54 protein-coding genes and 1 pseudogene (1 of these 55 cut by a window edge) are annotated in these 56,818 nt (G+C 69.2%); 30 read left to right on the top strand and 25 right to left on the bottom strand.

Annotated elements, in window-relative coordinates; translation table 11 throughout:
* Positions 1-29 precede the first annotated feature (29 nt).
* Together ABT115_RS15645 and ABT115_RS15650 are read right to left on the bottom strand one after the other, a co-directional pair.
* The gene (locus tag ABT115_RS15645) at positions 30-488 is read right to left on the bottom strand and encodes a WhiB family transcriptional regulator (protein WP_351789151.1); all 459 of its coding nucleotides are present in this window, start codon (positions 486-488) and stop codon (positions 30-32) included.
* Positions 489-616: 128 nt separating this feature from the next.
* The gene (locus ABT115_RS15650; RefSeq protein WP_351789154.1) at positions 617-1,432 is read right to left on the bottom strand and encodes a hypothetical protein; all 816 of its coding nucleotides are present in this window, start codon (positions 1,430-1,432) and stop codon (positions 617-619) included.
* 397 nt (positions 1,433-1,829) lie between these two features.
* On the opposite strand from ABT115_RS15650, the gene ABT115_RS15655 reads away from it, so the two are divergent.
* The 8 genes from ABT115_RS15655 to ABT115_RS15690 all read left to right on the top strand — a co-directional run bounded on the left by ABT115_RS15655 (position 1,830) and on the right by ABT115_RS15690 (position 12,025).
* Entirely contained in the window at positions 1,830-2,585 is a 756-nt protein-coding gene (locus ABT115_RS15655; RefSeq protein ID WP_351789157.1) for a GntR family transcriptional regulator, read from the top strand.
* A complete protein-coding gene (locus ABT115_RS15660) occupies positions 2,582-3,277 on the top strand; it encodes a P-loop nucleotide/nucleoside kinase family protein (RefSeq protein WP_351789160.1) in 696 nt (231 codons plus the stop codon). Before ABT115_RS15655 ends, ABT115_RS15660 begins: the two co-directional genes overlap by 4 nt.
* Positions 3,278-3,594: 317 nt before the next feature.
* Positions 3,595-4,875: an NsdA family TPR-like regulatory protein gene (locus tag ABT115_RS15665; RefSeq protein WP_351789163.1), complete on the top strand. Its 1,281-nt coding sequence runs from the start codon at positions 3,595-3,597 to the stop codon at positions 4,873-4,875.
* Between the two features lie 10 nt (positions 4,876-4,885).
* Positions 4,886-5,428, top strand: coding sequence for a GNAT family N-acetyltransferase (locus ABT115_RS15670; protein WP_351789166.1), 543 nt, complete (start codon positions 4,886-4,888; stop codon positions 5,426-5,428).
* 338 nt (positions 5,429-5,766) lie between these two features.
* Positions 5,767-6,039, top strand: coding sequence for a helix-turn-helix domain-containing protein (locus ABT115_RS15675; RefSeq protein ID WP_351789169.1), 273 nt, complete (start codon positions 5,767-5,769; stop codon positions 6,037-6,039).
* 743 nt (positions 6,040-6,782) lie between these two features.
* Positions 6,783-9,380 (top strand): hypothetical protein, encoded by a 2,598-nt coding sequence (locus tag ABT115_RS15680; RefSeq protein WP_351789172.1) that lies wholly within the window; start codon positions 6,783-6,785, stop codon positions 9,378-9,380.
* Complete coding sequence (locus tag ABT115_RS15685; RefSeq protein WP_351789174.1) at positions 9,377-10,237, top strand: DciA family protein; 861 nt, start codon at positions 9,377-9,379, stop codon at positions 10,235-10,237. Before ABT115_RS15680 ends, ABT115_RS15685 begins: the two co-directional genes overlap by 4 nt.
* A gap of 93 nt (positions 10,238-10,330) precedes the next feature.
* A complete protein-coding gene (locus ABT115_RS15690; RefSeq protein WP_351789177.1) occupies positions 10,331-12,025 on the top strand; it encodes a cell division protein ZapB in 1,695 nt (564 codons plus the stop codon).
* A 90-nt stretch (positions 12,026-12,115) separates the two neighbouring features.
* Here ABT115_RS15690 and ABT115_RS15695 read toward each other — a convergent pair whose 3' ends face one another.
* The gene (locus ABT115_RS15695) at positions 12,116-12,670 is read right to left on the bottom strand and encodes a recombinase family protein (RefSeq protein ID WP_351789179.1); all 555 of its coding nucleotides are present in this window, start codon (positions 12,668-12,670) and stop codon (positions 12,116-12,118) included.
* A 37-nt stretch (positions 12,671-12,707) separates the two neighbouring features.
* The gene (locus ABT115_RS15700; protein ID WP_351789182.1) at positions 12,708-13,220 is read right to left on the bottom strand and encodes a hypothetical protein; all 513 of its coding nucleotides are present in this window, start codon (positions 13,218-13,220) and stop codon (positions 12,708-12,710) included.
* Positions 13,221-14,257: 1,037 nt separating this feature from the next.
* On the opposite strand from ABT115_RS15700, the gene ABT115_RS15705 reads away from it, so the two are divergent.
* Positions 14,258-14,533 (top strand): hypothetical protein, encoded by a 276-nt coding sequence (locus ABT115_RS15705; RefSeq protein WP_351789184.1) that lies wholly within the window; start codon positions 14,258-14,260, stop codon positions 14,531-14,533.
* Between the two features lie 108 nt (positions 14,534-14,641).
* On the opposite strand, the gene istB is transcribed toward ABT115_RS15705, so the two are convergent.
* The 7 genes from istB to ABT115_RS15740 form a co-directional block, all read right to left on the bottom strand.
* Complete coding sequence (gene istB, locus ABT115_RS15710; protein WP_351789187.1) at positions 14,642-15,439, bottom strand: IS21-like element helper ATPase IstB; 798 nt, start codon at positions 15,437-15,439, stop codon at positions 14,642-14,644.
* Positions 15,436-17,082 (bottom strand): IS21 family transposase, encoded by a 1,647-nt coding sequence (gene istA / locus ABT115_RS15715; RefSeq protein WP_502969103.1) that lies wholly within the window; start codon positions 17,080-17,082, stop codon positions 15,436-15,438. Before istA ends, istB begins: the two co-directional genes overlap by 4 nt.
* Before the next feature lie 58 nt (positions 17,083-17,140).
* A complete protein-coding gene (locus ABT115_RS15720; RefSeq protein ID WP_351789345.1) occupies positions 17,141-17,716 on the bottom strand; it encodes a Tn3 family transposase in 576 nt (191 codons plus the stop codon).
* A gap of 201 nt (positions 17,717-17,917) precedes the next feature.
* The gene (locus ABT115_RS15725) at positions 17,918-19,438 is read right to left on the bottom strand and encodes a hypothetical protein (protein WP_351789190.1); all 1,521 of its coding nucleotides are present in this window, start codon (positions 19,436-19,438) and stop codon (positions 17,918-17,920) included.
* A gap of 155 nt (positions 19,439-19,593) precedes the next feature.
* Positions 19,594-21,378, bottom strand: coding sequence for a hypothetical protein (locus ABT115_RS15730; RefSeq protein WP_351789193.1), 1,785 nt, complete (start codon positions 21,376-21,378; stop codon positions 19,594-19,596).
* 150 nt (positions 21,379-21,528) lie between these two features.
* On the bottom strand, positions 21,529-21,879 hold the full coding sequence (locus tag ABT115_RS15735) for a hypothetical protein (protein WP_351789196.1): 351 nt from the start codon (positions 21,877-21,879) through the stop codon (positions 21,529-21,531).
* 143 nt (positions 21,880-22,022) lie between these two features.
* Positions 22,023-22,472 carry a hypothetical protein gene (locus ABT115_RS15740; protein WP_351789198.1) on the bottom strand — a complete coding sequence of 150 codons (450 nt, stop codon included), beginning with the start codon at positions 22,470-22,472 and terminating at the stop codon, positions 22,023-22,025.
* Between the two features lie 559 nt (positions 22,473-23,031).
* Between ABT115_RS15740 and lexA the strand changes: the two genes are divergently transcribed.
* Together lexA and ABT115_RS15750 are read left to right on the top strand one after the other, a co-directional pair.
* On the top strand, positions 23,032-23,733 hold the full coding sequence (lexA, locus tag ABT115_RS15745) for a transcriptional repressor LexA (protein ID WP_351789201.1): 702 nt from the start codon (positions 23,032-23,034) through the stop codon (positions 23,731-23,733).
* Positions 23,734-23,911: 178 nt separating this feature from the next.
* Positions 23,912-24,139 (top strand): DUF6207 family protein, encoded by a 228-nt coding sequence (locus tag ABT115_RS15750; protein ID WP_351789205.1) that lies wholly within the window; start codon positions 23,912-23,914, stop codon positions 24,137-24,139.
* A gap of 19 nt (positions 24,140-24,158) precedes the next feature.
* Here ABT115_RS15750 and ABT115_RS15755 read toward each other — a convergent pair whose 3' ends face one another.
* Positions 24,159-24,503, bottom strand: coding sequence for a hypothetical protein (locus ABT115_RS15755; protein WP_351789208.1), 345 nt, complete (start codon positions 24,501-24,503; stop codon positions 24,159-24,161).
* Here ABT115_RS15755 and ABT115_RS15760 point away from each other — a divergent pair.
* Positions 24,492-24,809: a SidA/IucD/PvdA family monooxygenase gene (locus ABT115_RS15760; protein ID WP_351789211.1), complete on the top strand. Its 318-nt coding sequence runs from the start codon at positions 24,492-24,494 to the stop codon at positions 24,807-24,809. The two genes, ABT115_RS15755 and ABT115_RS15760, sit on opposite strands and share 12 nt — an antisense overlap.
* Before the next feature lie 361 nt (positions 24,810-25,170).
* Positions 25,171-26,409, top strand: coding sequence for an MFS transporter (locus ABT115_RS15765; protein ID WP_351789213.1), 1,239 nt, complete (start codon positions 25,171-25,173; stop codon positions 26,407-26,409).
* Between the two features lie 213 nt (positions 26,410-26,622).
* On the opposite strand, the gene ABT115_RS15770 is transcribed toward ABT115_RS15765, so the two are convergent.
* Positions 26,623-27,921 carry a radical SAM family protein gene (locus tag ABT115_RS15770; protein ID WP_351789216.1) on the bottom strand — a complete coding sequence of 433 codons (1,299 nt, stop codon included), beginning with the start codon at positions 27,919-27,921 and terminating at the stop codon, positions 26,623-26,625.
* A gap of 222 nt (positions 27,922-28,143) precedes the next feature.
* Here ABT115_RS15770 and ABT115_RS15775 point away from each other — a divergent pair, with 222 nt between their 5' ends.
* Positions 28,144-29,505, top strand: coding sequence for an NsdA family TPR-like regulatory protein (locus tag ABT115_RS15775; protein ID WP_351789219.1), 1,362 nt, complete (start codon positions 28,144-28,146; stop codon positions 29,503-29,505).
* Positions 29,506-29,798: 293 nt separating this feature from the next.
* Positions 29,799-30,434, top strand: a complete 636-nt coding sequence (locus tag ABT115_RS15780; protein ID WP_351789222.1) for a GNAT family N-acetyltransferase — start codon at positions 29,799-29,801, stop codon at positions 30,432-30,434.
* A gap of 66 nt (positions 30,435-30,500) precedes the next feature.
* On the opposite strand, the gene ABT115_RS15785 is transcribed toward ABT115_RS15780, so the two are convergent.
* A complete protein-coding gene (locus tag ABT115_RS15785; protein ID WP_351789225.1) occupies positions 30,501-30,626 on the bottom strand; it encodes a hypothetical protein in 126 nt (41 codons plus the stop codon).
* A 706-nt stretch (positions 30,627-31,332) separates the two neighbouring features.
* Here ABT115_RS15785 and ABT115_RS15790 point away from each other — a divergent pair.
* The 4 genes from ABT115_RS15790 to ABT115_RS15805 all read left to right on the top strand — a co-directional run bounded on the left by ABT115_RS15790 (position 31,333) and on the right by ABT115_RS15805 (position 33,890).
* A complete protein-coding gene (locus tag ABT115_RS15790) occupies positions 31,333-31,572 on the top strand; it encodes a hypothetical protein (RefSeq protein ID WP_351789228.1) in 240 nt (79 codons plus the stop codon).
* 166 nt (positions 31,573-31,738) lie between these two features.
* A complete protein-coding gene (locus ABT115_RS15795; RefSeq protein ID WP_351789231.1) occupies positions 31,739-33,208 on the top strand; it encodes a hypothetical protein in 1,470 nt (489 codons plus the stop codon).
* Between the two features lie 173 nt (positions 33,209-33,381).
* A complete protein-coding gene (locus ABT115_RS15800) occupies positions 33,382-33,543 on the top strand; it encodes a hypothetical protein (protein WP_351789234.1) in 162 nt (53 codons plus the stop codon).
* A gap of 173 nt (positions 33,544-33,716) precedes the next feature.
* The gene (locus ABT115_RS15805; RefSeq protein WP_351789237.1) at positions 33,717-33,890 is read left to right on the top strand and encodes a hypothetical protein; all 174 of its coding nucleotides are present in this window, start codon (positions 33,717-33,719) and stop codon (positions 33,888-33,890) included.
* 142 nt (positions 33,891-34,032) lie between these two features.
* Here ABT115_RS15805 and ABT115_RS15810 read toward each other — a convergent pair whose 3' ends face one another.
* From ABT115_RS15810 to ABT115_RS15835, 6 genes are all read right to left on the bottom strand, one after another.
* Positions 34,033-35,046, bottom strand: a complete 1,014-nt coding sequence (locus ABT115_RS15810; protein ID WP_351789239.1) for a Gfo/Idh/MocA family protein — start codon at positions 35,044-35,046, stop codon at positions 34,033-34,035.
* Positions 35,043-36,155 (bottom strand): DegT/DnrJ/EryC1/StrS family aminotransferase, encoded by a 1,113-nt coding sequence (locus ABT115_RS15815; RefSeq protein ID WP_351789242.1) that lies wholly within the window; start codon positions 36,153-36,155, stop codon positions 35,043-35,045. The genes ABT115_RS15810 and ABT115_RS15815 overlap by 4 nt, the downstream gene beginning before the upstream one ends.
* Positions 36,156-36,212: 57 nt before the next feature.
* On the bottom strand, positions 36,213-36,716 hold the full coding sequence (locus tag ABT115_RS15820; RefSeq protein WP_351789244.1) for an NUDIX domain-containing protein: 504 nt from the start codon (positions 36,714-36,716) through the stop codon (positions 36,213-36,215).
* Between the two features lie 84 nt (positions 36,717-36,800).
* Positions 36,801-37,655: a phosphopantetheine-binding protein gene (locus ABT115_RS15825; RefSeq protein WP_351789246.1), complete on the bottom strand. Its 855-nt coding sequence runs from the start codon at positions 37,653-37,655 to the stop codon at positions 36,801-36,803.
* Positions 37,652-39,052 carry an NAD(P)/FAD-dependent oxidoreductase gene (locus ABT115_RS15830; protein ID WP_351789248.1) on the bottom strand — a complete coding sequence of 467 codons (1,401 nt, stop codon included), beginning with the start codon at positions 39,050-39,052 and terminating at the stop codon, positions 37,652-37,654. Before ABT115_RS15830 ends, ABT115_RS15825 begins: the two co-directional genes overlap by 4 nt.
* Complete coding sequence (locus tag ABT115_RS15835; protein WP_351789250.1) at positions 39,045-39,995, bottom strand: TauD/TfdA family dioxygenase; 951 nt, start codon at positions 39,993-39,995, stop codon at positions 39,045-39,047. The genes ABT115_RS15830 and ABT115_RS15835 overlap by 8 nt, the downstream gene beginning before the upstream one ends.
* A gap of 957 nt (positions 39,996-40,952) precedes the next feature.
* Here ABT115_RS15835 and ABT115_RS30895 point away from each other — a divergent pair.
* A pseudogene (locus tag ABT115_RS30895) lies at positions 40,953-41,360 on the top strand (XRE family transcriptional regulator); the annotation flags it as partial.
* An 8-nt stretch (positions 41,361-41,368) separates the two neighbouring features.
* Here the strand turns inward: ABT115_RS30895 and ABT115_RS15845 are convergent.
* A complete protein-coding gene (locus ABT115_RS15845) occupies positions 41,369-41,590 on the bottom strand; it encodes a hypothetical protein (RefSeq protein WP_351789255.1) in 222 nt (73 codons plus the stop codon).
* A gap of 180 nt (positions 41,591-41,770) precedes the next feature.
* On the opposite strand from ABT115_RS15845, the gene ABT115_RS15850 reads away from it, so the two are divergent.
* On the top strand, positions 41,771-42,112 hold the full coding sequence (locus ABT115_RS15850) for a MazG nucleotide pyrophosphohydrolase domain-containing protein (protein WP_351789258.1): 342 nt from the start codon (positions 41,771-41,773) through the stop codon (positions 42,110-42,112).
* 390 nt (positions 42,113-42,502) lie between these two features.
* A complete protein-coding gene (locus tag ABT115_RS15855; RefSeq protein ID WP_351789260.1) occupies positions 42,503-42,829 on the top strand; it encodes a hypothetical protein in 327 nt (108 codons plus the stop codon).
* A gap of 7 nt (positions 42,830-42,836) precedes the next feature.
* On the opposite strand, the gene ABT115_RS15860 is transcribed toward ABT115_RS15855, so the two are convergent.
* From ABT115_RS15860 to tcmP, 3 genes are all read right to left on the bottom strand, one after another.
* The gene (locus ABT115_RS15860) at positions 42,837-43,295 is read right to left on the bottom strand and encodes a hypothetical protein (protein ID WP_351789263.1); all 459 of its coding nucleotides are present in this window, start codon (positions 43,293-43,295) and stop codon (positions 42,837-42,839) included.
* A gap of 197 nt (positions 43,296-43,492) precedes the next feature.
* Complete coding sequence (locus tag ABT115_RS15865) at positions 43,493-43,867, bottom strand: GNAT family N-acetyltransferase (RefSeq protein WP_351789265.1); 375 nt, start codon at positions 43,865-43,867, stop codon at positions 43,493-43,495.
* A 261-nt stretch (positions 43,868-44,128) separates the two neighbouring features.
* Positions 44,129-45,697, bottom strand: coding sequence for a three-Cys-motif partner protein TcmP (gene tcmP, locus ABT115_RS15870; RefSeq protein WP_351789267.1), 1,569 nt, complete (start codon positions 45,695-45,697; stop codon positions 44,129-44,131).
* 71 nt (positions 45,698-45,768) lie between these two features.
* On the opposite strand from tcmP, the gene ABT115_RS15875 reads away from it, so the two are divergent.
* The 8 genes from ABT115_RS15875 (at position 45,769) to ABT115_RS15910 (ending at position 54,253) form a co-directional block, all read left to right on the top strand.
* On the top strand, positions 45,769-45,960 hold the full coding sequence (locus tag ABT115_RS15875) for a hypothetical protein (RefSeq protein WP_351789269.1): 192 nt from the start codon (positions 45,769-45,771) through the stop codon (positions 45,958-45,960).
* Between the two features lie 219 nt (positions 45,961-46,179).
* Positions 46,180-50,613 carry a DEAD/DEAH box helicase gene (locus tag ABT115_RS15880; RefSeq protein ID WP_351789272.1) on the top strand — a complete coding sequence of 1,478 codons (4,434 nt, stop codon included), beginning with the start codon at positions 46,180-46,182 and terminating at the stop codon, positions 50,611-50,613.
* Positions 50,610-51,638 carry a hypothetical protein gene (locus tag ABT115_RS15885; protein WP_351789275.1) on the top strand — a complete coding sequence of 343 codons (1,029 nt, stop codon included), beginning with the start codon at positions 50,610-50,612 and terminating at the stop codon, positions 51,636-51,638. The genes ABT115_RS15880 and ABT115_RS15885 overlap by 4 nt, the downstream gene beginning before the upstream one ends.
* Before the next feature lie 16 nt (positions 51,639-51,654).
* Positions 51,655-51,822: a hypothetical protein gene (locus ABT115_RS15890; protein WP_351789278.1), complete on the top strand. Its 168-nt coding sequence runs from the start codon at positions 51,655-51,657 to the stop codon at positions 51,820-51,822.
* A gap of 412 nt (positions 51,823-52,234) precedes the next feature.
* Positions 52,235-52,447 (top strand): hypothetical protein, encoded by a 213-nt coding sequence (locus ABT115_RS15895; protein ID WP_351789281.1) that lies wholly within the window; start codon positions 52,235-52,237, stop codon positions 52,445-52,447.
* A gap of 5 nt (positions 52,448-52,452) precedes the next feature.
* A complete protein-coding gene (locus ABT115_RS15900; RefSeq protein WP_351789283.1) occupies positions 52,453-53,100 on the top strand; it encodes a sigma-70 family RNA polymerase sigma factor in 648 nt (215 codons plus the stop codon).
* Positions 53,101-53,104: 4 nt separating this feature from the next.
* Entirely contained in the window at positions 53,105-53,725 is a 621-nt protein-coding gene (locus ABT115_RS15905; RefSeq protein WP_351789286.1) for a hypothetical protein, read from the top strand.
* Between the two features lie 288 nt (positions 53,726-54,013).
* Positions 54,014-54,253 carry a hypothetical protein gene (locus tag ABT115_RS15910; RefSeq protein ID WP_351789289.1) on the top strand — a complete coding sequence of 80 codons (240 nt, stop codon included), beginning with the start codon at positions 54,014-54,016 and terminating at the stop codon, positions 54,251-54,253.
* A 91-nt stretch (positions 54,254-54,344) separates the two neighbouring features.
* On the opposite strand, the gene ABT115_RS15915 is transcribed toward ABT115_RS15910, so the two are convergent.
* Positions 54,345-56,818 carry the 3' portion of a YfgM family protein gene (locus ABT115_RS15915; protein ID WP_351789292.1) on the bottom strand. It continues 196 nt past the right edge of the window, so only the last 2,474 of its 2,670 coding nucleotides appear in the window; the start codon falls outside the window, past its right edge; the stop codon is at positions 54,345-54,347.

Raw genomic sequence — 56,818 nt, forward strand, 5'->3', positions numbered from 1 at the left:
CTGGGGACGACGTGCAGAACAGGGCAGGGTCAGGCCGCGACCGGCATGCTGTGGTCATTGCGTACGCAGGCGACGTCGTCGGTGCTGGCGGCACCGGCCGCGTCGCGGGCCGCGACGGCGAGCTCCAGGAGCTGCTGCCAGTCGGCCGCGACCGCGGCGGCGAGGCGGCCGGGCTGGCGGATCTCGCGGTCGATGGCCAGCTCCTGACCGCGACGGCCGCCGCGGACCAGGTCATCGCTCGCACGGTTGCCTGTCCCGTCGCGCAGCGCGATTTCTTCGCAGGCCGGACGAACAGGGCATCCTGCGCAGAGTTTCTGGGCGGCCGCCTGCTGCGCCGCCCACATCGCGGGCGGGGCGCTGCGGTTGCGGTCGAGCAGGTCGCGGTACTGCTCCCGGTCGCCGCAGCGGGCGCTGGCAGTGACGGCGGCCTGGAGCACGGGGCGGCGAGCGAGACGGGCGGCCTCGGGCGAAATCCTGTTGAGCGTCATAACTGTCCTTCCGTGGTGGGCTGGTGAGCGGGCAGCTTGATGAGCCCCCAGGCCAGGGGCGCCTGGGGGCTCATCACGCTGTGAGGGCTGGTTCAGATCTGGAGAAAGGGGAAGGGAGGCGGCTTGGATCAGGCGGCCGGGGTCCGCCGCATGTACTGCCTGCCCAGCTCCGCCTGCCGCCGGTCGTGCGCCTCCGCGTCCTTCGGCGCCACCGGGACCTGCGGACCGCGGAACTGGGAGACCATGCCCGTCGGCCGGTTCCGGCACTGGTTGTTCATCGCCTCCACCTCCTTGCCGCCGCGCTCAGCCCACTGCGCCTTGCGGACGGCCGGCGCCGTCAGCTTCCGCTCGGTGCGCCGCTCCTGGCGCCCCAGCTGCTCTCGGGCCTCTCGGCGGGCGGGCTCCTCCTGGAGGGCGAGGACGTAGCGGCGGGCCAAGGTCACGCCGTCCTGGCAGTGCTGGCGGTGCTTGCCGCCGACGCACCGCGTGCAGCCCTGGCGGTGGGCGAGGTAGGACTGGCGGGTGGTCTCCAGCGTGGCCTCCGCCTTGATCCGGGAGACCGGCGCGGCCGGGGCCGGGAGCGGCTTGTAGTGCTGCCGGTCGGAGCGGCGGTGGCCGGTCTCCGCGTGGCCGTCCTCCAGGCGCTCCTGCCACTGCCTGATCGTGATGTTGACCGTGACCAGGCGGTTGCTGCCCTGGTGGCACCGGGCGGCCGGGTCCTTGCCCGCGCGGCCGGTGTCGTGCGGCACGATCTTGGGCTTGCGGGTCTGGATGCCGGTGATCGGTACCCAGGTCTTGCAGTCGGGGCAGATCAGCGAGGCGCAGGCGGGGCGCAGGTCGTACTGGTGGGGCTTGAGGGTGGAGATGACGAGCGCCGGGCGGGAGTTGACGGTGCGGGAGCGGGTCCGGCTCAGGCGGGGGCGGGCAAGGGTTGAAGCAGACATCTGAACTCCTCACGGGGAGTGGCGGGGCGCGGGTCGCGATGCTCTCTCCGCCCTCCGGGCCGCACGGCACAAGGCCGGCGTCCCGTAGGACAGACAGCGCACAGCGCTGCGACGTGCACACAGTCGTCGCGGCCGTCAGGCTCCGGGGGAGTTTGATGGTGCTCTCGCGCCCTCAGTGATGAGGACTACCCCGGCCACCCCGAAGGGGGACGACTACTGCGGTCTTGCGGTGGTGCTGAGGGGCCGAAGTTCCGGCTCCGACGGTCTTGCAGTGGTGCTCACTCGGTGCTCCCGGAGGATCACCGACGCCCCACTTACATCAGGTTGCATCAGGTAACCTCAGGTGTCAAGCGGTATAGTGAGGCACCCAGAGGTAATTCGAAGGAGGCGAAGACACATGGCAGGGCCCCGAACCGACAATCGGCCGCCGTACGCGCGCATCGCGGGCCACTACCGCGACATGATCAGCTCTGGGGAGCTCTCGCCGGGCGATCTCCTGCCCAGCATCAAGATGCTGGCGACCGAGTGGAGGGTCAGTACAGCTACCGCCGACCGGGCCATGCGTCTGCTGCGCGAAGAGAAGCTCGTGCAGGGCATCCCGGGCGTCGGCACCGAGGTGATGGCACGCCCCATCTCGCTGTCCTCCGGGGCGGAGCGCCACGACCGCAGCAGCAAGACGCAGTCGTCGTGGGGCGTCGGTGAGAAGTCGTCCGGCCACACCGCCGGCATAGTCGAGGCTCCCGAAGACGTCGCTCACGTGCTGGGCATTTCGCCTGGTGACGACGTGATTCGCCGCAGCCGTGTCTACCGGGACGGCCATGGCGTCGTCTCCCACTCAACCTCGTGGATCCCGGCCGAATTCGCCCAGGCCGTACCCGAGTTGGCGTGCAGCGAGCGACTCAAGGGCGGGTTGTCGCTCGACTTGATCGCTCGGGCTACGGGGCGGCACGTCGTAAAGCGCGTGGATGAGGAGACGGCTCGCATCGCAACCGACCACGACCTCAAACTCCTGGAGCTGGAGGCCGACACCGTCGCGGCGATCCTTGTGCTGACCGCACGCTTCCTGGATGGCGACGACGAACTTCTTGAGTACGGCGTGGACTTGGGCGCCCCGGGCCGCACCCGCCGCACGACGACAGAGGTGCAGCGGTGACCACATACGACGCTGCCGTACTGGACGACACGCTCGTCTCTTGCCTCGAAGCCCGCCTCAGCCAGCTCCTTCGAGCCAAGCACACCGACACCCTCACGTTGGAAGGACGATTCGAGATCACGCGTATCGCCGCCGCTTTGTCCGGCCGACTGGGCCCCGCGCCTCGCGCGATTCTCATGTCCGGTCTCCAGGGCTCTGGCAAGACAACCCTCGCCCACGCCCTGGAGGAGGCCGGGTTCCGGCGCCTGTGCCCTGATGAGGAGATGTTCCGCCGTTACGGCCACTACGGCAGGGACTTTCCCCGCGGGCAGTTCAGGGTCCGGGAGGCGCCTGTACTCAAGGACATCGCCCTTGAGCTTCAGGAACTCCTGGCGGCCGGGCACGACACTGTGGTCGACCACGGCTTTTGGACTCCGGAAGAGCGGGTTCAATGGGCAGCGACTGTGATGGAGGCTGGCGGCGAGCCCGTTCTCATCTACTTGCCTGTGCCGCATGAGGTGCGCTGGGACCGGATCCAGAAGCGCAACGAGCAATCGCTGGTCGATGCGAACAGCATCGAGTTCAGCGAGGAGGACTTGCTCAGGCACGCCGGCCGCTTCTGCCCGCCGGCCGATGATGAGCCGCACATCGTGTACGACGGTCACCCGGAGAGCGTGCTGGCCGCACTCCATTGCACCCGCCGACCGCGTTGAACTGACATACGACGATCTGCCGCTTGAATGACCGAGTTGCGGCATCTTCGACTGAATCACGGTCCCACCTTCCTTCGATCGGACGTGCGAACTAGGTGATCACCAGGGTGGGATGAGGGAGCATGACCACACGAGGTCCGGCGGCGGACCGGTCCAGGACCGGTTCCGGACATGAAGCGGACCGCTACCGGACCAGAGCCCTTGCTCTGCTGACTTGGTGTCGCTCGCGACTGACACTGAGAACGCAGAGCACGATTTCGTGACTCTGGGGAGGACCGGTGGCCGGCAGCGCCAGTCAAGGAGATCCGCGGACGAGATTGGAGTACCTGCTGCGGCAGCAGCCGCGCACGTACGACGAGATCGTCGGGGACTTCGGGCAGCTCGCTACGAGGCTGGGGGAGAACGTCACCCTGAGCACCCGGCACCTGCGCCGGCTGGCCAGCGGAGAGCGGGCCAGCACCACCCCAGTCATGCGCCGTGTCCTGCAAAGCATGTTCGGCATGCCGCTGGAAGAGCTCCTCGCCCCTTGGGCGGGCGCCATGCCGGCGGTTGACGAACCCACCGGGCTGATCCTGGCGACAGGGAGGCCCACTGCGGACAGGGAGCTGATCGAGATGGCTGCACAACGAGCCCGGAGCTTCGCCTTCACGGCAGGTCAGACCAACCTCACGACCGACGTGATGGAACAGGTCCACGCGGACGTCCAGAATCTGGCAACGGACTATCCACAGCGACCGCTTTCGGAGCTGCTGCCGGACCTCATCACGACCCAGGACACCATCTACACGCTGCTGGAACAGCAGCGCCGCCCCTCGCAGGCCCGGGAGCTGTACTTCCTCGCTGGGGTAGCAGGCGGCCTGCTCGCGAAGGCCAGTCACGACCTCGCGGACCCGCATGCGGCGCTCACTCAGGCTCGAACCGCGTTCGTGTGCGCGGACCAGGCTGATCACAACGGGCTGCGGTCCTGGATCCGCGGAATCCAGTCGCTGGTCTCGTACTGGGCCGGCCGGACCAGGGAGTCGGTCCGCTACGCCCAGTCCGGCGCCGAGTTCGCCGCGGTCAACACCTCGAGCGTCTGGCTGCCCATGAACGAGGCCCGGGCCCACGCGGCGCTCGGCAACGCGAATGCGACCCGAGCGGCCATCGAACGCGCTGAGCGCGCCTGGGACCTCGTCCAGGAGGACGAGGTCGACGAGCTCGGCGGCCTGTGCCTCTTCAGCCGAACCCGGCAGATCTACTACGCGGCCGAGGCCCTGTCCTGGCTACCCTCACAGAGCAGCATCGCAAACGACTACGCGACCCGCGCCGTCGCGGCCTACGAGGACAGCAGCTCTCCCGAGTGGGCCTTCGGCGACCAGGCGGGCGCGCACAGCGCGCTCGCCATCACGCGCATTCAGATGGGCGAACTGGAGGGCGCCACCGAGGCCGTGGCGCCGGTTCTCGACCTCGCTCCCGAGCAGCGCATCAACGGGATCGTGAACGCGACCCAGCGCGTGCACCGCGCTCTGCGCGACTCCCCGCTTGCCGAGGACGCGTCGAGCCTGCAGGAGCAGATCGAGGCGTTCACCCGTACCCATTTCAAGTCGCTGCCCCGCTAGGAGCCCTCCGTTGACGTACCCGATCCGTATCGCCGGCGAACAGGTCGCGCTCCGGGAGTTCGCTCCGACGGACGTAGACGACGTCCTGAGCATCATCGGCGACGACAAGGTCACCAACTGGCTGAGCTTCGACAGCCGCTCCCTGGCCGAAGCCGTCACCATGGTCGACGGCGCGGTCGCCCGCGCCCAGGAGGAACCCCGCACCGAGTACTACCTGGCCGTGACGCCCAAGAGGGAGGACCGCGTCGTCGGCTTCGCCCGGATCGCGTTCGCAGGCGTCAAGGCCGGCAAGCTCGGCTACGCGATCGCCGCGCAGGAGTGGGGTCGCGGGTACGCCACGGATGCGGCCCGCTGCCTGACCTCGTACGCGTTCGCCGAGCTCGGGCTGCACCGCGTCAGCGCAGCCATCGGCCCGTCGAACCTGGCCTCGATCGCCCTTGTCGAAAAACTCGGCTTCCAGAAGGAGGGCGTCCTCCGCGACCACGTGCACACCAACGGTGGATGGCGGGACAGCATTCTGTACTCCGTGCTGGAGGACGAGTGGCGGCCGTAGCCTCAGGGCCCTGACTCGAGGGTTCTTGACGACCAGTCGGGACCGCCTTCCCGCCAGGCGGGAAGGCGAACTCGATTGCTGCCCGCCACGCGGGACGGCGCCGCTTCCCTAGCGGAACCCTCTCGTGCTGGTCCTCGAAATCTGTTCAGGTTCAAGGGCACTACAGGCCTCACCTGCACGTTTCCACGCCAGAATCAGAAAGATCAACATCCGGGGGAGGTACTCGCCAGTTGGACGCCTGCGATGTCGTCCATAAGAACACGCGCATCGACGGTGTCGAAGATCGCCACGATGGGGTATCTTTCAGGGCATCAGCCTTGGATGGGGGAGGTCTCTCAATGTCGAAGTCGGATCTGAGCGAGGCAGTTGACGCCCTGGTCGACCGCGCGCCGGACCTCCCCATCCCTGCCGTACGGCGGCAGCTGCGCCTCGCCGACGGACTGACGCAGCGCCAACTGGCCGATGCCCTCCAGGTGAAGCCGCTAACGATCCTGCGCTGGGAGTCCGGGCAAACCGACCCGCGGAGGCCCTGGCGGGACGCATACGCCCAGCTACTCCAGCGGCTCGCCGAGAAGTACCCCGAAGCTGCGCAGGTATCCGATGACGGCTGATCCGACCAGGCTTCGCCAGATTTCGGATAGCCGACGCCGCCGTCGAGAGTCGAGGGGAATCGGGATGACCTAAGGCCATCGACCGCGCGCGCCAAATGAGGACTCGCAATCCTCTGGCCTCGCGCGGCCCGTCCACCGCCTGGATTAGCCACCAGAGCGGTCCGCTCAGATCCCGGTTCCAGCCGGTCCTGAGCTGCGGCTTATCAAGCCGCTCATTTCCAATTCGGCCCCTCATCAGGGCCATGCAACACCCGCGGGCCCCTGCCAGGGGGCTTCGCGGTTCGCCTCGGCGGCCCTGCCAAGGGCTTCCGAGACACCAGCGCCAAAACCGTCAACGGAAAGGAGATCCACCTCTGGCCTTCGCGCTGCGCCCGCTCCTCACGGAGGGGGCCCCACCCGCGTCCGCAGTTCCGGAACAGCAGGAGGTTCTTCGCCATGGTGCACCAAGTCGGTGTCCTTTGTCAGCTTGACCTTGTCCGATCCAGCCCGATTCGATCGATCGACGTGTCCCGTCACACGGGATGCGTCGCCCCATATCAGACGTCTTGCCCTGTCACGCCGGAAATCGAATTTTCGGTAGACCGCCTTCCTTCCCGGCCCTCGGGAGCCGTCGGCATTCGTGCCCGCCGCTTCCTGTGGGCGGGAGCGCCACGGGTGTTCGGGGCTGGCCGGTCTCTGTCCACAGGTGACCTGGTCCAGGGTGCCGGGATGGATATGGATCACGTCTTGATTCGGGTGGGCCGGTGAGTTCCGTGGCGGCGCCGGCCGCCGTGTTCCCGCGCCCGCGCACGGAGTTCACCGGCGGAGCGTCGCGTCGTCGGCTGCGGTCGGTTCCGGCGCAGGCCAGTCCGGTCGTCCGGCTGGAGCTGGGCAACCCGCTGCAGTTGTCGAAGACGATGCGGGCGCGGCTGCTGGCCGCGGTGCGCGCGCTGGTGACGTCCCCGGCGCTGGCCGGCGCGTCGGACGGTGCGCGGCTGGCGTCGGTGGTGCTGACCGCGAAGGCTGACGTCCGCAAGGACTATGAGGCGTCGATCTGGGCGGCGGAGCTCGGGCGGTGGCTGGGGGTGTCGCAGTCGACGGTCGCGCATACGGTGCTGCCTGAGCTGCGCGGCGCCGGGTTCCTCGGGTCGAAGGTCGCGACGAACGCCTTCGGGCACGCGACGGGCCTGGAGTGCTGGGTGATCCCGATGTACCGGGCGCAGAAGGCCGGCGACCGGCGGCACGCCCTGGCGCTGTCCCGCTCGGAGTTGGCGGTGCTGCTGAGCCTGTGCGAGGTCCTGTTCGGTCCAGGGTGGGCGCCGAAGGACAAGGCGCCGGTCCCGGCCGGGCTGCTTGCCGGTCGTACGGGCCGGGGTGCGGCGACGGACCGGCTCGGGCTGCTGCTGATGGTGCTGACGACGGGTTCGGCGGGCTGGCTGCAGCTGTGCCCCGGGTCGGTGGACACCGATCGTGGGCGTCCGGCGGCGACTGTCGCGCGCCTGCTGGGCTGCACGGCAGCGGCTGGGGCCAAGGTGCTCAAGCGCCTCCAGGAGCACGGGGTCGCGGACGTGGTGCGCAAGGAGACCGACTCGGGCCTGAACGCGCAGTCGCGGGTGCGCCTGGTGCCGGTTGCCGAGGCCCACGGCGTGGCCGTACGGGAGGCCCGCCGGGTCGCCAAGACCCTGCTTTCAGACCTCGCCGGTACTGCATCCGGAGATCTTGAGTCTGACGAGACGGGCGAGACCCTTGTGACGACTGGGGTGGAGGGCGCCGAACGGGATGGGCTGGCCGGATCGGCAGACCTCGCCGCAACTGCACAGCACCACGCTTCCCACGCTTCTGTGGTTACTCCCGTCGTTCCTCCGCAGCTCTCTTGTGGTTTTTCCGGCGAAGGCCGTGGGGCTGAAGGCCGTCGGCCGGAGCGCGCGTGCGCGGGCGAGGACCAGGCCGCCGACGGCGAGAGCGCCGTTGCTAGGACTGTGTCGCCGGTGGCTGAGGGCGGCCCGCTTCGCGGGGAAAAGCCGCAGGAGTCCACGATCGATGAGCGGGTGGGACAGCGCGCTGCCAGGGCTGGAGCCGGTGGCCGGCCGAAGGCCGCTGGGTGGGAAAAGGCGCAGCAGCAGCGGAGGGTGGGCCTTCCGGCTGATCTTCGTCTGCGGGTAGCCCTGGGGCCGGTGGCCTGGCTGTGGGAGCGGCTTTCGGGCTGGCAGCAGGACCGGGTGGAGGCGGCCGCGAAGGCGGAGTTGGCCTGCCTGGAGGGTCTGTTGGCGCTGCCGGGTGGTGCGCCGCGGCTGCTGGCCGACCGGCTCACCGAGCGGCTGGAGGAGACCGGCGGCGAGGCGATGGTGACCGGCCCGTACGGGTGGCTGATCCGGCGGGGCCTGGTCCAGCGGCCCTCGTGCACGGACCGGCGCTGCGACGACGGGATCCGGCTGGACACCGGGACCGGGTGCGAGAACTGCGCCAACGTGCTCCACACCCGGCGGGCCCGCCGCACCCGGATCGGTGCGGACATCGACCGGGAGCTGCCTGGCCTGGCCGACGATGAGCGCCGGCGCGTCCTCGAGGAGCGGCTGCGCGAGCAGGCGGCCATCGAGGCGGAGGACTTCGTGTGGCGCCGTGAGCAGGCCCGCGCGGAACAGGTTCGGCGCGATGCGGCCCGTGCGGCGGCGCAGGAGCGGGCGGATTGTGAGCGGGAGGCCGCGGCGGCCGCCGACGAGGTCCGTCAGGCGCTGGCGTGCGCGGACTGCGGGCAGCAGCGTTCGGCCGGGCTGTGCGAGGCGTGCGGCTACCGGCGCCGGACCGAGACGCTGATCGTGGAGACCGGACTGGTCGCCGCGACCTGGGCAGCCGACCTGACCGACCCGGACGACGTCGCCGCCGTTACCGCCCACGTCCGGTCGTCGCTGGCAGCCGACATCGAGGACGCCCGGCGCCAGTTTCTGGACTCGGCGGAGCCGGGCGAGCTGGACGCGGACCCGATCGGCACGGCCGCCGTGCTCGCTTTCGGCGCCCTCCAGACCGTGGAAGCCGCGCTGTCGGAGTACCGCAGCAGCGCACTGGGGCGGCTGGGCCGGACCGAGGAAGCCAAAGCGGAGGCGCGCCGGGCGTACAAGACCGAGCAGGGGCGGCGCTGGTTCCGGCACAACCCGAACGGTGCGGACGCCGTCGCCGCTGCGACGAAGGCCGCCGACACCGCCCGGGAGCGCGCTGCCGAGTACCTGCTCGCGACGCGACTGAAGCAGCTGCGCGAGCAGGCCGTCGCCCGGACCGGGCAGGCCGGGTCCGCGCCGTGGACGGACCGGCTGCCCGAGCTCGCCGCCCGCCGGCTGGACGGCGACGCCGGGGTGGTGATCGCATGACCACCGAGTCGGAGCTGAGCGGCGTCGACCTCGCGCGACAGGCCCTGATCGCGGCCCGGGAGGCGGCGAAGAAGAACGGCGCCACCAGCAAGAAGCCGAAGCGGCGCACCGGCACGGTCGTGCGGCGCGACGGGCGCGAGCCGCTCGGGCTCGGCGCGGCGATCGGCATGATGATGACCGAGCGCGGCATGGTCGCCCCGGCCGTCGGCGGAAGCGTCCTCGCGCAGTTCGACGCCATCCTCGCCGCGGCCGTGCCCGAACTTGCCGGCCGTGTTCGGGCCGTGGCGTTCGACGCGGACACCGGCCGCCTGGACGTCGTCCCCGACGCCCCGGCCTGCGGGACGAAGCTGCGCTGGAGCGCGCCGAGGCTGATCGCGGCGGCCAACGAGCGGGTGCCGAACGCGAGCGTCCGCGCCCTGCACGTCCTGGCGCCCGCACCCATGGGGGCTGGCCCCGTACGAGCGGCTGCCACACCGGCCCCGCACCCGGTCGCACCCGTCGTGCCGGTGCAGCGCCGGACGCCGCCGGAGGGCTACCGCCGCGCGATCGAGGCGCACCGCCAGGCCGCAGTGCCGTCTCGGGTCGACCCGGGCATCGCGGAGGCAGTGGAGCGGCAGAACCGGGCGATGCGGGAGCTCAGCCGCCGCGCGTTTCCCGAGCCGCCCTCTGTCCCGGATGACGCGCTGGCCCCGATCGAGCAGGCCCGTGTGCAGCGCCGCCGCCAGGCCGCGGCGACCGAGGCCGCCGCCCTGCGCCGTGCCCGCGACCAGCGTGCCGCCCGGACACAGGGGGCAGCGGGCCAGCCGGGCACGATTACCCCGGTAGTCGTGCCCGGCCGGCTGGACTGTTCGGCGTGATCGCACGGTATGCGACGGGCGGGTAAACAGCACGATCGGCTGCGAAGCGAAGGGGGCGGCTGTCACGCTGTGTTGAGAAGAAGGGCGGGGCACGTGCGGCGTGACAAACGGCAGATCCAGACAGCGGTTCTCGGCAGCGCGGAATCCGAAGAGCCGCTTGTCTTACCGCTGGAAGCCATCGAACTGGACGCCTTCCGCAGCCTCTACGAGAAAGACTCCTTCTGGTGCGGGCTCCTCCTCGGAGGCTGCGGTGGCCAGCTGACGACGAAGCTCTATACCGACCGGGTGTGTCACTTCGCCCATCACCCCGGCCCTGACGGCCAGCCCCACGTCTGTGGTCGCCGGGCCCGCAGTGTGAACAGCGCCGACCACCTCTACGTGAAGTCCGCGGCCGCGGCCTGGCTCCGTAACCGCGGCACGCAGGCCGACTTCGACTTCGCACAGCCGGACGGGACCCCGCTGGGCTCAATCGTCGATATCCAGCTCGCGCACAAGAGACTGCGTGTGCACCTGGACCAAAGCGTGGCACCGGAGTGGGAGAGCCAAGACGAACCGGTGCTCGGCATATCGGTCCCGGTGGACCAGGACACTCTGATCAAACGCTGGTACGTGCACCGCATTCGCCTGGACAGCGAAGGCACCAGCCGACGGGTTCGCATCGGGACCGAGGCCTTCGCGCGGCCGACCGAATGGTTCTCCCTGGAGGAGTGCGAGGTTACCGAGCGAGGACTGTCCACCCCGGCCGTCGAACGGATCATCCAGGCCCACAGCACGCCCGAACCGGCGCGATGGACTCCAGGGAAGAAGCAGAAGACTTCGCCACAGGACGAGCGGGCGCAGGAGTTGATGCGCCGGCTGCTCTATGCCCGCCGGACCGAGTCGCCCGACCTGACGGTGACGGTCTGCCGCGAGATCACCGAACTTCCCGGGGTCAGCCCTCAGATACAGAAGCGGCTGGATGCCGCGCATCACAGTGCCTCGCTCTGGGTGGAGAAAGAAGTCGAATCTCGCCGGACGCAGGTCTCCTTACTTGATCAGGCTGTGGCCGCTCAGAAGGTCAGCCAGGTTAAGAACTTGATCGCGCAGGCTAAAAAGGCCACCAAGGTTGACCAGACTGGGGAGGAGAAAGAGGCGATCCGTGCAGCTGTTGACTACCTAGCGGCCGCGATTCCAGCCGCGATCGACCGGTTGAATACTCTTCTCGAAGAAGTGAGCCATATTCCAGCCAACGGCGACCCAGAGCTGCTGACCAGGAAGGTCCAGCAGATGTCCCGAGAGGCTGATGAACTTCGCAGGGTCGGAAGGGGCGTGCCACACCAACGCGCCCAGCTCGCCTTGTGGGAGGAACGCCTCAGGTCGCTCCTCGTTCTGCCGCCCGGCTCTCCGACGCCAGGTCCGTTGCACCAGCTGGTCGGCCGGGGGTACTGGACCACGAAGATGTGTCCGCTCTGTGCGGCAGATCACGGACAGCAGTGCGTCATACTTGACGGCCCCCGTGCGGGGCAGTTGCGAGGGACGCCCCATGCCGACCGGCTGCGGCTACTCATCGGAGACATCGAAGAACGCCAGACGGAGGGAAAAGAAACCCGGACTGTTTGGCAGGCGTACGACGTTACCTGCCCTGTCTGCCAGCAAAAACCAGGGGCTTGGTGCCGAACCTCCGGCAGACCACATGCACTACGGTCCAAACGTGCCGCAGATTTCACTCAGCAGAAAAGACAGAATTCAGAAGAAAATAACGATCAGGGACGTATCGATCAGGCTGCACCCAGCGCTCCGGGCCGATAAGTCCGATTCATGGGGAGAGTGAAGGAATGGGCACGGAAGACAATATGGGGTGCCGGTAAGAACCGTGTCACCAGCCGCAAACGGCGGTGATCATTCCTCTGACCTGGAGGGCCGGGGAAGCTCCGCCGTGGAGGTCGCCTCGGCGAGCGCGAGGCGGCCACCCTTCAGTTCGGGCACGTAGTTGTAGATGGTGTTGCGGGAGACGCCGAGGAGTTTCGCGATCGAGGTGACGGTGTTCTCCGGGCGGGCGAGCAAGTCGCGGGCGTGACGTACCTGCTCGTCGGTCATCGCTGGCGGGCGGCCGAGCCGGGCGCCGCGGGCGCGGGCGGCGTCCAAGCCCTCGTTGGTGCCCTGCACGATGAGTTCGCGGATGAACTCCGCCAGGGCCGCGAACACGTGGAAGACCAGATGCCCGCCGGGCGCGGTCGTGTCGAGCGACTCGTGCAGCGAGGTGAAGCCGACACCGCACTTGCGCAGGCCGGAGACGATCGCGATGAGGTCCTGGATGGAACGGCCAAGCCGGTCCAGCGACGGGACGACGAGCGTGTCGCCCTCGCGCAGGAAGTCAAGGGCCTTCCACAGTTCCTCGCGTTCGGCGTTCTTGCCGGACTTCTTGTCCGCGAAGATTGTCCATCCCCGCCTCACGCCGTATCAGGGGTGCCATTCGGCTCGGAAGGGGTTGTCAGACCACAGGAGGCCCAGCAGACGAAGCTGATGCGGCATTCGCTGCATCCCGCGCAGTCCGCTCCGCAGCGCGCATGTCGCCGTCGTCGCTGCGCTGAAGGACGAAGATCTTCACCAACGCGAGCAGGCTCGGTCCGCACAGGCCGGCCGCCAGCCAGGCGTTGTGTGGAGCGATGTAGAGGCCTCCGCCGAGCATCGCCAGGGATGCGACCATGCCAGCGACGAGCGTCGCAATCCGGTGCATATGATGGCGTTTTTCGATGACTTCACGTGCGGCGCGTTCGGCTTCGGCTTGAGCGGCCGCTGCCTGCCGCTCCGCCTCTGCCTCCTTCGCCTCAAGGCGCCGCAGCCGGAACTGGTGCTCACGCTTTAGCTCCGGCTCCAACGCCTTCAGCGCCACCTCGAGCTTCTCCGGGCCAAGGGCCTCTCCCCACCGCGCAGCAATGCCCATGGCGGCGTTCATGAAGGGGTCGTCGTCACGACGCGCCGGAAGGCGTTCTCCAAGGCTCACGCCTGCACCCCTCCATCGCCTCCACCGACGGGAGCGAAATCTCTGCGAACAGATGTTGGTGGGGGCCCGAGGCGCAGAAACAACCTGGCTAGCACGTGATTCAGCGTGTCCGCTGCCGGTCCCGCGTCGTCTTCATCGAACGTAAGAGGGGGATCGTCATCAACAAACGCAATTGTCCGTGATAGCGGTTCTGTGCTCGCTGGTTCGTCCAGCACCTGCTGGGCGTAATGACGCCTAGGGACCTCGATCTGCCTCTGGAAAGCGGCAAATTCTCCTGCCCAGTACCGCACCAAGTCGCTCAACATGTTGTTCGGCGATCCTGAGCTGAGGGCGAACTGGCGGGTCTCCTCCAGCCGACTCTCCCAGTAGTCAGGCCCATGCTCGTCACTCGACAGAGCTGCCAGCTGCGAGGCGAACGACTCGCGCCGCTCCAACCACCGGTCCGATAACGCGGCCGCGGCAACACTCTCACCAAACGCACGTGCGTCCAGCCCCGGTTCCACCGCGCCCCCTCCGCCCGACTTCCTTGACCGTAGCGGAGGCACACCGTTCCGAGAAGGATTGTGGGGGCTCTGGAGCGTTCCGTTGGCTGGCAGCCCATGCCATCAGTGCTGCATAGTGACGGGGCTGGACAGGCTCAGGCGTCCGTACGTTCCTCGGCTGGCGCCTCATCGCCTGCCGTACGGGGGCCAGGCACCGTGGCCGCCGTGAGGTTCAGGCGGGCGGCCATATTGAGGTTGACCTCGCCGTACGGGCGGACATGGGACCAGAACAGCGGGGTCAGACCGCGCCGGTCGGCGGGCGTGAGGAGCTCTGCCTGGCTTCGTTCACTTTCAGTAGCAGCGATTGTCCGGCAGTTTGGGCGGCAACTGGGGGCCAGCGGGCTCGAGAATGTTCACGAGAAATGGCACTGGCTCGACTTCTGCGGCAGGCAGCCCGACGCTGCCGCCGCCTGCCAGACTGACGCCGTACGCGTCGCGACATGCGACGTCGAGGGGATAGGGAATCGCGAGATGCCTCGGTGGATAGTCCTGGCCGTGCCTGTCAGCGGCGTGTCGGATTCAAATCGTGACGGGCGGACCGTCACTGAGTTCGAAGGCAGCACGGAAGAGGCGGAAGCGGCTCTCCTGCAGGCGGCTCACACATACGAGCACGGTCTCTGGAAGGTGCGCCGCCGCGAGATCTTCAAGTGTTCAGGCAGGTCCTACTTCATCCGCCTCCAGAACCGTCTGGCGACGTACGGTTTCCTCATCCAGCTTGCCGAACTGCTCCACGACTCCGATACGAAGCAACTGGACCGTCCTGCCACCTGACGGGTCACCGTCATAAAGATTGTGCCAGTGCCCGAGAAGTGACGTCAGCGCGTGGGACGGCCCGGCGCCCGTGAGGGCGCCGGGCCGTCGAGACGAGACCCGCAGGAGTCAGCTGGCCTTGGCGGGCTCTTCTGCCCGGGCTCGGGTGCTGGCGAGGCGGTAGGAGTCGGTGCCGGTCTCGATGATGGTGCCGTTGAAGGTGAGGCGGTCGACGATGGCCGCGCAGAGCCGGGGATCGGTGAAGGTCTTGGTCCAGCCACCGAAGGACTCGTTGGACGCGATGGCGACGCTGTTCTTCTCCTCGCGCTCGGTCAGCACCTGGAAGAGGAGTTCGGCGCCGTGGCGGTCGAGTTCCATGTAGCCGAGCTCGTCGATGCATAGGAGATCGACACGCCCGTAGCGGGCGATGGTCTTGTTCAGCTGCTTCTCGTCCGCCGCCTCGACCAGCTCGTTCACCAGCTTCGTGGCGAGCGTGTAGCGGACGCGGTAGCCCTTCATGGCGGCCTCGGTGCCCAGCGCGATGAGCATGTGGGACTTGCCGGTGCCGGAGTCGCCGATCAGGCAGAGCGGCTGGCTCTTCTTGATCCATTCACAGCTGGCGAGGGTATGGACGGTGGCAGCGTCGATGTTCGGGTTGGCATCAAAGTCGAAAGCCCGCAAGGACTTCTCCCGCGGGAAGCCCGCCGCCTTGATCCGCCGTTCTGAACGACGTCGGGCCCGGTCGTCGCACTCGGTCATCAGCAGCTCTGCGAGGAAGCCGCGGTAGGTCATCTGGTCCTTGATGGCCCGGTCGGCGATCTCGTTGAACTCGTTACGGATCGAGGGCAGCCGCAGCAGGCGGCAGGCGGTGTCGATCGCAGCGTCGGCGGCCTGCTCGGTCAAGCCTCGCTGGCGGGGCAGGGTCACTGGGCTTCTCCCTCATGGTGGTCGCTGCCGCTGGTGCGGCGGCGTCGGAGCAGTTGGTCATAGGGGGTCACCGACGGCAGTGGTCTGGTGTCCGGCGGAAGGTGCGCGAGGCGCCACTCGTGCAGCGACGTGACGGTCGCCGGCGTCTCGCCGGAAAGCCCCGGAGCGGATGTGCCGACGGTTGGCTCGTCCTCCGCCTGGGCGGCCTTGCGGGCTTCCAGGGCGACGGCGTCGGCGGTCAGGGCGCCGGCCCGCAGTGCGGTGGCCAGGCCCGCGACGACGTGTTCGTGGGCGAGGTGCCGGTTCAGCAGGAGGACCTCGATCAATGCCCGGGTGCCGTCACGCTCGCCGTGGAGCTTGCGGGCCTGGGCCCACCAGGCGTCGTGGACCGGGGTGAACTTGCCTGCGGACCGGGCCTGCTCAAGGGCTGTGGCGCCGGGAAAGGCACCCGGCTTGCGGACGAGGGCTTCGAGGTAGTGGTCCAGGTCCAGGCGGCAGCTGCCCTTCGCGATCAGCCTCTCGTGCCGGGCCGCCTCGACGTTCTTGTCGTAAACCACCAGGTGAGAGGCATGCAGGACGACACGCACCCGCTTGCCGATCAGGCGGGTCGGGACCGAGTAGCGGTTCGTACGGACGGCGATCTGGCTGTAGCGGTCGACGCGTGGCGTGAACAGCCGGCCCGTCTCGAACGGCTCCTGCGGCAGCGGCATCAGCAGTGGCTGCTCGACGGCGAAGTACTCATCGACGGTCCGCGGCCGTGAACCGATCCTCCGGTGCCCGTCGTGCAGGTCCCACTGGTCGACCATCTCGTTCAGCTCGGCGAGAGAGTCGACTTCCGGGACCGGTGTGAAGTGGTTGCGGCGGAAGTAGCCGATCATCCCTTCGACGCCGCCCTTCTCGTGGGCGCCTTCGATGCCGGGGCGGCAGTAGAAGCTCTCGATGTTGAAGTGCGAGCGGAAGGCGATCCACCGGTCGGTCTCCACCCGGGCCCGGTTCAGTCCCAGCACCTGGGCGACGGCCGACTTCAGGTTGTCATAGCGGATCTTGGTCCGGGGGACACCGCCCAGGGTGCGGAGCGCGTGGACGTGTCCTTCGAAGAAGGCTTCCTGGCCGCAGGAGGCAAAGACCCGGTGCACGGCCTTGCCCGAATAGGACAGGCGGAGCGAGAACAGATAGCAGGTCACCAGTTCGCCGGCCAGGCGTACGCTCACGTCGCCGAAGTCGACCTCCGCTTCATGACCCGGCAGGTGGGTCTGCGGCACGAACGCTTCCACCGGGGCTTTGCCCGATGCCGCGAGGATCTCCGGCTTCCGGTCGGAGACGTAGCGCCGGACCATCTGGTAGGACACATCGGCGCTGTGCTCCTCGATGAGCCGGTGGAAGATTCGCGTGATCGTATGGCGTTGCTTGCGCGGCGCGTCGAGGTCCGTCCGCAGCATCTCGTCGATCACCGGCTTGTACGGATCTAGCGCGGTCGGCCGCGGCGGCAGCTTCTTGCGGGGCTCCGGCCAGACCGAGTCCACGGCCTTCTTCACGGTCCGCCACGACACGTTGTACTTGCGCTCAAGCTCGCGCATCTTCATGCCGGCACGGTGATCACGCCGGATCGCCGCGTACAGCTCGACCTTGGACATCTGCGGCATGACCAGGACCTTTCACCAGGAGCATCCCGATGCTGCCCTGGCAAGTACCCCAGTGCTGTCAAAACTCGTGAACATCACCCGACCGTGGATCTGGGTGCCTCCCAAACCCATGAACTTCCGACGGCACTACTCGTGAATAAAGCCACTCTGCCCACTCCGGTTCACCGAGAACGTCCTGAAGCATGAGGGTGTTCACGTAGACCAGGGCCGATTGCAAGATCCGCAGGCACAGTACGAACATCTCCTGTTCGTCGCGCCGGTTCGAAGCGATCTCGCCGCCCTTGCCGTAGGCGATCACGCTGTTCGCGCCGTTGGAGGACTCCATGACGTTCAGGCCCTCCTCGATCTCCCGCTGGAGGTCGCGCAGCCGCAGGTAGCGGGCCACAAAAACCGTCAGCTTCTCCGCGTCCGCGACACTGCACTCACGGAAGCCGAGGTGCTCCCGGATCTGCGCGCGGTGGTACTCGACCGTACGGCCCGTCCAGTCATAGAAACCCATCTCCGAGGCGGGCACCTGCACCTGCCGCGCGACAAACTCCACGGCCTCACCAGGCAGCTCGGCCCAGTAGCGGAGTTTGCGGACCCCGATGAAGAGCGGTCGCTCACGACAGTGCCTTCCTGACTTCGGCCCGATCCCGGCACGTCAACGAACGCTGACGAACTGCTGTGTGTGATCCCGTGTGGTGCAGGCCGCTGCAGTACCACGCTCCTTGCGTTCCGGTACGCCGGATCGGGCTGCGGTCGGAACGTGGCCCGCCTCGGGCCCTGCCATTCAGCCGATGGGCGGGCAGGACGGACGACACCGTCACGGGTTCACTCGGACGAGTGCTGTGCCTCAAGCCTGGAGGGGACAGGTGAGCGGGAGGACGCGTTCGGTCAGCTGCCCGGTGAGCTGGGCGTCGGTGAGTGCGGCGTCGGTGAGCCAGTCCGCTGCGGTCAGCTGGTCGACCAGGTGCTGCAGCTCGCCGGGACCTGCCGGGACCCAGGCAGTGATGGCGTTCAGGGCGATGCCGTGGCCATCGGGACCGAGGCGGCCCGAGGCGTCGGTCTGGGTGGCCAGTGTCAGGGCGAGCAGCCGGGTGCCGGCGGTGGACTTGGTCTTGCGGAGCTTCTTGTCCGAGATGACCTTCTGAGCCCATCCGGAGAGTTTGGGCCGCATCTTCTTGCCGAACGTGAACTGGCCCGTCCCGTCCTCGCGGGGTGCCAGAGAAGGGACGGTAATCGGGGTGGGGTTCTCCGGCCGGGAGGCGAGCAGGTCGCCGGCGGTGCCCGGAAGTTCCAGCCAGCCGCAGCCAGTCAGCTTCTCGACAAGGCCCTCCGGGTCGGTCAGGCCCAGCGCGGTGAGGTCCTGACCGACGAGGTTGCCGACACCGGTGTGCGCGGTGCGCAGGGTCAGCATCAGCACCAGCAGCCGTGCCTCCGGTCCGGGCAGCGGCGCGTGGTCGGCCACGTGCGCGAGGACAGAGCGCGCGTGCTCCCACTGTGTCGCCACCGTCAACAGCCGGGCCACTGTCGGCCCGTCGCCGTCAGTGATGCCGCCAGTGCGCTGCCGGTGCTGGAGGCGGGCGGCGGCAGCGGCCTGCTCGGCGCGCCGGGCCTCCAGCCGCAGGCTCATGATGCCGCTGACGTCGGCCCAGGTGGTGAAGGCCCGAGACTTGCGCTCCTGGAGGTCGGCGAGCAGCGCCAGGTCGGGCTCGTCGCGCTGCTGGTAGGCGCGGAAATGGTCACCGAGTTCGATGAGTTCGTCCCGCAAGGCGACGGGCCGCAGGTCGTGTGGGATGACCCGCTGGGCGATCTTCGCCTGGGGTGGGCGGCGCCGCGCAGGCGCCGAGCGGGGAGCCGGGACCAGCCCAGCGGCGACCTGGTGATCGGAGAACTGCGGCACATCCGTGCCCGTGGCCACGGGGGCCGGGCGGTCCGCGGCCGTAGGGGCCTGGGATGTGGCTGCGGTCTTCGCTCCGGGGGTGGCGGCCGCGCACCGGGAGCAGCACTCCATGGCCTGCCACCAGCGGCCTTCCCGGTCGGTGATCACGGCCAGGACGACCGGGCCGCCGCACCTCCAGGGTTCTGCACGCCCATGGCGGCCGGTGTCGGGCAGGTGGGTGTGGCAGCCCTCAGCCCTGCACGCGCAGTACGCCCCAGCCCTTGGGGCGGGGGCGGCGCGCAGGTGGGCCTTGAGATGGGCGATGGCGGCCGCACGGCCGACGGCCGCGGAGGCATGACGCTGGTCGGCGCAGGCGGGGCGGCTGCACGAGATGCGTACCGCCGCACTGCCCCGGCCGGCGGCGTCCAGCCGCACCGTCCAACGGCGCCCTGGCACCCGTTCGTCCAGCTCGCTCACTGCAGCCTGCGTCATCCCGGCCTTCCTCCGTCCCGTGTCCTTCGATGCTCGCCGCTCCTTCCCGCCGTGCCGGGCGGTGTGCGGGCGGCGAGGCCACCGTATGCGGCACACGGGCGAAGACAGGTGAACTCGGGCCTGTTTCGGAACGTGTGACTGGCGAAGCAGCCCGCTCAGGACGTGCGCGCCCGGGCAGGTGTGCCCTCCAGGGAGTCGAGGAGCTGACCGAAGGTGATCTTCTCGTCGTCGTAGTCGAAAGTCATGGCGGCAGCGAAAGCCTCCCACCGTCCCGTGCTGCGCCCGCAGTGGTCCAGAAGGATCTTCAGGGCGACTTCGGGTTCATGGCGGGCGAGGACCTCGTCGGTGGGGATCTGGCGCAGGTGCTCCAGGGTGCGGTAGCGGGACTTCACAATGGCTCGGTAGACCTTGGAGCGGGAGAGGATTTCACCGGTGGCGGGGGAGTCGAGCCAGGACTGCAAGACGGCCGCGGGGTCGGGGTGCTTGCCGAGCTCGTCGTCGTCCAGCAGCCGCACCACACCGTCGTCCTCGTCGTCGGGTACCGGGACGGCGGCCGCCGCGGCCAGGAACCAGTCGGGGCCGCCGGCCTTCTCAGTGATCCAGGCCAGTTCGGCGGGGTGCAGCCCGTTCAGGACGTCCGCGACGGCGGTGTGCGGGGTCTGCGGGTTGGCGGCGAGGGTGGACAGGGCCTGGACCCGGCGGTGCTCGTAGTGGCGTTCCAGGAGCCGGGCCGGGCGGTCGTGGTCAGGATTGATGTCGATGATGCGGATCAGAGTCCGGCTCGGCGTGGGCAAGACGACGGCCGGCTGATCCAGCCGGGCGAGCTGGGCACAAGCCCCGGCGAGGTGGTCGGGGTTGGCGCTGAGGAGGGCCAGGTCCTCGGCGAGGCGGAGGACGCGGCCGTCGAACTCGTGGTCGCCCTCCTGCTTGTCGGACCAGCTGAGCAGCTGGCCGCGGGTCACGAGAGTCTCGGCGGCCGCGTGCAGCTGGTCGGCGGCGAGGTCAACCAGGCGCGGGTTGTTGTGGACGCGGGTTGCGAGGTGGTGCAGCGTCCGGCAGACGGTCACCTGCGGGTTGGGCAGGTCGGCCAGTTCAGGCAGGCACAAAGCCGGAAGGCAGGCGAGCAGCAGGTCCTCGCTGAGAGCGAGGGCCGGGTCGGCGGGGAGTTCCTCGCCGACCGGGTCGGCGGCGCGCAGCCGGGCGTCCTCGAGGGCCTGCGTCTCGGCCTGGTCCAGCAGCAGGTGCTGGACAGCCGCCCCGAGCACGGGGTGCGCGGTGAGCTGCGCCCACCGCTGCGGGCACCGGGCCAGCATCGCCCAGCCGTCGCGGCCGTCCAGCTCCAGCGACCAGTCCTTCGAGAACGCGGAAACGGCCTCCCAGCCCTCTTCGGGTTCCGGGTGAAGCAGGTACGCGGCGAGCGGGGTGAGGCAGGCTTCCAGAACGGCGTCGAACAGTTCTGGCGGCGCGGGCGGGGCCGGCGCGGCACCCTTGGTGCGGATGTAGCGGTCGGGGTCCCAGTTCCGGATGACCTGCTCCACCTCGTGGTCAGGGAGGCGGGGCAGGAGCGCGATTGCCGCCTCGACCTGGCCGGGGTGTCGTGCCAGCGCGGAGATCAGCCCGGCCCAGGCCCGGCGGTGCCGCAGGATGGCGGGCACGTCGGCGGCGGTCACGGTGCCGTCGGCCGCCAGGGCAGCCAGCCTCTTCTCGTCGGCGTGCACCAGGAGCTGGCCGCGCAGCCGCTTGGCAGAGGTCCGGGCCAGCAGCGCAGGCAGCGCGGCCTTGAGGGCTTCCTCCCGCCACCGGTCGGCCTGGGCGTCAAAGCCGTCCGGCGTCGTCGCCGGTGCGCACAAGGCCCCGATCACCGTCTTGAGTGCTTCCTTGGGGAGCTCCTCGCTCATCGCGAGATCCCGCCACAGCGGGTACGTACGGGCATTGACCATCTTCGGATTCCCTCCCACTCCTGACCCAGCGTCACTGCCTGGTCGCCATCCGTGGAATGACCGTACGGCGCACCCGGGCAGGAGCGGGTGCGATCCATGAAGTCGCCTCGCCTTCATGCGCTGACCCGGGCCATGCGAGGGCGCGGCGGGTCAAGGGCGTGGGATGAGTTCGGGCATCGAGGAGGCGGCGGTGTGCGGCCACATCACCGCGTCGGGAACCCGGCTGTGACCGGCATGGCCGTGCTCTGCTTGATGGGCCGCGTGGACGCGGTCCAGGAGCGCGGTCAGGACAGTCGGCTCGAAGGTCGCTCGGTGGCCTTCGGACAGTTCGTGGATCAGGGCGCTGCCCCCCATGCAGCTGAAGGTGCGGTGGGCGTAGTCGATCGCGGCGAGCACCAGGGCCTGGCAGGCGGTCATGTTGGAGGCGGCCACGGCGCTCAGGGCCCGGCAGGTGAGGTCGTCGTCGTCCAGGGTGAGGCGGCCGCAGTCGCAGAACCCCATGCGCTGGGCCAGAGCGAGGGATTCCTCCTGGGGGAGGAGATCGACGAGGGCGTCGACGGCCCGCCTGGCCCGTCATCATGAAGAACGCGGCTACGCCATCGGCCACCTGGACGACGGTCGTCAGGCCGCAGACTGAGCTGAGCTCAGGCGCCGGCCTTCGGCTCACGCAGGGCGCTTCCCTCGCCGGGCACAGCCTCGCCGGTTTCGTCGCCGGTGGACCACAGGGCGCGGGCGAGGAAGTACAGGGCGACCATCCCGGCGTAGATGAACGCGCCCCAGCCGAAGATCAGCACAAAGACGTTCGCGTCGCCGCGCGGGGCGCTGTAGGCGACGCCCTGCATGGTGGTGAACAGCCACGGGAACCACGCGGAGCGGACGAAGCCCGGGTCCGCGTACCGGCCGCCGCCCCGGCGCCACGCCAGCAGCGGAACGGAGGCGAAGCCGACGCTGGCAAGGCAGTACATGACGGCGAAGAAGTCGTTGGCGATGAACTGATGGCCGTTGGTGATCCCGAGGTAGGCGACCCCGGGAAGGAAAAGCGCAGCCGGCACCCCAAAGCCCAGTACCTCGCCGCGGTCTCGGACGTTCGCCACATTCTCCCCCTGCTGTCGACGTCTCATCCGGCACCGTACCGGCCACGCGCAGCCGAATCTGCCGATCGGCGAGGAGGACCAGGAGGCGGGGCCGGCTACTCGCGGCGCGCGATGTCCTCGGGCGCGGGCTGGTACCGCGTCACATACGGGTGGCCGCTGTAGGCGACGGTCACCTGTGCCGCAGCACGTCGTCCTCGGCGTCGTAAAAGACGTGCTCGATCTCCAGGCAGGCCCGCTCGGTGGAGATGCCGAAGTCCCGCGCCTCCTGGTCGTTCACCTGCTGGGCCGTTGTGGCGGGTGACCACGCGCACCGTGCCGGGAGGTGACGGTCCGGCAGAAGGCCGGTGTCGCTGTGACTTCACATGGCGTTTCCTCACTGCGTCCGGCATACGCGCTGCCACGTCGAGAGCTCATTGCCGACGACAGTCGGCGTCATAGCGACCGGTCGCCGTCACATTCAGGCACTGATGCGTACGCTCTGTTGAGAATAGGTGTTCCCTATGTACTGGTCGGCGAGTTACTGTCCAGCTCAGCAAGATCACGTCAGGGGGAGCAGTACATGCACGCCGTCGCAGCAATAGGACGCCCCGGCAGGCCGCCAGGGGGCCGGGTCGGCCCCGAAGGGCTCACCGACCGCCAGCGTGCTGTGGTCGCTTGTATCAAGGAATCGCTGAAGACCCGCGGCTACCCGCCGTCGATGCGGGAGATAGGGCAGTTCGCTGGCCTTTCCAGCACGTCCTCGGTGGCCCACCAGCTGTCGGCGCTGGAGCGCAAGGGAGTGCTCCGCAAGGACCCACACCGGCCCCGGGCCTACGTGATTGCCGAGAGAGAAGCTCCCTACGCCGGACCTGCGTTCCCGGCAGCATCCGCTGCACGGAGCTCCTCCGTCGGGAAGGCCCCGGTCGTGGGCCGCATCGCCGCGGGAGTTCCGATCCCGGCAGAGGAGTCCGTCGAGGACATACCGGAGCTGCCCCGCCGGCTCACTGGCTCGGGCGAACTGTTCATTCTCAAGGTGTCTGGTGACTCGATGGCTGGTGAGGGGGCCATCCTTGACGGCGACTGGGTTGTCGTGCGCAAGCAGCATGACGCCGAACACGGTTCCATCGTCGCGGCCATGATTGATGGAGAAGCCACGGTCAAGCGCCTCAAGCGCGACGGCGCCAATGTGTGGCTGATGCCCGACAACAAAACCTACGAACGCATCTGGGGCAACCGGGCAACGATCTTGGGCAAGGTCGTCACCGTTCTGCGCAACCTCTGACCAACTCCAGAATGCTCTGGGCCTCGCGGCGGTGCCACCGCCCACGGCAATACCGCGGCACCCGTTGAGCCAATCCGGATGGGGTCGGAACGGTCGGTTGCGCTCTCTGGAGTGCTCGTACGGGTGAAACCGCAACCAGCGGCGAACTGTCTGCCATTGTCGGAGCGTCGGCCCGGTCATGGAACAGATCGACTCTCTTCACGTCTCGGAACCAGGCCTGCTGGTCCTCGACCTCACCGCGGCGGACGAAGAGACCGTCCAGGCCGCGATCGATGCGCTCGGTCGGCGCTGGGCAACGTCGGGCGGTGGCTGGGTTCGCCGTGTCCCTGGCGAGCCTGGGGTGACGGCGAGGCTGTATGCAGATATTCGCCGTGGTGGGTCCGAGGGCGGTTCGGCGCCGGACTGACTCCCGGGCCGCTACGTGCTCAATGCCCTCGCCTCGCACGGGCCGCCTGGATGCTTTCCTCCAGCGCCGCCATCAGATCCACCGGCGCCGCCGGCCCCAGGGGCTCGACCAGCTTGCCGCCGCTGAGTTTCGCCGTGACCAGCTGCTCCAGGGCGTGCTCGTACCGATCCTGCAGCTCGCTCTCCTCGATGCCGGGCAGTGATCCGATCAACGTCTCAGCAAGTTCGAGCTCCCGGTCTGTGACGGGCGCGGACCGAGCGACATCACCGGGGTCACGTAGCTCGTCGGCCCGGCGGCCCTGGCCGATCCGATCGACGACCTCGACATATCGGTGCTGGAAGCGAGACCGTCGGTGGCGTGGCACCCAGGCTTGCTCTGGAGTGACTCGCGGCTCCAGGTCAGCGCGCTGAAGGACCTCGTGACGCTGGTCGATCCGACCGGAAGGCCAGCCCGTGGCGGGCAAGCCGAAGTGGGCCGGACGTTCATTGGCGGCTTCCGATCCCGCCCCAGCAGGGGCGGCAGGTTCTCCAGCGGGCGGGTGGCCTCGGCACGGGCACGGCGCCGGCGCCTGCGCCCGGCTCGTCGCGCCCCGCCCCGACGGAAGCTGATGGACAACCCGGTGGCAGGACGCCGCCTCCCGGATTACGTCGGGCATGACGAAGTGGTCTGACGGGTCGTGGAAGCTCAACCGCGGCTTCACCCACGGAACCCGCCTCTGCCTGCAATTCAACAGCTCGTCAGCCCTTCCCTGCGCCACCATCTGCCAGTAGCGCCGCGAGGGCCCCTTTTGACTGCCGCACGCGGCTGCTGCTGTGGAGTCAACCCGGCTGGCACATCTAGCACACGCAGAAATCCGCTGTCGGAAAGCGCCGATTCCTGTCAGGACGACGCAGCCGGCATGGGAGAACGAACAGCATGAGTAGCTACCTTTATGTCGCCGCTGTCCCCCAACCTCCCCATGTAGTCGCACATTCCCGCGGTCTGCGCCGGCGGGGTATTGCCCGTCCGTACGGTGTGGCCGGGTGTGGCGCATGAGTGTCCTGCGGCACACCCGATTTCGTCGGTATCTGTTCGGCCAGGCGGCGTCGATGTTCGGTGACAGCCTGGTCCCGCTGACGATCGCGTTCGCGGCCCTGGATGTTGCCGGGCCCGGCGGGCTCGGCGTGGTGCTGGCCGCGAACCGGATCCCGGTCGCGGTGCTGGTGCTGGCCGGCGGGGCGTTGGGCGATCGGTGGCCGCGCCGGGGGCTGATGGTGGGGGCCGATGTGCTGCGATGCGCTGTCCAGGTCGCGAGCGGTGTGCTGCTGGTGACCGGGCAGGCCGGACTGGCGGAGCTCGTGGTGTTGCAGGCGCTGGCCGGGGTGGGCACCGCCTTGTTCGTCCCGGCCGCGTCGGGGCTGGTGCCGTCCCTGGTCGACGAGGATCAGGTGCAGGCGGCGAACGCCGCGCTGGGCATGGTCGGCAACGTCAACAAGGTGCTGTCGATCTCGGTGGCGGGTGTGCTGGTGGCCAGCGTGGGGCCGGGGATGGCGCTGCTGGTCGACGCGGTGACGTTCGCGGTGAGCGCGGTGTCGCTGGCTGGGCTTCCGATTCCCGCGACCGTTCACCGTGCTGCCCGGACAGGGTTGTGGCGCGAGATCCGGGACGGTGCCCGCCTGGTCGTCTCGATGCGCTGGCTGTCTGTCCTGCTGGTGTACGGGGCCCTCTTACAGGCGTTGGTGATCGGCCCGCACATGGTCGCCGGGCTGCTGATGGCCGAGCGGCACTACGGCGGTGCGGCCGGGTGGGCGGCGATCGGTGTGGTGCAGGCGGTGGGCTCGATCGTCGGTGGAGCGGTGGCGATGCGGTGGCGGCCGCACCGGCCGCTCGTCGCCGGACTCGCCGTCGGCTTCCTGATGGTGCCCTACCTGGTCGTCCTCGCCCTGGGCGGCCCGTTGTGGCTGGTGTGCGCGCTGGCCGTGCTGGTCGGCGGGCAGGGATCGGTGTATCTGGCGGTGCAGGCCGCGCAGGTACAGCAGCGGGTGCCCGACGCCGCCCGGTCGAGGGTGGCGGCCTGGTCCCAGATGGGCAATCTGGTGGCTCTCCCGGCGAGCCTGGCCGTGACCGGGCCGCTCGCCGCGCATCTGGGTGGCGGCCCGGTGCTCCTCTTCGCGGCGGGATGGCTGACGCTCTCCACCACGGTGGTGCTCGCCAGCAGGGCCCTGGACACGTCCGCGAGTTCCGGCGCGGGTGCCGGGGTGCCGCCGGGGGCGGCTGCGCGCGCCCAGTAGGGGCCGCACACGACAGGTGCCGGGGTCCGCGTCGGGGAGAACGCGGACCCCGGCACGGTTATCGCCTGGGCGGTGCCTTGCACACGGGCGGGGACTTCTCGCGGCAGGGCCCGGAGGGTTCTGCCGTGTCGTAGGCCAGCCGCCAGGCGTCGGCAGGGTCGGGGACGTGCACGGTCAGCGCCTGCCGGAGCAGGTTCCGCAGGCGGTCGAGCATCAGGTGTGCCGGATCGGCAGGTCGCGCAGGGTCGCATCCGGTCGGCCATGCCGGTGGAGGTAGTCGACCGAGTAGCGGGCGGCCCGCCGCTTGATGGTGCCGTGGTTGTAGGTGTCCAGGCAGGCGGCGAAGCCGTCGGCGATGTACCTGCCGCCCATCGTCCAGATGTCCTCGTGGTTGGAGTTCAGCTGTGCCGGTGAGTAGTTGCGCTTGATGTTCGGCACCACGGCGACCTTGGCTGCGGACAGCTCGGCGACGCCGCGGAGCATCTCCTCGTAGCTGTCGGCGCCGAGCACGTAGTCGGTCTCCACCACGTCGAATCCGGACTCGTGTGCCCGCTGGTACTTGGCCAGATGCTGCTCGAAGGTGATCGAGCCCTTCTGGTGGCCCCACTGCCGAAGGCGTTCGGCGTCGTTGACGCACTCGATGGTGCCGATGAAGCCGTGGCAGCCTGCCTCGCGCAGCTGGTCCATCGCCGCTCGGGAGTCGATGGCGTAAGTGAACGGGAAGAAGGCCGCGTTGCTGAATCCCTGGCGCCGGTACTCGGCGATCAGCTTCAGCATCATGGCCAGCTCGCGGGCCTCGTCCGGCTGGCAGCCGGTCGTAATGTTCACGCTGATCAGCTCTGCGCGGTCCCAGCCGCGGCGGTCGTAGTCGCCGGCCAGGGCGGCGACGTGCTGGGCGATGTAGTCGCGCGGCGGCGGTGTCCAGGAGCCGACCTCGTTGCGATTGCAGCCCAGGCAGCCCCCGGCGCACGTGCTGTAGGGGCTGACGATCGCGGCGGTCGGCAGTTCGGCCAGGTCCGGGCCGACCCGGCTGTAGTAGTGGTTTGAGGCCCCGAATATCCCGGCATGCAGCAGCGGCCGGGCCAGCACCTCCCCGGTCGGTTTCCACACGATCTGGCATCCGGGGCCGCCGTCGGGGTCGCGCTCGAACCAGATCGGTGATGCCGGTGCGTGGTAGGGGATGCAGATGGTCTGAAAGTTCCGCTTGCCAGTACCCGGGTCGGTGTAGACGAGGGTGTAGGTGCGCTGGTCGCGCTTCTCGGCCGTGTCGCAGCCGACGAAGCCGATCGCGAGGCTGAGCAACTGGGTGCGCGAGAGGCTGGTGTCCGGGTCCGGCAGGTGCGCGTCGTCGGCGGGGGGGTAGTCGCTGATGAAAGCGCGCGCCCGGCAGAACCATTCGGTCAGGCGGGCCGTGATCTCGGGGTCGCTCGTCTCCAAGGGCTGCCGGTTGCGCACCATCAGCGGTAACGACGCGGGAGCCATGCCGACCTGGTCCGTCCCAGAGAGAGTCATCGCACTCGTCCTTTGTGTCCGGGGCGCCACCACCGGCGCCGCTGCCGTGCCAGTCCACCCCGCCCAACAGGCCAGCCGCAGGAGTGCGGAGTGGAGCGATGCGGAGCGGAAGGGAGCGGACCGGGAGCGGGATGTCACAGGAGGCCGTTACGCTTCCGGCACGCGAAGACGACCAGCGGCCTGGGAGGACGGATGGCGGAGGCGTCATTACTGGAAAAACTGGTGACGGAGGCGGGATTGACCTCCGGCCGGTTCGCTCAGCGCCTCAACAAGTACGCCGCGGCCATGGGCCGCCAGGAGCGCGTGCACGTCAAGACCCCCTACAAATGGATCAAGAAGGGCGAGGTACCGCGCCCGCCCTGGCCCGCACTGTGCGCACAGCTGCTCAGCCAGGATCTCGGCCGGCCGGTCACTCCTGCCGACCTCGGCTGGCCCGACGACGACACGGCCGAACACCTGTCGGCCATCGACGAGCCGACCACCTGGGACGCCGACGGGGCCTTGCGTGCCTTGCACGCGCTCACCCAGGCTGGGCCCGTGCACCGTCGCCGCTTTCTCCAGCTGCTGGGGACCTCGATCACCACACCCGCCCACGAATGGCTCCTCGCCCACCCCGCCGAGGCTGTCGCACGCACCACGGGAACCGCGATATCCGTCGAGTTCGTCGACCGCGTCGACGAGATCACCGCCAGCCTGCGCCGCATGGACGACCACGGCAGCGGCGGGGAACTGCTGGCCCTGGTCCAGGAACATCTGCGCTACGTCACCACACTGCTGGACACCCGCCGCTACACCGACACCGTCGGGCGCCGCCTGTACGCCACCGCCGCCGAGGTACTCCGACTGGCCGGATTCACCGCATTCGACACCGCCCAGCACGCCCTCGCACAGCGCTACTTCGTGGCCGCCCTGCGCACCGCCCACACAGCGGGAGACAAAGCGCTCGCCGCCAACGTGCTCGGCTTCATGTCCTGCCAGGCCAAGGACCTGGGCGGCGGCCGGGAAGCCGTACTGCTCGCCGAAACAGCCCGCACCGGCTACCCCGGCGCCAGCGGCCCGGTACGCGCCATCCTGGCCCTGCGCGCCGCCGAGGCGTACGCCAACGACCAGACCGCAAGCAAGACCCGGCGGACAACCGACACCCGCCGCGCGATCGACGACGCCTTCACCGCCCTGGACAGCACCGCCACACCCTCGTACGGCGCACCGTCCTGGAGCTACTGGATGACCGACCGCCAGGCCCACGCCCAGGCCGGATACTGCTACCTCACCATCGGCGACCACCCCCGCGCCCGCCACCACCTGCACCGCAGCCTCCAGCCACAGGAATCGGACTACTCCCGCGAACAGGCACTGCGCGATGTCCTTCTGGCCACCACCTACCAACAGCAGCCCCAACCGGACCTCACCCAAGCCCTCGTCCACGGCCACCGCGCCATCGACTCACTGACCGGCGAGGTCGACTCCCCCCGCTGCGTCAGCCACCTCGCGCACCTGGTCTCCGGCCTGGGCCCCTACCGCCGCGCCCGCGGGGTCGCGGAGCTCATCGGGCGCGCAAGGCCCGTCCTCGCCGCCGTCTCCTGATCTGCGGCCCCCTGCGTAGCCGGTGCTGGACCTACCCTGTGACCTGCCCGGCCGCCTGCGGCCTCTGTGTGACAAGAGCCCATGGAGATCGGGCGAAGGATTCGAGCGCGCCCCTGGGAGCCCCCGGGCCGAAAGAAATCAGCCATCATCCTCGTCTCCAGTGGCGCGATGACCGCCTTAGCCCTCAACAAGTACGGTCTTCCGCCCTACTGGTAACCGTTCCTCCGCTGGTCACCAGGTACCTCTGGTGACCAGCGCGGTCACACGGCCTACCCCAACCTGAGAGGACGCCCGTGGGACGACACAAGCTTGGCAAGCCCCGACGCCGCCGCCCCGACGAACTGCCCGACAACATCCAGATCAGAGAGACCCGCCCCGGAGAAGGCACGGCCTTCACCGATCTCGCCGCGCTTGCCATGGAAGGGCACGGCGACTTCGACGACCGCGAGGCCATGCGCGAAGCCATCGACGAAGGCGGCCCGTTCACCAGCCAGTTCCAAACCGGACGGTTCGTCTTCCTGGTCGCCGAACACACGCCCACCGCGCGCATCGTCGGCATCTTGTCCAGCATCCCGCCCCTGTCCGTCCTCAGCGGCATGGAGCGCAGCGGAGCAGACTCCGTTGCCCTGGGAGCCACCGCCATGGCTTACGTCAAGCTCCGTGCTCTGGCCGTCGCAGACGACTACCGCCGCCAGGGCATCGCCTCCGCCCTCCTCACCAAGGCCTTGGCAATCCACCGTGATCACCGCGCGTTCTTGGCGTACGGGCAGTTCACCGCAGGGGACGCCACCCTGGCCCGGTTCTACCGGCGCCACGGGTTCGCCATTCACCCCCCGGGCGAGCCAGTCATCCTCCCTGGCAGTTCCAGGCACCCCGACGTCGGCGCCTCACCGCTCCCCGGCGAGCAGATGTTCTCCCGCACGATCTAACGCCGAGGCCTTGGCACGGGAGTGCGGCGCCTCGTGACCGCTCACCGCGGCCGCCGCGGTGAGCGGTCACGCGCCGAGGAAGAGCTCAGGCAACCCGGCCAGCATCTCCAGCGCTGCTGCGTAGTTGGTCCGGGCCGAACGGGCCGGACTCACCACCATCACGCCGGCCACCGCGCCCCGTCTGGACCGCACCGCGTGACCGCCCCCGACGATCGAATGCTCCCCGAGGGCCTTTCCCAGTGTCGGGGCGGACCACCTCCCGCACCCGCCCTTGATCGCCTGGTAATTTGCTCGCCATGACCCATCCCGGCGCCGAAGGTGCGCGCGAAAAACTGCTTGTGAACCCCTGAGCTACGCCGCGACCTGCGGATCCGTGCAGCCGAGCACGGGCTGAACATGCAGGATGCCGCCGCCTCGTCCCTCGCGCTCTGGTACGACACCCCGACAGCACCCGAGGTCGAGGTGCGCGGCGCGAAGTCGTGGGGTGTCTTCCTGCCCGCCGGCGGCCCGGACCGATTCACCCCGAGTGGTCCGACACTCAATTGTCGTCTGTCTGGGACCGGCAGGCGTGCGTGCCCGGATACTGTTCGGCCATGACCGCAGCCCCACATGAGGCAGTCCTCGGTGCGTTCGGTTCTATCCGTCGGCAGCAGCAGGAAGCCGAGCGGGAGACGACGCGGCAGATCAGGGAGTACGTCACAGCTGGAGCAGGCGCGGCTGTTCCAGCATCCGCGATCCACCAGTTGACCGGCATTCGACGCGACACGGTTGAACGATGGCGGGCGGCGCATCGCGCCGGACGTGCCAGTGGCCGACCCGGGCCATGCCCGGACTGAGCACGCCGATTAGGGCCGTGTTGGCCCCATGGACACGAACACCGGCGCCTACGCTGTCCGTTGTGACGTTGAACCAGGATGAACGCGAAATTCTCCGTTTGATCACCGAGGCCAGTGAACCGGTCGCGGCTTCGGATTTCTTCCACATCATCTACCCGCCGAACTTCGACGTGAGCGTCGGCGAGGAGCACCCGGACAGGGTGGTGTGGCAGGCCCACCAGTTCGACTTGTACCGAGCGCCGATCGAGCTATGGCCCGACCTGGTCGAGGTGACCGACGCCGGCCGGGCCGCACTGACGTAGACCATCAGTCATCTCGCCTGCACAGGTACCCTGCTGGGCGAGCCTCGCAGCCCTTGTATGAAGCCTGGGCCGCAGCTTCTTGCTGAGGAGCCCTTGGTCGAGGTATCTACCGCGGTGATCGGGGCACGGAGCGTACCCTCCCGGGCGTCTGCACCGTTTGTCCGGTGTGGAACACGACAACCCGTTGCATGAACTGTCCAGTTGTATCGACCAGCACAACAAGGCTTCGCGTGCGGCGCGTAAGCTGTGGGCTGCGGCCGAGGAGGAGAGCCGCAGGATCGGACACTTAACCGGCGTACTGCTGGCGGAGGGAATCGCCGCGGCCGAGATCGGCCGTCTGCTCGTCGCGGTGGACGACACCAGCGATGCGCCCGCGGGACTGACATCGGCTGCTGCCGCCTCCCAGCCGCACGCGTTCCCAGTCTCCCCCGACACAGCCGAAGTGGAAGAGAACGAGCAAACGCATGGCCGGGTCCCGACTCAAGGCGACCACACGGCACAGCAGCCACCTGTCGAGAAGCCGTGCGACCAGGCTCGGGCACTGGAAATCGTACGCAGTGTGCGCTGGCCCTCCGGCATCACGGTAGGAACCCTTATGCGCGTGCTGGCCTCCGAGGGCCGGACGACCACCGACGAACAGGTCCGGGCCTGGTTGAAGGATTGGAGCACGAGCGGTGAGATCATGCTCATCGGCGCCGAACGATACCTGCACAGCGCACAGGCAGCGCACAGTCCGACACTCGCCACGGGAGAGCACGCTCCGCTGCTGCTGCGCCGTGCCTACCAAATCGTGTCCGGGGCACCGCGTAAGGAGATGACAACCCGTGACCTGGCCGCCGCGCTGGAGGAGAACGTCAACGTCGTCGGCGGCGAACTGTGCGGCATGCTGCGCGAGGTCGACGTCATCCGGCCCAACCGCGGAAAGGTCACCTCGCGCTACGGGAACGGACCGACAGGACCACGCATGCCCGGGTATACAGCTGAGACGCTCGGGCAGGCCATCTACGCGTACAACGAGCGCGTGACGCGCAACCAGCAGCCGGGCACCACCTCGAAGGTCAACTCACCAACACACGAACAGGCCACACTTCCCAATATCGCAGACGGCAGCCGGTCCGAGACAGCTCGGGAGCGGGCACTGGAAATCATCGAGGAGACAGGCGTCGTCGGCATCAACCACGCCACCCTGGTCCACCGACTCGGACAAGAGCACTACACGGTAGTGGATGCCCAGGTGCGCACCTGGCTCACCCACTGGGCAGACGCCGATGTGCTGCGTCAGCTCCGCGACGGCTCCTACATGAGGGCCGGACTGCCCGCCGTTCCCTCACCGGCAAACGGCCAGGACTCAGTTCCCGATCTCCTGCTCCGCGCCTACGACGCCGCCCGCCAAAGTGATCAGGAAGTAGTCTCCAGCCAGGCTCTGTTCGCCACCCTGCAGCAGCAGACGCCGGTCTTCCGCGATGCCTCCGACATGGCCGGCCAACTCGTCAGGCTCCTGACCCGCGTCAACGTCACCCGGCCCGACAAGGGCCTGGTCCGGACCCACCCCGGCCAGCCGCGCGTGCTCGGCTTTAAGGCGGCCACCCTTCAGCAGGCCATCACGGCCTACAGGGCTGAACCATCCCGCGTTTGAGCGACGCAGTCACTCAAACTCAAAGCATGACCCCAGGATGGTGCCCCGGAGGACCGGCCAGGACTCGATTGCCAAACATTGCTGGCAGAAGGCGGTCGCCTTGTTCCAGCGAACTGCACATCAGAACCGGCAAGTTCGGCAAGGACTCCCGCCGGACGCCCTACGGAGTCCGCATGACGCACGAAAGCCCCACCGCCGCGCCCGTGCTGATCACGCGGGCCGAGTACCACGCCGACTGGCACGCCTACATCGACGACCCCGCCCGCGGCCCGCTCGGATCCCAGGGGTCACCTCGGCAGACAGCCGGACCGTGCAGGCGCATGGGTGGCAGCTGACCGTCACGCGAGCGCGCTTCGGTCAGCAGCTTCCAGACCGCCTCGTGCTCGCCGTCGTCGGTAACGTTCGACGCGGAGACCGGTCGTCTGGACGTCGTCCCGCGCAGATGGCACGGCGGTGGAGGACACCACCGGCGGGGCCTCTTTCAACAAGTTGCGTTACCGCTGCCCTCTTGGCCAACCTTGGCGGCTTCGCCGAGGCGCCGCCCGGTGGTGAGCTGGCCGGCGGCCACGAGGTCGGCGTGATCCAGTTGAGCAGCGTGGCGGTCAGCGTGCCGCTGGCGATGAGGACGAGTTCCCTGTGCGTGGCATCCACGGCGGCGCTCCCTGCGAGTTCGGGTCAGTAACGTGAAGGCGCCGAGGAGCGTCCAGGGCCTGGGCGCGGGCCGCTGAAGGGGATCCTCGGCCAACCACTCCGGCCATGGTCGCTCATCGACCATGGCCGGTGGAATGCCGAGCACGACGTCCCTTCGGTGGCGGACAAGGTGATCAAGCTGCTCCAAGGTCGATGAGGGATGGGACGGCTGTAGTGGCGCCATTACGGGAGGCTTGCAGGGCTGCGTGGGCGGCGAGGACTGCGTGCAGGCCGTCGTGGAGGGTCGCCTTGCGGTGGCTGTGGCCGAGGAGCATGTCGCGGAAGGCTTCGTGTTCGGCGATCAGGGGTTCTTGTTTGGGTATCGCGTAGCGGGTGACGTCGCCTTCGGTGACGCCGCGGAATGCGGCGAGGGCCTCCCAGTGGGTGTGGGTGGAGCCGTTGGCCCAGTAGGTGAGGTCGGTGGTGAGGGTGTCGGCGGCGAGGATGCCGTGTTCGCCGGTGACGATGGTGGTCCGTTCTTTGAGCGGGGAGACCCAGTTGACTTGGTGGTGGGTGATGGTGCCGTCGGTCAGCTGGCCGAGGGCTGCGAGGAGGTCTTCGTGGGGACGGCCGCTGCGGTGGGCGGTGCGGGCAGCGATCGAGGTGTAGTGGGTGCCAGTGATCCATGCGGTCAGGTCGAGGTCGTGGGTGGCCAGGTCGTGGATGACTCCGACGTCGGTGACCCGTACCGGGTAGGGGCCGGTACGGCGGGTGGCGACCGAGAACACGTCCCCGAGCTGGCCGGCTTCCAGCCGCTGGCGTAGCGCGATCAGTGCGGGGTTGAAGCGTTCGATGTATCCGACGGCGGCCGGGACTGTGGCGGTGTGGAATGCCTGGGCGAGCCGCCGGGCTGAGTCGGGGTCACTTGCGAGCGGTTTCTCGATGAGGGTGGGGACGCCGGCTGCGGCGAGGGCGATGCCCAGCGGTTCGTGCAGCAGCGTGGGGCAGGCCAGTACCGCGTAGTCGAGGCCGATCCGTAGCAGTGCGTCCAGGTCGGCGACAATGGGTATGCCGTCGGCGGCGCGGTAGCGGTCGCCGTGTGGATCGAGCGCGCCGACCAGTTCGGTGCCGTCCAGGGTTCGCAGGACCCGGGCGTGGTGGCGGCCCATCCGGCCCAGTCCGATCAGTCCGGCCCTCAGCGCGTTCATGCGGCACGCTCCGCGGCTTGGGCCAGTGTGGTCACGGCCTGGGCGACGTCGTCGATCTGTGTGGTGGTCAGCCCGGTGTGGACCGGCAGGGACAGCACCTGGTCGGCGGCGGCGTCGGTGTGCGGGAGGTCGATGGCGGTGGCGTAGGCGAGTGAGCGGTGGAGCGGGATGGGGTAGTGGACGCTGGTGGCGATCCCTGCCCGCTGCAGATTGTGGGCGAAGGTGTCGCGGTCGCCGAGGCCGGGGCCGATGCGCACGGTGTACTGGTGCCAGACGTGACCGGCTCCCTTCGCTGTGGTGGGCAGGGTCAGCCCCGGCAAGTCGGTGAGGTGTTTGCTGAGGTGGGAGGCGTTCGCTCGCCGGTATTCGGTCAGGGCCGGGAGTCGGCGGAGCTGGCTGCGGGCGATGGCGGCGCTGACATCGTTCATCCGGGCATTGGTGCCGACGATTCTGTGGTGGTAGCGCCGTTCCATGCCCTGGTTGCGCAGCAGTCGCAGCGTGCGGGCCAGAAACGGGTCGGCGGTGGTGATTAAGCCGCCCTCGATCGACTGCATGTTCTTCGTCGGATAGAAGCTGAAGCAGCCCGCGGTTCCGAAGGTGCCGGCCGGTCGTCCGCCGAGTGTGGCGCCGTGGGCCTGCGCGGCGTCCTCTACGAGAGCGAGACGGTGCCGGCAGGCGAGCTTGGTGAGGTCGTCCATCGCGGCGGGGTGTCCGAAGAGGTGGACGGGGATGACTGCGGCGGTGCGGGGCGTGATCGCGGCCCGGACGGCGTCGGGGTCCAGACAGAAGGTGTCCGGGGCGATGTCGGCGAAGACCGGCGTGGCGCCGGTGAGCCGGACCGCGGCGGCCGTGGCGGCGAAGGTGAAGGAGGGCACGATGACCTCGTCGCCGGGGCCGATGCCCAGGGCGAGGAGGGTGAGCCAGAGTGCGGAAGTCCCGGAGTTGACCGCGATGCAGTGGCGGCCGTCGACCAGTTCGGCGAACTCGTCCTCGAACGCGGCGACTTCGGGGCCCTGGACTAGGTGGCCGGATTCAAGGACGCGGACGGCAGAGGCGATGTCGTCCGCGTCCAGGCGCGGCGCGGCGACCGGGATCGGTGGTGTGTTCACGAAGGGGGTCCCTTCCGGTGGACGCCAGGCGCCGCGACCGGAAGGGGCGGCGGGGCGTCAGGTCTGGGTGGGGGCGAATCCGTGGTGCAGGTAGAGGGTGGTGTTGTGGCTCAGGGCGCGGGCGCAGGCGTGGAGGCGGCGGGCCATGTGGGGTGGGAGGAGGGTGTCCCATTCCTCGGGTGCTGCCAGCGTCCACTCGGTCAGTTCGTCGTTGTCGAGGCGCACTTGTTGTTGGGCCTGTTCCTTGGTGGTCAGGCCGCCGTCGAAGATGAAGTTGACGAGCGGGGGGCGGCCGTCGGGCTGTTCGGGTACCCAGTCGACGACCAGCAGCCGGCCCGGGGTGAGGTCGATGCCCAGCTCCTCCTTGATTTCGCGCTGGAATGCTCGCCTCGGGTCCTCGCCCAGGTCTAGCCCGCCGCCCGGGACTTCCCAGTAGTCGCGGTAGGACGGTTTCACCAGGAGGAACCGTCCGGCCTTGTCGCGGATGGCCGCTCCTGCCCCACCAATGATCTTGGGGAGGGTGGCGTAGTACTCGGCGGGAGGCAGATGCGCGGTGCTCATGGAGCGGGACGCTATCCGTGCCGCTCGCACAGCTCGGAGAGCGTCACCTGTCTGGCACAGAACAGTGACAAACTGGTGTGATTCTCACTCCAGTGGCCCGGGCTGGTGTTCGGCGGCCAGTTCGTCGCCGTCGCGCCGGTAGGTACGCGGGCAGTCGGTGCAGCGCAGCGCCGCGTCCAGGGAGTGGCCGCACCGGCATACCCAGCCGACCTGTCGAGCGGGGTTTCCGATCACCAGGCCGTGGGCGGGGACGTCGCGCATGACGACTGCGCCGAGCGCGACCAGTGCGTGCGGGCCGACGGTGACGCCGGGCGCGATGACGGCCGCAGCACCGATCGTGGCCCCGGTACCGATGGTGACGGGGTGACGGGTCCAGTCCTCGGGGCCCTTGCGCCGCCCGTCGGGGGTGGTGGCCCGCGGGGCCGGATCCTCCAGGACGAGCGCGCCGGGGCAGATCATCGCCTCGTCGCCCACATCCGCACCGAATACGTTGGAGTAGTTCCCGATCTTCACGCGGTCGCCGATGGTGCTGCCGGCACCGATGAAGGATCCCTTGCCCAAGGTGCAGTCGGCGCCGACAACCGCGCCGTCGGCGACCTGGGACTGGTGCCACAGACGTGTGCCTTCTCCGACGCTCGCTTCGGCGTCGAACCACCCCAGTTCCGGGGGGTCGGAACGGTGGTCCTGATGCACGGGAGCGCTCCTGTCGGTGGCGGGCAGGCGGCTGGCCAGGTCGGCGGGAGTGGCGGCGTCGGAGAGGGTCGGGCCGGGGACGGCAAGGCCGGTGGCCCGTTCGACGGTCACTGCCAGGGTGAGCCGGTCCAGAGAGTCGAGCCCGAGGTCGCGGAAGTCGGTGTCCGGCCCCGGAGCGGTGCCGGGGCGGATGTGCCGGAGCGCGCCCAGGACCTGCTCCACGAGGCGCTGGTCTGCGGCGGTCACCGCAGTGCCTCCAGGCGGCGGGCGAGCGCGAACAGCGACGGTACGGCTTCGATGACCGGGGCCCGGTCCCACAGCCGCCGCATCGCGGCGCCGGCCTTCGAGTCCTCTCCCAGCAGGGCGCGCAGCGCCAGGCTGGTGAAGGCGGTGAACTCGGCCTGCTGGGAGAGCGAGAGGTGCCCGCCTCCCTGCAACAGGTGTTCCAGCAGTCCCCGGGCAGCTCCTTGGGCGAGGACGTCGTCGATGTGCGGGGCCGGCATTGGCCGCTGTGCCCGGTAGGGGTGGGTGTCGAGGCTGCCCGGTGTGGTGATCTCGTCGGCGACGAGCTCGGCCAAGCGTGGGGCCAGCAGCACCCCGCACCGGTAGGTGGCAGTGGCCAGCAGGATGGACGGTTCGCCGGTACGGCCGACCAGCGGCAGGTGGTCCAGGGTGTAGGGGCGCAGCCCCGTACGGGCGTCCTGGAGGGTGGCCGCTCCGAGGCGGGGGTCCATGAGCGCGGCGGAGTCGGTGGCGAGCACGGCGACCTCGTCCAGGCCGGGGGGCTGGTCGGGGTCGGCGTCCAGGGTCAGCCGGTTCGTTCCGCCGAGATACAGGGTGCCGTCCGTACGCGTGACCAGGTGGGTTCCGCAGGCGAACGCCGCGTTCGGCGTGCGCACCACGTGTTCCAGTTTCATCGCCGGGGCGTTCAGACGGGCGCTGACCCCGCGGCCGGCCAGGATCGGGGGCACGCCCACTGGGTGGCCCCGATCCGGCAGCAGCCCTGGGATGCCGCACCCTGCGGCCAGGACCACATCCCGGGCCCGGACCGCTTTCCCGCCCCTGCAGGACACGGTGCCCGCACCGACGGCTGCGGCCGGCTGGGATATCCAGGTGGCGCGGGGGTGCTGCTCGATGGCCAGGGACAGAGCTTCCATCAGGGCGGCACTGTCGACGCGGGCCTCCGTGGGCAGCCACAGGGCACCCGCCGAGGAGGCGGGCGCCCGCAGGCCGGGGATGCTCGACGCCTCGTGCTCCTCGGCCTGGTGCCCGGCTGCCCGAGCCGCTTCGGCGATCGGCTCCAGGCTGAACCGCCGCCCGGCCGGGGCGAGCACCCACGTTCCGGCCGGTGCCTGGACCTTCTGGCCGCCCATGGCCCCGATCCGCTCCAGCCACGCCGGGTAGGCGTTGTGGGCGGCCAGCCGCTCGGCCGTCTCCAGTCCCGCCCGCTGCGCGTCGTGGTGCGGCTCCAGTTCGGAGAATGTGGAGAGCATCGCACCGGCTGCCCGTGTGCCCTGTCCGCGGTGTGCGCCGGTCCGCGGTCCCACCAGGGTCACGTGCACGCCGCGGTGCAGCAGCTCGACGGCCACCGCGAGACCGACGACACCGGTCCCGACCACTGCTACGTCCGTGAGCTCAGGCATCGTTGCGCCTCCCCGCCGCGGCGTCGGCCAGGGCCTGGTGGGCGGGGGCGGCCGGGTCGAAGGTCGCTTTGGCCTGCATGATCCAGCGCCGGGTACCGTCCGCGAGGCCTTGCTGGTGTCCGAGTGCGGTACGGCCGTGAGCGATACGCCTCTGGTCGACGACCAGCAGCTGCCCGCGTCCCAGGGTGAGCGCGACGGTGGTTTCCGCCAGCGCCGCGGCGAAGCGTTCCAGCACCGCGGCGCGGCCGGCATTGCGCGGGTCGCGGATCATCTTCGCTGCCCAGCGGACCCAGACCGGCTGTCCGTCCTCGTTGTCCTCCAGCACAGGGAACGGCATCCAGAGCTCCCCGACACCGCACAGGCCCTTCGCCTGCCCCTCGAAAAACACCGGTTCCCGCAGCGCTGCACGGTCGGCCTCATCCAGCCGGGCCACTGCAGCTCGCAGGTCCCCCAGCAACGAAGCGCCGCCGCCGGCCGGGTCGGCTCGGAGCACCAGCAGACTCGTGTACTCCGGGACGCATTGCACGTTCGGGGCGTCGATGTGCAGGGCCTGCGCGCCCGTACCGCCGAACGACGCCCTGTCCTTCGCCGAGCTGGTCTCCTCCCCGATCCACAGCCGGCCATCCCCCTGCCGGATGGAGAAGAACGGGCGGCCGAGCGCGGCCAGCACACCGGCGGCGGCCACCTGCAGCTCCTCATCCCCCAGCGTGGCGGGCAGCGCCAGTAACGCCCAGCCCGGCGAGGACAGGCAGCCACGGTCCAGTCGCTCGGCCAGTGCTCCCAGCAACACCTCCGCGCCACCACCGGTGAGCACGCGGCGGGCGGCCTCCACGTTCCCCGCGCTCCACCGATGCTCTTCCATCTGCGTCGTGCAAGCCGCGGCCAGCGAGACCGCGAGCGTCCTCGGCAGCACCACCCGAACCGGATCTTCAACCCGCGTCATCACGCACCTCATTTGTCTCGTGGACCGGGCCCGCTGCCCGGCCCCTCCAGGACAGCGCCGCGACCGGTCAGGGGACCAGAGGGACGTGGGGTGGATGCGGTGGAGCGGGTGCAGGACACCGGTGCGGTGCAGCCCCACCAGGGGGTGTAACTACACCGGCCAAGCCTCATCACCCCCTGCCAGGGCAGGGGATCCCGGTGCTAACGTCCGATCAGGAGCCGTACCGCAGCGGGGGGATCCCGGTGGACCGTGAGCCAGAACCGAACCCATTACGCGACGAGCTCGCCAGACTCGGCTGGGGCCCCGAACAGCTGATCGCCCGGGTCAACCAGCACCGGGCCCGGCGCGGCTCCGTTCCGCTGCACTGCAAGACCGGCTACCCCTGGATGCGCGGCGACCGCCCCTCCGCAGACGCGATCGGCGACGTCCTGGCCGTCCTGTCGCAGTACACCGGACGCCAACTCACCCCGAGCTCCCTCAACTGGGACCGGCCACGCCAGCGCCGCAGAAACCGGGCCGCCCTGGACAACCCCTACGAAGCCACCGCCGAAGAACTGCTGCGCGAGACCCAGGGAGACACCCCCATGCACCGACGCTCCTTCATCCTGCTGTCCGGAGCCGCCGCCACCGCACCGGCCCTGGACCTGCTCATGGGAGGAGCGCCCGCACTCGCCGCAGCCCAGGACGGAGACAAAGTGTCCCCGAAGCTGGCCGGAACGGTCGAGCACGCCGTCCGGCAAGCACGGGAACACGACGACAGCGAAGGCAGCGCCTCCACTCTGCTCTGGGCAGGCGGAATCTGGCAGAACGTCGGCAAGCTCATCGCCGAAAGCCGCTACGACACCGCCGAAGCCATACGCCTGCACACCGCCTACATCGAGATGAGCGAAACCTACGGTTGGATGCTCTTCGACGCCGGCCGCCACCCCGCAGGCACAGCGCGTCTACCAGACCGGCCTGCGCGTCGCCCGCGAAGCCGAGCACGCCCCCGGCATCCACCACGCCACCGTCAACCTGCTTGCCTCAGCCGCCTACCAGGAATCCTGGCTCGGCCAGTACCACGAAGCCGCCACCCTGCTGGAAGTCGCAGAGAACCGCAATCCGCAGGCCCTCACCCCGCGCCTGCGCGCCGTGCTGGAGATGCGCCGCATCGCACTCGCCGGCCAGCAAGGCGACACCGAGGCGCTGCACCGCGCCGACGGCCAGGCACGCACCCACCTCGCCGCCGCCCACGACAGCGAAGAACCCTGGTGGACACTGTGGCTGGACTCTGCCGCCATCGACGCCCAGACCGGCCGGGCCCTCCTCGCCGCCCACCACCCCGACCTCGCCGAGCCCTACCTCGCCGGCCGCACAGTACTCACCGGCGACAGCTACCCCCGCGACCGGATGCTCTTCGCCAGCGAACTCGCCGACGCCCGCTGCAGACCGGCGACATCAACGGAGCCTGCACCGCCGCCCGCCACGCACTCACCCTCGCCCAGCACGTCGGCTCCCACCGCGTCCACCACCACCTGGACACCGTCACCACCACCCTGCGCCACCACCACGGCAACCACCCCCGCGTCCGCACCCTGCTCACCGATCTGCCCCACGCCGTGTAGGCCTCCGCGTACATGCACTGCGTTGTGCACCTGAACTGCTGTCCTGCGAAGCCCTCGGGGCTTGCTTGAGCCGTGTGCGCTGTGAGGCGCACGCACGACCCTGCCTGCTGCTACGTGACAGCACGATCGCAGCCCAGAGGTTATGCAGGACGCGTACGGAAAGGCTGAGACATGGACCTCGACGAACTTCAGCGCCGCGCCCTGCGCATCCATGACCTCTACGACGAGCTGAACCTGAGGGAACGTGGCCGGGTGTGGACACGCGAGGAGTTCATGCTCGGCTTCGTCGGGGACGTCGGCGATCTGGCAAAGATCGTTATGGCGCAGGAAGGCGCCCGTGACATGCCGAACGGCCGTCCCGCCCTGGAGCACGAACTCGCAGACTGCCTGTGGTCCGTGCTGATCCTCGCGCACCTGTACAACGTCGATCTGAACGCCGCGTTCCTACGCACGCTGGACGAGCTCGACCAGTCGATCACCGCGCGAGGAAGACGCGACGCCGGGCCGGCGTGACCGAGTGGCGGGCGCCTGTCCTGGATCACGAAGATGGACGGCAGTTGACGGTCGAGCCGACCTTGAGTGACCTGTGCCAGGGCAGAGTGGGAGAGCGGCGACGACCCGACGCTCCTGACGAACCAGGAGGGCCGGGTCGTCGACGGGCTCGCCCTGATGCGCGCCCTCCCGGCGAGGGGCTGACAACTTGCGCGGCAACAGCGTCTTCTCGGGATTGCGGGTGCCCGTCCTGACTGCTGAGGACGTCCGTCACCGGCCCCAACGACGTCCTGCGCTACGGTTCCGGCCGGCCACATCTTCCTCGGCTGGGTGCCGCTGTCCTGAGCAGCGCGTGTTCAGAACAGAGCGCGGACCGGCAGGCGTCGCGGTACTTCGACGCCGCCCGTTTCGGTGATCTCCAGCCCGATCACCGCCACGGCGACCGAGGCCGTCACCAGACTCGCCATCGTGCCCGACCCGAACACTTCCGACCTTGCCTCCGAGGACTCCCCTGCCGGGACAGGCCGGACGACAGCCAGCACCGGCCGCGTCCGCTTCCCCCTCGTACGGTGGGCGCTCGCCCCGCGCACGACGTGGCAGGCACGACGCCTGGCCGCCGACTTCGGCGAGGGGATGGACGCCCGTACCGCGTGGGCGATGGCCCGCCTAACCCGCCATCCGGATGAGCACGCCTATGCCATGGCCCATCTGGACGACGAACGCCGGGCCGCGGACTGAGCAGAGCTCAGGCGTCGGCCTTTGCCCCACCGGCTCCCTCGCCGGGCGCGGCGCCGGCCCCGCGTGCAGCCTGGTCGTCGGTGGACCACAGTGCGCGTGCGAGGAAGTACAGGGCCACCATCCCGGCATAGATGAACGCGCCCCAGCCCAGGGTCAGCACGAAGACGTTCGCGTCGGTGCGAGGCGAGCTGTAGGCCACGCCCTGTCCGGTGGTGAACAGCCACGGGAACCAGGCTGAGCGGACGAAGCCCGGGTCGGCGTGCCGGCCGCCTCCCTGGAGCCACGCGAGCAGGGGGACCGTTGCGAAGCCGATGCTGGCCAGGCAGTACATGAAGGCGAAGAAGTCGTTGGCGATGAACTGGTGGCCGTTGGTGATCCCGAGGTAGGCGACCCCGGGCAGGAAGAGCGCGGCTGGCACCCCGTAGCCGAGCACCTCGCCACGGTCTCGGACCTTTCCTGCCGCCACGCTCTCCCCCTGCTGTCGACGTCTCATCCGGCACCGTACCGGCCGCGCACTGTCGGATCTGCCGATCGGCGGGAAGGCAGCGGGGCGGGGCCGGCTACTCGCGGCGCGCGAGGTCCAGCCGTGTCCGCCCCGACCCGCTCTGCGTCTCGCCTTGATCCGCCATGGTCGCCACCGTACTGTCGGTTGCCACGAGAACGTCAGTGGGTCTGCCACGGATATGTCAGTGGGTCACCAACTGCGGTGGAGCCGAGTGGTACGCGGACCATGCTCTCTCTTGGGGCGCCGATCTGACCGCGCCTGGTGTTGGTGATGAAGCCGAGGCGTCGGTAGAACGCGTGCAGCCGGACCAGGTCCCCGCCGAAGGTGTCGCTTGGGCTGAGCGTCATCGGTACACCGCGTAGGTCGGCTGCGGCGGTGATGTGTTCCATGACGCGGGTGCCGAGCCCGTTCCCTCGTTCGCTCTCCGGGAGGAGGATCGAGAAGAGCACGAGATACGGGCCGTGGTCGATTCCCAGTTCAAGGCGCACGCCCGGGTAGCTGGTCCGTATCTCCTCTGCCAGGGCTCGGCTCATGACTCCTGCGCTTGGTCCGTCACGTGGTGCTGCTTTCGCGTTGGGTGGTCGGTGGATCTTGATGCGGCGGGTCAGGCGGGGCCGCCGTCCTCGGGCAGGACGATGATGCGGGTGCCGTTGGGCGCGGTCTGGCCCAGGAGACGAAGCTCGTCGGTGTTGCGGATGAAGATGACGATGCCCTTGAGCTGGCTTCAGTCGCCGGCGGTGGCAGGTCCGGTCCAGGCATACGCGGCCTTCCTCGGTCAGTGGGCAGACGTTCCGTTACCTCAGCAGTCCCGCCTGATAGTGCTGATCGTGGTGCTGGACCGCTTCCTGGGGAAAGGCGCGGGCCATCCAGCCTTCCGGTGCGCCGACCTGGCGCAGTGTCCTGATCTGCTGGTCGTAGTCGCGTCCTTCGGGGCTGGCGTGGACGCGCAGGTAGAGGGGGTCGTCGTTGCCGGTGGTGTGGCCGTCGAAGTAGAAGGCGCAGGTGTGGTTCCACTGGTAGGGGGCGTCCGGTTCGGCGCAGTGGCAGAACCGGTGGGCCACGTGCACCGGCAGGCCCCATCGCGGGTGGCACAGCCCTTGCAGGAGCTGGTCGTGCCAGCGGGCCCGGGGGTGTGCGGTGCGGGCGTCGATCTTCCAGCTGTCGCCATCGTCCCAGCACTGGACGCGGTAGAAGGCGGTGACGGTGTGAAAGAGCGCGATGCGTCGGAGCAGAGCGCTGCCCACCGCGGCCCGCCTGGCCCGCGAGCCTTCAAGGCTGGGATAGTCGTTGAGGTAGCCGGTTTCCACGGGATCGAGGTGCGGGATCGTCCACAGCGGTCGCAGACCGTTGTCTTCGCACCAGTGTCGGTGCCGGCGCTCGATGTCGTCCCAGCCCTCCGCCAACCCCCTGGGCAGAACGAGCACGAGCGTCGCCTCCTGCGGATCCGGGCGGACCACCGAGGTAGCGGAGAAAAGAGCGTCAGGGTCCTCCCGTTCCTCCTTGATCTCAAGCCCCTCCCACCATGCATCGCGAGCCCGGGCAACAGCGTCGCCGAAGAACCACAGGCCGTGCTCGCTGCGCGTTCCGAAGACCAGGTGATACACCGCCTTCTGCCCGGGCTTTCTGGCGACCGGCACCGACTGCACGAACATGCCGGTCTTCTCCCTCAGCCGCTGGGCGTACTGGGCTGCCACGATCTCGTCCACGTCCGCTTCGGCCGGCTCGTCCGGCCGGAAGTACTCACGCCACCATCGGCCGCCGCACGCCTCATCGAAGCGCTCGGAGGAGCGTTCCAGACCGCGGGCGGACCGGGCATTGCCTCCCAGGCGCCGTACCGCGTCCATGCTGAAGTTCATCAAGAACTCGGTAGGCTGCCACAGCCGCGGAGTACTACGCCGCTGGTTCAGCGTCTGAACGATCCGGTCGAACGGCAGCCCCAGGCCGCACGGATCAAGGAACAGGAACAGCGGGAGCCCTTCGGCAACCCGCAGAACCTCGCCCAGAACTCCGTCCACGTCGCCGTGGTGCACCCTCGCGTCTACGCCCAGGGCGCGGTAGTGGGCAGCAACCAGGTCCAGACGGGCAACGGAATCGGGTTTCTGCTCCACGAAGAAGCAGTTCCATAACAGCGCGTTCTTCTCCAAGTGATGAGCGGCCACCTGCATCGCGATCTCCGCAGAGCCGCGGTCGCCGCTCTCGTACCGCCCCTCGCCCGCATAGCCGTCGAGGTACACGACCTGGTGCCGACCACGCGAGCCGGTCATCCCGCCGAAGCGGGGAATGTACTGGCCCAGCAGCTTGTGCTTGAGAACACTCGGCAGCGCCTGCGAAGCCCAATAGTCCTTGTCCGTTCCCGTTGCCATGACTTTCTCCCCCACCTCAGAATCCACTGTGATAACCGATATTGAGGTAAGCGTCACGCACCGTAAAGAGGGTGGCAGGCCATGCCGGCTTCCCCGCCGCGACGCCGGGGTCGTCGCCAAGACCGTACGAGGCGCTCGCCCGGCTCACCACCATCGTCTTGCTGGTGCGGGACGAGGCCAGCGGGCACCGCATCAGCGCCTCACAGCCGGTTTCCGCCGGGGTGGTGCCGGTGGGTGGGCGTCAAGGGATTGTCCCCGCGTGAACACGTCCGGGTAGTTCACAGCGCCGCCAGTTCCACCCAACCGCTACCAGTGGTCACGAACTGCAACTATTCGGACACTGTTTGTGATTGCCTCATGTTCTGGTGAGGTCTCTGCGTTCGTGAAGGTTTGTCATGGCGACTCCCCTCTCTGCTCGGTCAGCCCGGGTGCCGAGTCCCTCGCCCGTCGCTCGGGTAGGCCTCAGCGCCCTGGAGCCTCAGGTGTTCTCCCGGCTGCTGGAGAAGGCGAATGAGGCCCGGCACCTCACTCCCGAGCTGTTTGCTGAGGCAGCTGTCCGGGCCGGAAACGGCCAGCTCGGTGTGAAGGAACTCCGCCTGATTCTCCTCCGGTTCACGGGATATCGCCTCGCCGTCCAGGCGACGGCGTCGGCCTGGGCGGTGGTGAAGGCGAGGCCCGAGCTCGCCACGTCGGTGCTGCACTCCCATGCCCAGGAGAGCGGTGTCCCGACCGCGCTTGTGGCCCGGGACCTGAACACTGGTGGCCCGGGGCTGTTCGTCGTGCAGGCCGGCTGGCGGGATCAGGCCCGACGGCTCCACGGTGCGGCCGTGACCCGAGAGACGAAGAAGGCAGCCCTGCAGGGGGCCGTGGTGAGCCTTCTCGGTCACATGTCCGGCTGCGAACCGGTAGAGCAAGCCGGTTTCCCGGAGAAGGGCTGGCAGCCGGCAGCCCGGTACTCGGCCGGCTCAGCGGTGGCTGCCGCGGATCCGTCTTTCGCGTCACGGCTGCTGCGCGCCCTCGCACAGCCGGTGGTGGCCCCGGCCGTGGTGGCCGAGGTGGCCACACGGATCACCGCGGGTGCACTGATCCCGCGCGATCTTCAGGCCGTACTCTTCGACGCCGCGTCGCCCGCCTGGGAGCCGGCCCGCAAGGCGGTGCTGCACACGGTTGCTGAGGTGCCCGGGGCCGCAGTCGCTGTGCTGACGCTGTACCACTCCGTTCGGAACCAACCCGTCCCGGAGTTCGGCGAGGAGCAGAAGCCCGGGGGCGCGGTCCTGTTCCGGTCCCACGTCACGTATGTGACCGACGGCGAGATGGCGAGCGTGACCGGTCCGTGGCGCACCAGCAAACGCGACGCCCGGGCCGCGGTCGCGCTGCGTGTTCTGGCCGATCTCGCCGGTCTGCCTGTCGAGGTTCCCCTGCCGGGGCGGGCGCAGGCGCCGGCCTTGGTGGCGAAGACCGTTTCACCCGGCCCGCAGGACCGGCTTCTTGTGATGCAGGAGGGGGGTGTGATCAGCGGGCTGACTTTCAAGGAGCAGCCGAGCATCACGGGGCTGGAGCCTCTGTTTGTGTGCGTGGCCGCGTGCGTCAGCAACGGGCAGATGCTCTCGGGGACCGGCCGTAGCGTGGGAAGGTCCGGCGCCCGCCTTGAAGCAGCGAAGCATCTGCTGAGCGAGTGGAAGCGGGCGAAAGCACCAGAGCTCCCGGTCTGGCGAGGGAAGGAAGACGTGCCAGCCCCCAACGAGAAGACTGCCCTTCAAGTGCTGAACCAGCTCAAGCAGAAGGGCCGGATTGCCAAGCTGGTCATCGGTGCCCCCCGGCTCGAACCGGGGGTCGGGTATCTCGCGGCCGTCACCTGCCGGGTTGCCGGGCAGAACCTGCGGGCGGAGGCGGCCGGAGCGGCGAAGCGGCTGGCCCAGCGCAACGCGGCGAAGGCCATGCTGGAGCGACTGGCCGCACCGCCCGGCGTGACACCGCAGGCCGCTGCGGCGGAGCTGGCGCCGGACATCCACGACGACCGCGTGCTGCACGGACCCGCCGGACCGGTCGCCGCTGCCGACGATATCGCCACCGCGGCAGCTTCTTTGGCGGCGCTGCTGGGGCAGGACGCGGAACTCACCATCGACATCCAAGGCGGGACGGCCCGCTTCCTGGTCTACAGCCCCGACGGGCTGCCGGTGCAGGGGACGCCTCATCGGCCGGTCCGCCTTTGTACGGCCGCGCTGATCCTGCCGGGCTCGGGAAGTGCGGTACAGCTTCAGTTGGTGGAGTGCTGGCATGTGCCGTTGCGGCTGCTAGCCAATGTGCTTGCCGCTGCGGAGGAGGAGAAGGAGTCGCATTCGGTCCGCGTGTGGCGTCAGGTGATTCGGCTCGGGCTGGCTGTCGTGGCCTCCGGACGGGTCTTCCCAGGGCTGGCCGACGATGGAACGGACGTGTGGAGGGCCGGTCCGCTGACCGGGGATGAGGAGGAGCGGGTTGGGCGACTCGCCGATGCTCTGGTGCCGCCGGCGAACTGCGGCATGGCCGCGGACACGAAGCCGCGTCGGCTGTGGACTCCGCAGGTCGCGATCCGCGCCGGGCTCGATGCAGTCGCCGAGGCGATGCTCCGCGGCCCGGGTACGCCGACCGTACTCGGGCACCGGCCGTTCACGGGGCCGGTGCCCCGGCAGCAGCACGTACCCGCGCTCGTGCAGTGGGGCGACGACCTGCGGGACGGCTCGGCCGCCGAGGCTCTGGACCTGGTCTTGTCGGTCCGCGCCCCGCAGAAAAACAGCCCGGACGACACCGAGCTGCTCTGGGCGGACCTCCGGCTGCGCATGCCGGATGCCCCGACCGTCCATGAACGGAACTGGCGCCCTGCTGCGGACATCGCTTCCGACCCTCAACTGGTGGCCCTCCTGCGACGCCGGCTGCGTCACATCGCAGCCGAGTGGGCACCCGCCGAACGGCTCTTGGAGCGCCCCGTCCCCGACACTTTCACCCTGCGGGCGACCGAGGCCGTCCTGCTGAGAGGGCGGACAGCCCAGCAGCTGGAACGGGCAGGGCTGCACGTGGAGTGGCACCAAGGGTGGACAGACCGCCTGCGAACCCGCGCGGTCCTGGAGCGCCGCCCGGCAGCCCCGGCCTCCGCGACGCGCCCCCGGTTCGCCCTGGACGATGTACTCGACGGGCGTTGGCAGCTGTCGGTGGCCGGCAGCGACCTGTCCGACGGTGAGATGGACGACCTCGCGAAGGCCTCTGTGCCGCTGGCGAAGGTCCGCGACCGCTGGGTGCTCGTCGACGAGGAGACAGCCCGGCGCGCGGGGAACCGTGTGATGCCGCCGGTCACCGCCGACCAAGCATTGCGGGCCTCCCTGACCGGGCAGATCAACATCGAGGACAGCATGTTCGACTGCGAGCCGGCCGGTGACCTCAGCGAGCTCGTGGAGTTCCTGCGCGCCGGCTCACGCAGCGCCCCGGTGAACTCCCCCTGCGGACTGTCGGCCACCATGCGCGATTACCAGAAGCTCGGCCTGGCGTGGCTGGCAAACACCACCGACGCCGGTTTCGGGGCCCTCCTCGCCGACGACATGGGACTCGGCAAGTCCCTGACCGCCCTCGCTCTCCACCTGCACCGCCGGGACCGTACGCACCGAACCACGGACCCCAGCCTCATCGTCTGCCCCGCTTCCATGGTGATCAACTGGGAACGCGAGGTGCAGCGGTTCGCCCCCACGGTACCCACCACGCGCTACCACGGCCCGGACCGGACCCTGGACGGGGCGATGGCCAACACCGTGGTGATCACGACCTACGAGACGGTCCGCCGCGACATCGACGTCCTGGCCGCGCACCCCTTCGACCTCGTCGTCGCCGACGAAGCGCAGCTGATCAAGAACCACCGGACAGCCACGGCCATGGCCATGCGCCGCGTCCAGTCCCAGATCCGCATCGCCCTGACCGGGACCCCCGTCGAGAACAGCCTCACCGACGCCTGGTCCCTGATGGACTGGCTCAACCCTGGCCTGTTCGGAGCCCTGCGGACCTTCCGGGACCAGTTCGGCAAGCCGATCGAGAACAACATCACCGACAGCGAGCTGACCGACCGCCTGTCCAGCCTCCTCAGAGCCTTCATGCTCCGACGGCGCAAGAGCGATCCCGGAGTCCTGCCCGAGCTCCCGCCCAAGGTCCGCAGCCCCCGGATCGTCACGCTGACTCCCGAGCAGGCCGCCCTCTACCAGCACGTTGCCGACGAAACTCTCCGCGAGATCCGCGCCGCCGAAGGCATCGCGCGCAAGGGCCTCCTGCTCAAACTCTTCGACCAGCTGCAAAAGATCTGCAACGCGCCCGAGCACTTCCTAGCCGAACCGCTCGACGACTCCTACGACCCTGAACGCGCCACCGCCCGCTCAGGCAAACTGGCCGCCCTCGACGACCTCCTGCCCGTCCTCCGTGACCCGGACGAGTCCTGCCTGATCTTTACCCGGTACCGGGCCATGGCCCATCGCCTCGTCCACCATCTCCAGAGCCACGGCATCAGCCCGCTTTACTTCAGCGGCGATGTCACCGCCGGCCGCGACCGGCAGCGCATCATCGACACCTTCCAGAGCCGCCCCGGACAGACCATGGTCATCACCGTCAAGGCTGGCGGAACGGGCCTCACACTCACCCAGGCCAGTCACGTCGTGCTCTTCGACCGCCCCTGGAACCCGGCCAAGGAGAACCAGGCCATCGACCGGGCACACCGCCTTGGCCAGACCCGCACGGTGACCGTGCACCAGCTCACCACCGAGAACACCCTGGAAGACCGGGTCGACGAACTCATCCGCCACAAACGCGCCTTGGCCGACGCCATCCTCACCAGCGACAGCTCCGCCCTCAGCGAGCTCACCGACGACGAAATCTGCGAGCTGATCGCACTGGGAGCCCGACGATGAACCACACCAGTCTGTGGGCCGAGAGCTTCGGCGCCGCCGCGTGTTCTGCCGCCGCCGACCAGGAATCCCTCATCGCCGGCCGTGCGGACCTGGACGACCGGGGCATCGAGCGACTCCGGATCTCACCAGGACGTATCTCCGGCACCATGACCGCCCGCAACAGCGGTGCGGAACTCCAAGCCGCCATCACCCTGCCAGTTCTCACCACCGCCCAGGTGGCCGCCGTCCGCACAGCATCGCCCCGGTGCGAGCACCACGACGAAGCCGCCGGCATCGCACTGCCTGAGTGCTTCGCCGACCCCGCCCACACCGGCGGCGTGGCTGTGCTGCCCGACCCTGATGAATTTCGCTTCATCTGCACCTGCGCGACAGCATCACCCTGCCGACACGCAGCCGCCCTGATTCACGCATTCACCGACCGGCTGCACACCCACCCGGAAGACCTCGCCGTCCTGCGCGGCCTGCGTCAGCCCCAGCACCCAGCACAAAACCTCCCCACGGCGGACGCGAGCACCGACACCAGGCCGAGGGCCCAGACCTCGGCACACCATGCCTGGGCCTGGTACCGGGAATGTCCCGACCTGCTGGCGATCCCCGACTACTCGCCGCCGCTCCCTGAAGAACCGCCCGGCCGCCCGGCCTGGTCCCCGCCGCCCCTTCCGGCTCCCGCGACCGAGCAGCTGCAGGCCCTCGTCTACGATGCCGCGGCCCAGGCCAGAGAGTTCCTCCGCAACGGAACACCGCTCGAATGCGCCTGGGACGAGGACGCCATTCGCCTGGCTTCCCGCATGCCTCATTCCTGCCTCTCAGACATCGCCGACCGTCTCAGCCTCGACATCGCGCACCTCCGCAACCGGATCACCGCAGCCCAAAACCAGGTACGGGGAGTAACCGCACCGTACCGGGCACAGGGCGGGGGATCGACCGATCGGCAGGAAGGGCAGACCGAGGGTGGGGCCGGCGATCGGGAGCGCCTCGACGGTGCAGAGCTCCACGCTGACGGACCGGTCCTCGGTGGCGGATGACACCTAGACCGGGGTGGTGACCAGGCCGAACGAGATCGCGCCGGACCAACTCGTCGACGGCATGTGGGCCTCCCGCGGGCTGGGCCTTCGTGTTCCGATCGTCATTCCGGGGCGGAACCGGCGCACCGTCGCGGGCCCGGCGGAAGCTGCCAGCGCTGTCGCCGGCGGCCGGGAACGGAGCTGACGCGGCCCGAGTGGTTCGGTGACAGGGCGGCCTGGTGGGGTCCGACGCGGTCCGTCGCACGCGTGGAACCGCCACAGAGTCTGGGTCGTACGCTGAACTCCTGCCTAACGAGCGTGATGTGAGTCACGTTGCGGGTGTGGAGGTTCGCGTGGGCGCGGGAGATGTGGAGGCCTGCGGCCACCCCCGCCGAACTGTTTACGCTGGTAGACGGCTTAACTTTACGTGATCATGGCGTAGCAGCAAGGAGTGGTCTACTCCTATGCGTAATCGCGCGATCGCTCCTGGTCAAAAATGATGGGACCGCGATACGCGTTTGCCCATGGTGATTCGAAAAGCTGCGGTTGAGGGCAAAGACGCCCTCCGGTGTTCCCGAGAAGGGGATGGAGCACCGTCCCTGTGTGATCCCTGAGGAATGGGAACTGTGGTCGTTCACGAACTTCTCGACGTGCTGGCGGTTGTTACCGCCCTGCGCGTATTCGCTCCCGACGCGCGCGCCCTGACTCGGCGTCTCCTCAGCGCCGGGGTGCGGATTGGTGCCACCCAACTGCTGGAGAACGCGTCCGGCGCCGTCGGCACCCGCCAGGAGGTCCCGCCGCTGCCAAACCCGCGCAACGGGGAGGTGTGAGGCCTGTGGCCGTCACGCCGTCGCCGGAGGAGCCGGACGGATCAGGAGCCCAGTATGACCTCCCCCGCTCCAGCTTCCTGGAAGAGATCAACAACCTGACGGGCATCGAGTACCAGATGACACCGGACCAGGAGGCGTTCTACGACCTCTACGCCCGCGCCCACCTGCGGTACGCGCACACCATGCTCGGCGACAAGGATGCCGCCAAGGCCGTGGTACGGCGCTGCTATTCCCACCTCGCTCTGAACTGGGCGAACGTGCTGAAGGAGGAAAGCCCCGAGGCGTACGCCTGGAAACTGCTCAAGCAACGGGTGGAAACCCACCTGCGGCTGGTGGGCCAGACCTCCCAGATGGTGCAGACCGCCGCCTTCCAACAGGCCGCGCGCGCCACCCTCGAAGTGATCCGGCGCCAGTTCGAGGTGATGGAGTCCGCCCTCGGCCTCTACACAGCGATAGCCGGCCTGCCCGAGCGCCAGTTCGACGTCATCGTCATGCACTACGTCCTGGGCTACCCCTCGATCCGGATCGCCCGCATCATGGGCATCAAACCGGACACCGTCCGCTCCCACCGGCGTCTGGCCCGCGAACGCATCGCCATCAAGCTCGGCCTGTCATTGGAATCGGCCGCCGACGACGAGAATGAGAAGGAGTAACACCGTGCGCAGCATCCACGACGTTCTCGGCGGTGCCGGATGCCCCGACCCGTTCACCGACGAGGATCTCGTCGACCTCAAGCAGGAGATCGTCCGCGACGTCACCGCCTCCATGTTGTTCGGCGCACTGCCCGCCCCGGTCGGCCACTTTCCCGCCCTCCACAACGAGGCTGGCAGGGAACTCGCCACCTTGTCCGCCCACCTCCTGCACCACCGAGACGCCGCTGAGCACGTCGCCCAGCTCGCCCACGAAGGCATCGATGAAGACGGCGCCCTCCGCTTCGCCTCCTTGCTCTTTCTCGTCGACGAGCGTGAAGGTGCCCGCTTCTGGTGGCAGTTCTCCGCCGGTGTCGGCAACGCCACCTCCGCCTATTGCCTCCACCTCTACCACCTCTCCCGCGGCGAACTCCGCGACGCCGACCACTGGGCCCTGGAAGCCGCCACCTTCGAGGGCCCCGCTGTCCCGCACCCGCCCGCCCGCCGCCAACTCATCCAACGCGAAGCCCTGCGCGCGGCCGTCCGCAGGCTCAAGGTCGACGCAGTCGAGGAATCCGGCTACAGCAGGGTCCTACGCCCCGCTCAGCACCTGGCCGACCGAATCGAAGAACTTGCCGACGCCCTTTAAATCAAGCCCGGCCCGATCCGCCAGTGGGCGCCCTTCCTCGGGCGGGGCGCCGGTCTGCGGTCGCGGCGGGACGCTCGGACGAAGCCGCCGGTCATGATGCCGCTGCGGGCCATGAGGTGCGAGCCCCTACAACTCCGATCGCCAGGCCGGGCGCGCGGGCCCGGCGGAAGCTGCCGGAGCTGCCGCCGGCAGCGGGTTCGATGGGCTGGGGTTCGGCGTCCGGTGCCCGCGATATCGTGAGGCTTCTGAGTGTCTTTTGTTTTTCATGATCTGGCGGGAGCGTGCCGCGTGCCTGAGGACCCCATTGCCCACAGCGAGCTCGCTGCCCTGACCCGGCGTTTCGAAGAGGTCGCGGAGAAGCACGACCGCGAGTTCGGGATCGTCAAGTCCGACCTGACCGCGGTGCGCCTGCAGATCGGCAACCTGGACCAGAAGGTCGAGGCTCTCGACAAGAAGATCGACCGGAACCAGGCCCAGATCATCGAGCTGCTTACCCAGCTGGTGGGTCGGCGTCCCGACGCCGGCTGACTTTCTCCGGGCCCGGCGCCCGGTTCTTGCCCGTACATGGCGGCGGCCCCGACCAGACAGTGTCTGGTCGGGGCCGTTGTGCATGCCCGGGTCAGTTTCCGGCGAGCAGGTGTTCCTGCCGGGCCTGGACCAGGCCGCGCCATGCGGAGCGGACGTCGTCTTCGTTCTTGGTCCAGCGGGTGGTCGAGGGCTCCGGCAGGGGCAGGGCGGCCATGAAGTGGGCGATGTCGGTGAAGTAGGCGAAGTCGCCGGTGGCGGTGAGTTCGCGCAGGCGGCTGATGGTGGCGGCCAGGTCCTGGTCCTCGCCGCGGACGGCGTGGTGGAAGGCGAGGGCAAGCTCCACGAAGCGGTGGAGGAAGGGGAGCCCGGCGGCCTCGATGTCGGTGTGCAGGCTCTGGGCACGGTCGGGGGTGCCGTCGGTTCCGGCGTCCTTGATCAGGGCGACGACCTGGGCGAGGAGCGTGTTGGAGCGCTGGTCGAGGCCGTCGAGGAGCTGGTGGGCGAGAGCGAGCTCGTCGCCAGCCCGGGTGGGGTCGGCGAAGGAGAGGGCGAGGGCGAGGCGGACCTGCGTCATGGCGCGCTCGCCCGCGGCACCATGCTGTTCGGCTTCGGCGCGGCCGGCTTCGAAGGCGTTGATGGCCTGGGCGGTGTCGGCGTGGGACCAGTGGATGTCGCCAAGGACGCGGTGGTGGCGGCCCTTCCAGCCCAGGGCGGGGATGGCGGCCAGGGCGGTGGGGAAGTCGCCGGCGAGGCGGGCCAGGTTGGCAAGTCCCCGGCGGGCCTTGAGAGCTAGGCGGCCGCCCGTGTTGGCGACCTGCTGCATGCCGGCGCGGGCGGCGTCGTTCTGGCTGAGGTCCTTGTGGGCCTTGGCCCGGTAGTACAGGGCCATTTCGGTCAGCTCGGCGGGCAGCAGGCCGGTGTCCAGGACGGCGGTGAGACGGTCGGCGGTGCGCTGGCGGTGCTCGCGCTGGCGGCGGGCGATCGCGGTGAGGAGCTCGGCCACGGCATCGGCCGGAGTGTCCGGTGCCTCGGTGGTGGCGGTGGGGAGTGCAAGGGGTTCCCAGACGGAGTCGTCGGTGTAGACGAAGGCGGCTTCGATGAGCCAGCCCAGGCCGGTCAGGCGGTGGTCGCGGGCCAGGCGCAAGCCCTGGCGCAGGCAGGCCACGAGGAGCATGCGGCTGGGGGCAAGGGTCGCGGCGTTCGTCCATTGGTCGCCGAGGGCGGCCAGGGCGCGGGTGGCGGCCCGGTGCCAGTCGGCGTCTGTCCAGCGGTCGTCGCTGTGGTCGTCGTCGCGCACGGCGCTGCGGATCGCGCGGTGCAGGTGGTAGGGCCACAAGGCGTAGGGGTTCTCAGTGACCAGCGGTCGTTCGGCAAGGCGCCGGGCCGGGGCCTGGTGGGTGAGGCCGGCGGTTTGGGTGGCCAAGTCGAGGTCGAAGGCATCCAGCAGGGCGACGCTGCGCAGCAGGTGGCGTTCGTCGGGGGTGAGGTCGGAGAGGGTGCGGGCGAGGAGGGCGGGGAAGGTGCAGTCGAAGTCGCCGGGGGTGGGGGTGTGGTCGGTGCGGCGGATCTCCAGGAAGCGGCTGACGGCGAGGTCGAGGTGGAGGGGCAGGCCGTGGGAGCGGGCGGTGATCGCGGCGCGGATGTCGGCGTCGATGAGGGGTTGGCCGTCGAGGGTGAGGCGGCGGGCGAGGTGGGCGTCGCAGTCCTCGGGGGACAGGTCGCCGATCAGGTGCTGGCGGCCGGCCTGCACAGCCGCCCTGGGCTGCGGCACCGCGGTGGCGGAGGAGGTGGCCAGGCCGGGCCAGGAGGTGGGGCCGGTCCAGTCGAGCTGGCCGTGCAGCGCGGGGTCGGCCCACGGCAGCCGGCTGCGGCCGCCGATGACGAAGAAGGTGTTCGGCATGAGCCAGACCAGGCGCTGCAGCAGCCGCTCGAAGTCGCGGTGGCGGTCGCCGGTGTCCTCGAAGGTGTCCAGCAGGATTACGGGGGTGAGCCGCTTCTTCGCGGGCAGTTGGTTCAGGTCCCAGGCCAGCAAGTGCGGGTAGTAGGACAGCGCCTCCAGGTCCGGCGTGGCTTCCAGCAGCGCTGCGGTCCGTACGGCGCCGGCCAGAGCCTGGGCTCGTGCTTGGCGTTCCCGCAGGGCCGACACCAGCGCGGAGGTGAGCTGCCCGGCCGCGGAGCCGACCAGGCCGGGCAGTGCCAGGGCGGCGGCGACCTCGCCGACGCCGGCCTGCAGCTGCTGCGGCAGCATTTCGGCGAAGCGGCCCGTCAGCCCGGTCCGCCGGATGTACTCGTCCAGCGGCTCTCCGGGGTGGACGTGCTCCCAGTAGTGGCGCAGCGCCACGTCGAAGGAGGGCAGTGTGCGGCCGAGCTCGCCGGCGAGCGCGAGGCGGATCGTCAGGATGACCCGCTCGAAGTCCGAGCCGGTCGACGCGGAGCGGGCCAGGTCGATCCGGATGGGCAGGAGCTGCTGCGTCCAGGTGGGTGCGCCCCATTGGTCGGGGCGGTGCTCGGCGGTGGTCAGTGCGGCTTCGATTTTGCGGAGCAGTGTGGACTTGCCGACGCCGC

Origin of the sequence: Streptomyces sp. NPDC001832, assembly GCF_040297265.1 — a bacterium.
Taxonomy (GTDB): Bacteria; Actinomycetota; Actinomycetes; order Streptomycetales; family Streptomycetaceae; genus Streptomyces.

What these genes read in the sequence shown, in the direction of transcription:
- ABT115_RS15830 (WP_351789248.1), bottom strand. Translation starts at nt 39,052, where the DNA reads ATGCCTGAGCTCACGGACGTAGCAGTGGTCGGGACCGGTGTCGTCGGT.
- ABT115_RS15730 (WP_351789193.1), bottom strand. Translation starts at nt 21,378, where the DNA reads ATGGTCAATGCCCGTACGTACCCGCTGTGGCGGGATCTCGCGATGAGC.
- lexA (WP_351789201.1), top strand. Translation starts at nt 23,032, where the DNA reads ATGCACGCCGTCGCAGCAATAGGACGCCCCGGCAGGCCGCCAGGGGGC.
- ABT115_RS15650 (WP_351789154.1), bottom strand. Translation starts at nt 1,432, where the DNA reads ATGTCTGCTTCAACCCTTGCCCGCCCCCGCCTGAGCCGGACCCGCTCC.
- ABT115_RS15685 (WP_351789174.1), top strand. Translation starts at nt 9,377, where the DNA reads ATGACCACCGAGTCGGAGCTGAGCGGCGTCGACCTCGCGCGACAGGCC.
- istA (WP_502969103.1), bottom strand. Translation starts at nt 17,082, where the DNA reads ATGCCGCAGATGTCCAAGGTCGAGCTGTACGCGGCGATCCGGCGTGAT.
- ABT115_RS15835 (WP_351789250.1), bottom strand. Translation starts at nt 39,995, where the DNA reads ATGACGCGGGTTGAAGATCCGGTTCGGGTGGTGCTGCCGAGGACGCTC.
- ABT115_RS15800 (WP_351789234.1), top strand. Translation starts at nt 33,382, where the DNA reads ATGACGCACGAAAGCCCCACCGCCGCGCCCGTGCTGATCACGCGGGCC.
- ABT115_RS15750 (WP_351789205.1), top strand. Translation starts at nt 23,912, where the DNA reads ATGGAACAGATCGACTCTCTTCACGTCTCGGAACCAGGCCTGCTGGTC.
- ABT115_RS15885 (WP_351789275.1), top strand. Translation starts at nt 50,610, where the DNA reads ATGAACCACACCAGTCTGTGGGCCGAGAGCTTCGGCGCCGCCGCGTGT.
- ABT115_RS15645 (WP_351789151.1), bottom strand. Translation starts at nt 488, where the DNA reads ATGACGCTCAACAGGATTTCGCCCGAGGCCGCCCGTCTCGCTCGCCGC.
- ABT115_RS15675 (WP_351789169.1), top strand. Translation starts at nt 5,767, where the DNA reads ATGTCGAAGTCGGATCTGAGCGAGGCAGTTGACGCCCTGGTCGACCGC.
- tcmP (WP_351789267.1), bottom strand. Translation starts at nt 45,697, where the DNA reads ATGGCAACGGGAACGGACAAGGACTATTGGGCTTCGCAGGCGCTGCCG.
- ABT115_RS15725 (WP_351789190.1), bottom strand. Translation starts at nt 19,438, where the DNA reads ATGACGCAGGCTGCAGTGAGCGAGCTGGACGAACGGGTGCCAGGGCGC.
- ABT115_RS15655 (WP_351789157.1), top strand. Translation starts at nt 1,830, where the DNA reads ATGGCAGGGCCCCGAACCGACAATCGGCCGCCGTACGCGCGCATCGCG.
- ABT115_RS15735 (WP_351789196.1), bottom strand. Translation starts at nt 21,879, where the DNA reads ATGGGGTTCTGCGACTGCGGCCGCCTCACCCTGGACGACGACGACCTC.
- ABT115_RS15895 (WP_351789281.1), top strand. Translation starts at nt 52,235, where the DNA reads ATGGGAACTGTGGTCGTTCACGAACTTCTCGACGTGCTGGCGGTTGTT.
- ABT115_RS15770 (WP_351789216.1), bottom strand. Translation starts at nt 27,921, where the DNA reads ATGACTCTCTCTGGGACGGACCAGGTCGGCATGGCTCCCGCGTCGTTA.
- ABT115_RS15765 (WP_351789213.1), top strand. Translation starts at nt 25,171, where the DNA reads ATGAGTGTCCTGCGGCACACCCGATTTCGTCGGTATCTGTTCGGCCAG.
- ABT115_RS15820 (WP_351789244.1), bottom strand. Translation starts at nt 36,716, where the DNA reads ATGAGCACCGCGCATCTGCCTCCCGCCGAGTACTACGCCACCCTCCCC.
- ABT115_RS15810 (WP_351789239.1), bottom strand. Translation starts at nt 35,046, where the DNA reads ATGAACGCGCTGAGGGCCGGACTGATCGGACTGGGCCGGATGGGCCGC.
- ABT115_RS15850 (WP_351789258.1), top strand. Translation starts at nt 41,771, where the DNA reads ATGGACCTCGACGAACTTCAGCGCCGCGCCCTGCGCATCCATGACCTC.
- ABT115_RS15865 (WP_351789265.1), bottom strand. Translation starts at nt 43,867, where the DNA reads ATGAGCCGAGCCCTGGCAGAGGAGATACGGACCAGCTACCCGGGCGTG.